The following is a 57,438-nucleotide window of genomic DNA, read 5'->3' as shown; positions in this document are numbered from 1 at the left end:
TTTCAGGGTATTTCAGATTCCAAAGCAACGAACTACAGAGCATCCATATGAAAACCTATGTAATCGGGGATTTACAGGGCTGCCACGAGCAGGCCCTGGCGATGCTGGAGCGCATCCGCGAACACGCCGGCGAGGACGAGCCCGCCATCCTGTTCGCTGGCGACCTGATCAATCGCGGCCCCGACTCGCTGGCCACCTTGCGCCACGTGCGCGCGCTGGCGATGGGCAGCGGCGGCCGCATCGACAGCGTGCTCGGCAACCATGACCTGCACCTGCTGGCGGTGGCCTACGGCATCCGGCCCGAGCACAAGTCTGACACGCTGGCCGAGATCCTGCACGCGCCCGACCGTGACGAGCTGATCGATTGGCTGCGGCGCCGTCCGCTGGCCATCCACACCCAGGGCCATGTGCTGGTGCACGCCGGGCTGCTGCCGCAATGGACGGCGGCGCAGGCGATGGCGCTGGCCGGCGAGGTGCAGCAGATGCTGCGCAGCCCCGGCCTGGCGGAATTCCTGGCCGAGATGTATGGCAACCTGCCCGACCAGTGGAGCGACGATCTGCAGGGCGCGGACCGGCTGCGCTGCATCATCAACGCGATGACCCGGCTGCGCTTCTGCACTGCCGAGGGCAGGATGGATTTCAAGATGAAGGAAAGCGGCACGGCCGAGCCGGGTTCGGGCCTGATGCCGTGGTTCGAGGTGCCGGGCCGGCGCAGCCGCAAGGAGACAGTGGTGTTCGGCCACTGGTCGGCGCTGGGGCTGCTGATGCAGCCGAATCTGATCGGCCTCGACAGCGGCTGCGTGTGGGGCGGGCAGCTGTCGGCCGTGTGCCTGGAAGACCGGGCCCTGCTGCAGGTGCAGTGCCCGGAATTCCGCCAACACAGCGGCAAGAAAGGCTAGTGCGCGGTTGCCGTCACGCCCAGCGCGGCGGCGACGGCCTGGTGCGACGCCTCGGCCAGATCGCGGCGGTGCGCGCCGATGCTGTCGATGGCCGGCAGTATCGTCAAGCGCGCCTTCACCGGCGGGCCGTCCAGGATCAGCATGATGCTCTCGGCGAAGGTGGTCTCGCCGATGAAATCCACCGACGGATGCGAGGCGCCCGCAGGATCGCGGTACGACAGCGCGATGGCCTGCACCGGCACCTTGGCGTCGATGGCCGCCTCGAACAGGTTGGCGTGGAACGGCAGCAGGTTGCCCTGCGCCGCCGTGGTCCCCTCCGGGAAGAAGGCCACGCGCTCGCCGCGCTCCAGTGTGTGCACCAGTCCCTTGAAGATGTGCCGCAAGTCGCGCCGGTTGCCGCGCGCGATGAAGACCGTGCCGGCCTTCTCCGCCAGCCAGCCGGCCAGCGGCCACGAGCGGATCTCGGCCTTGGCCACGAAGTGGCTCGGATGCAGGCTGTGGATGACGAAGATGTCCAGCCACGACACGTGGTTGGCCACCACCATCGCGCGGTCCAGCAGCGGCACGCCCACGCTTTGCTCCACCGTCACATTGCACATCGCCAGCAGCCTGGTCGACCAGCGGCGGATGTGGCCGTTACGCTTTTCCTGGTCGATCCACGGGAACACCGTCGCACAGATCGCCATTCCGCGCAGCACATGCAGAAACACCCGCGCCAGGCGGAAGATCATCGAAAGCTTCATGCAAACCGATCAGCTGCGTTGGAAGGCGACGTGCCCGGCCACGATGGTGGCGCGGACCTGCCCGGCCAGGTTGTAGCCGAGGAAAGGCGTGTGCTTGCCCTGGCTGGCCAGCGCCGACGCTTCCACCGTCCAGCGCGCCTCCGGATCGAACAGGCAGACGTCGGCCGCCGCGCCGACCGACAAGGTGCCGGCGTCCAGCCCGGCCACGCGGGCCGCGTCGGACGTGATGCGGGCCAGCGCGCGCGCCAGCGGACGCACGGAACCCGTGTCCTGCGTGGCGGCGTAGTCGTCGGCCCATTTCAGCGCCAGCGACAGCAGCAGCTCCAACCCGGTGGCGCCGGGCGAGGCTTCGCCGAACGGCAGCAGCTTCTCGTCGTCGTCGACCGGCGTGTGGTCCGAGCACAGCGCGTCGATGGTGCCGTCCAGCAGGCCCAGGCGGATCGCGTCGCGGTCGCGCTGGCTGCGGAACGGTGGCGTCACGCGCGCGTTCGAATCGAAGAAGCCGATGTCGGCGTCGGTCAGGTGGATGTGGTGGGCGCCGACGTCGCAGGTGACCGGCAGGCCTTCCTTCTTGGCGTTGCGCACCAGCTCGAGGCCGGCCGCCGACGACATGCGGCACAGGTGCACGCGGGCGCCGGTGGCACGCATCAGCTCGAAGATCGTGTGCAGCGCGATGGTCTCGGACATCACCGGCACGCCGGACAGGCCCAGGCGCGAAGCCAGCGGGCCGCTGGCCGCGATGCCGCCGCGGCCGATATGTGCGTCCTGCGGACGCAGCCACACGGTGTAGTTAAAGGTCTTGGCGTACTGCATGGCGCGCAGCAGCACGTTGGAGTCCTCGATCGGCTCTTCCGCCTGCGCGAAGCCGATGCAGCCGGCCTCGGTCAGCTCGGCCATCTCGGTCAGCGCCTGGCCCTTGAGGCCGACGGTCAGCGCGCCCAGCGGGTGCACATTGGCCTGGTTCAGCGTCTTGGCGCGGTGCTTGAGCATCTCGACCAGGCCCGGCTCGTCCAGCACCGGATCGGTGTCGGGCGGGCAGATCAGGCTGGTCACGCCGCCTTGCATGGCGGCCTGCATTTCCGATTCCAGCGTGGCCTTGTATTCGTAGCCCGGCTCGCGCAGGCGCGCCGACAGGTCGACGAAACCGGGCGAGACGATCAGGCCGCTCGCGTCGATGGTCTGGTCGGCCGTGAAGCCGGCTGGTGCGCTGCCAATCGCCAGCACCTTGCCGTCGGCGATGTAAAGGTCTTGTTTGCCATCGATGCCGTTGGCCGGATCGATCAGGTGGCCGTTTTTGATATGAAGTTTCATGCCTGCTTTCATCCCTGCGTCCCCGCCACTATGCTCATCACCGCCATCCGTACCGCAATCCCGAACGTCACCTGCGGCAGGATCACCGCCTGCGGGCCGTCCGCCACCGCCGAGTCGATCTCGACGCCGCGGTTCATCGGGCCCGGGTGCATGACGATCGCGTCCGGCTTGGCCAGCGCCAGCCGTTCCGGCGTCAGGCCGTAGCTCTTGAAGTATTCCTGCGCCGACGGCAGCAGCGCGCCGCTCATGCGCTCGTTTTGCAGGCGCAGCATGATGATCACGTCCACGCCCTTCAAGCCCTCTTCCATGTTGGTGAAGGTGCGCACGCCCATCTGCTCCAGGCCGCCCGGCAGCAGCGTGTGCGGGCCGATGGCGCGCACTTCCGGCACGCCCAGCGTGGTCAGCGCGTGGATGTCGGAACGCGCCACGCGGCTGTGCAGGATGTCGCCGACGATCGCCACCGTCAGGTTGGTGAAGTCCTTCTTGTAGTGGCGGATGGTGTACATGTCCAGCAGGCCCTGGGTCGGATGCGCGTGGCGGCCGTCGCCGGCGTTGACCACGTGGACATGCGGCTGCTTGGTGTCGTGCAGGTGCTTGGCGATCAGGTAGGGTGCGCCCGATTGCGCGTGGCGCACCACGAACATGTCGGCGTGCATGGCCGACAGGTTGTCGATGGTGTCGAGCAGCGATTCGCCCTTGCTGGCGGACGAGGCCTGGATGTTCAGGTTGATCACGTCGGCCGACAGGCGCTTCGAGGCGATCTCGAAGGTGGTGCGGGTGCGCGTGGAGTTCTCGAAGAACAGGTTGAACACCGATTTGCCGCGCATCAGCGGGACCTTCTTGACGTCGCGGTCGGAGATGCCGACGAACGACGAGGCGGTGTCCAGGATGTGGTTGACGATGGACTTGGGCAGCCCCTCGATCGACAGCAGGTGCTGGAGTTCGCCGTGTTTATTCAGTTGCGGATTAAGCATAAGGTTTAGCTCTAAACGTATTCTATGGTTAGCGTGAATTTTCCATCGTCGGCGCGCTTGAGCACCAGCGCCTGACCCGGCGGCACCTGCACGTGGCCGGCGACGAAGTCGGCCGCCACCGGCAGCTGGCGCTCGCCGCGGTCGACCAGCGCGGCCAGCATGATGCGCGCCGGGCGGCCGTAGTCGAACAGCTCGTTGATCGCGGCGCGCGTGGTGCGGCCGGTGTACAGCACGTCGTCCACCAGCAGGATGTTGGCGGCCGCCACGTCGAAGCCGATGTTGGTCGGCTTGATGTCGGCCGGCAGGCCCTTCTTGGCGTAGTCGTCGCGGTAGAAGGACACGTCCAGCACGCCGCAGCGGGCGGACAGGCCGAGGTCGGCCGCGAGGCGCTCGGCGATCCAGGCGCCGCCGGAGTGGATGCCGACGATGGCGACATCGGCCACGCCGGCCAGGCCGGCTTTGACGTCGGCCAGCAAGGTCGCGTACAGCGCTTCGGCGTCGAGTTGGTGGGGATTCAGTGTGGACATGGGTTTAATGAGTGTCGAAATATTGTTGCAGGATGATGGCGGCGGCGCGGTCGTCGATGACCTCGCCGCGCTTGGCCGTGATCACGGCCGAGGAATAGCGTTCGTCCACCAGCTCCACCGGCAGGTTGAAGCGGCCGTGCAGCTGGTTGGCGAACTTGCGGGCGCGCGCCGTCATCTCGTGCTCGGCGCCGTCGGGATGCATGGGCAGGCCGACCACCAGCCGCGCCGGCTTCCACTCGTCCAGCAGCGCCTGGATGTCGGCAAAGCGGGTGGCGTTGTCGACGGCGGCGATCACCTTGACTGGCTCGGCCTGGCGGATCATGGTGTTGCCCATGGCGACGCCGATGCGCTTGACGCCGAAATCGAATGCGAAGATGGTCTCGATGGTCACGGTTAGCCTGGCACCTTATGCATGCCCGGCCTCCGAGGTCAGCATCAGCGGATCGATGCCCAGCAGGCGCATGGCGGCCGTGTAGCGCTCCTCGATCGGCAGCTTGAACAGGATATCGGGATCGGCGCCCACGGTCAGCCAGCCGTTGCGGCTGATCTCGTCCTCCAGCTGGCCCGGGCTCCAGCCCGAATAGCCGATCGACACCAGCATGCGCGGCGGACCTTCGCCGGCGGCCACGGCCTCCAGCACGTCGATCGAGGTGGTGAAGGCCACGTCCTCGGTCACCGTCAGCGACGACGAATAGCGGGTGCCCGGCGTGTGCAGCACGAAGCCGCGGTCGTCCTGGACGGGGCCGCCGAACATGATGGGGGCGTCGACGTCGACATTGGACTCGAGCTTGAGGTCGATGCGCTCGAACAGCACTTCCATCGTCATGTCGGTGGGTTTGTTGATGACCACGCCCAGCACGCCGTTTTCATTGTGCTCGCACACGTACACGACAGTCCCGCCAAACACCGGATCTTGCATGGAAGGCATTGCAATCAGGAAATGATTTGCCAGGTTCAGGGTGGCGGTGGCGCCGGCGCCTGGGGCTTCCAACGGATCGCCGGCTTCCTGGAGCATGCCGGGTACAGGGAGAGTTTGGCCGATTTTGCTTTTCTTCATATGCGTGGTTCTTTCTGTGCTGCTGACAATTACTGTAGTATTCGCGCGGCTAGCAACTCTGTCTAACCGCTAGTTTACACTGAATTGCGGATGCGGCCACGTTTGAGTTCCCACACGAGATTGACACAGACTCAATGAAACTGAATTCCTCCCTACTCTGGCTGCGCCGCGATTTGCGGGTTTTCGACCATGCAGCCCTGCACCGAGCCCTGCAGGACAGCGCTCGCGTGTATTGCGTTTTTGTCTATGACACCACCATCCTGGACGGCCTGCCGCGCCGCGACCGGCGGGTCGACTTCATCCATGCCAGCATCGCCGAAGTGGCCGCGGAGCTAGGACAGCTGGGCGGCCACCTGATCGTGCGCCATGCCGATCCGGCGGACGCGATCCCTGCCCTGGCTGCCGAACTGGGCGTGGACGCCGTGTACTGCAACCACGACTACGAGCCGCAAGCCATCGCCCGCGACGCCGCCGTCGAGCAGGCGCTGAAGGCCGATGGCCGCCGCTTCGTCAGCTGCAAGGACCAGGTGATCTTCGAGAAGAGCGAAGTGCTGTCGCAGACCGGCGGCGTGTTCTCGGTGTTCACGCCGTACAAGAACGCCTGGCTGAAGAAGCTGGAAGCGGACCCGTCGGTGCTGGCGCCCTATCACGTGGAGCCACACGCCGCGCGCCTGGCGCCGGCCCCGGCCAACGCCCCGGCCCTGCCGACGCTGGCCGAGCTCGGCTTCGAGCCCAGCAACCTGGCCGCGCTGAAGATCCCGACCGGCATGTCCGGCGCCGCCGCGCTGCTGGAGGACTTCCTGCCCCGCATCGCCGGCTACAAGGAGGCGCGCGACTATCCGGCCGTGAAGGGACCGTCCTATTTGTCGATCCACTTCCGCTTCGGCACGCTGTCGGTGCGGCATCTGGTGCGCACCGTGCTGGACCTGATGGCGCGTGGCGCCGGCGGCGAAGGCGCGCCGGTCTGGCTGGCGGAATTGATCTGGCGCGAGTTTTACGCCATGATCCTGTACCACAACCCGCACGTGGTGGGCGGGTCCTACAAGCCGGCCTACGACGCCATCGAGTGGGAGACCGGCCCGCACGCGGACGAGCTGTTCGCCGCCTGGTGCGAAGGCCGCACCGGCTATCCGCTGGTGGACGCCGCCATGGCGCAGCTGAACCAGACCGGCTACATGCACAACCGCCTGCGCATGGTGACGGCCTGCTTCCTGATCAAGGACCTGGGCATCGATTGGCGCCGTGGCGAGGCCTACTTCGCGCAGCACCTGAACGACTTCGACCTGGCCTCCAACAACGGCGGCTGGCAGTGGGCATCGTCGTCCGGCTGCGACGCCCAGCCCTACTTCCGCATCTTCAATCCGGTCACGCAATCGGAGAAGTTCGACGCCTCGGGCAAGTTCATTCGCCGCTACCTGCCGCAGCTGAAGGATTTGAGCGACAAGGAAATCCACGCGCCGTGGCTGGTGCCGCGCATGCTGCCGCTGGACTATCCCGATCCGCTGGTCATGCACGACGAGGCGCGCAAGCGCACGCTGGAACGCTACGCGGTGGTGAAGAAGACCGAATAACGCATTTGTGAGCGATTTGTGGGACGCTCCGCACGACACTGGGAACACCAGGCCCGCCGAAAACAGGCCTGACACAACCATTCCCAATGTCCACAGGAGTTCCCATGTTGCAAGCACCAACCGCCCCAACCCCGCTGCTTGGTTCCGTCGTCTGCACGCCAACCGTGGCCGCCATCGGCGACAGCGTCTGCGTCGAAGTGAAAGCGCCGAACGGCCAGTCCTACGACAACACCGAAAGCGCCAACATCAGCATCAACGGCGTGCCCGGCTCCAAGCAGTACCTGGTCTGGAACCGGGCCGGCAAGAAGACCATCAACGTCGTCGCCGGCAAACGCGGCGCCATCGAGAAGCTCAAGGCCGAAGTCCAGATCAACGCCCCCGCCGATGGCAAGCAGCCGCCGATGCTGACGGTGCGCAGCGCGCCCCACAATCCCACCACGATGATACTGACGGTGCAGAACGCGCCCGAGCGCCGCACCCAGGGCACGCCGCGTCCGCGCATCGAGATCAAGCCGCGCACTCCGGCCGTTCCAACTGGCCCCATCGTGCCGCGCAAGACCGCGATGAGCGCATTGACCATCCCCGCGCGCGACGCCGCCAGCCATCCCATCCTGACCACCACGCCGCCGCGCGCCGCCATCAACATGGGCGGTGGCGCCACGGCCGCCGTCTACAACTGGCAGCTGGGCGCCGTCGCGCTGGGCAGCACGCATCCCACGCTGCAGCATGACTTCTCCGCGCAGCTCAACCCCAACCGGCCGCACACGGTGTTCCACGTGCAGGTGACGGTGCAGCAGCCGGGCGAGGCGGCGCGCACCATCCAGCGCAGCGTCAGCGTGGCCAATCCCTACTTCCTGGCGCGCCAGCGCGGCGTGCTGCAGCCGCCGGTCGAGAGCAGCGATTTCAGCGCCCAGTTCATCGACGGCAGCTACCGCGCCAGCTTCGTCGTGCGCAATCCCGAAGCCAGCAACCTGACCTTGAGCAGCATGCAGCTGGAACTGGCCTATGAAGACAGCCCGCGCGAATTCGAACTGCGCCCGGCCACCGCCAGCGCCGTCGTGCTGAAGGCGCAGGCCGCGACCCGCATCGACGTCGTCATCCCGAAAGCGCAGCTGCCGAAGCAGGCCATCGCCTTCAGCGTGCACTATCGCGGCACAGCGCCGAATGGCCTGCCGGTGCGCGTCAGCGCGCACTTCGACCTGCCGCAGCACATGAGCAGGAAGCTGCTGGTCAAAGCCAACGCGCAGGCCTTGCTGAGCGACCTGGCCAGCCGCCAGCTGGTCGCCAATCCCGGCTTGATCACGCTGGACGAAGTGGCGCGCCTGGGCAGCTACGGCATGCTGCAAGCGGGCGTGAGCCGCATGCCGGCCGCACTGGCCAGCGCGCTGCAGCCGGCACACACGTTGACGGCGATGGAGAAGCACATGGAGCCGCCATTCGCGGTCGAGGGCCAGGAGTGCGATCCGTGGAATATGCCGGACCACATCCCCGACGGCATGTACTGCATGCCGACCCAGGAAAAACGCTGGATGCAGATGCCGCCGCGCTTCATGAACGCCAAGAAGGGCGACTTGATCCTCAACCCCAGCAACGGCAGCCTGATCTCCGCCGTGCTGCAGACGGTGACGCCGCCGCAGCGCTACTCGCACTCCGGCATCATGACCCGCAACCGCGACGAGATCACCCACTCCACCGCGTCGGAAGACCGGCTGATCGAATTCATCGGCAGCGACGGCGCCCGTCCCGACGTGCTCAAATACCTGTGGCCGGGCGTGGTCACGCAGACCGTCGAACACGCGGTCGACGGCGAGGACATGGTCGATCCCGAGACCGGCAAGAAGCACTCGATCGCCGGCTTCGCCACCATCGAATCGAAGCTGGACCTGGGCGGCGTGGCGCCGGAGATCGTGCCGGCCATGGTGGTCAAACCCGATCCGCTGAAGGAAACGCTGGAGATTCGCCAGACGCTGCACGGCATCGCCGATTTCGCCGCGCAGCAGGCCGGCAAGAGCCACTACCGCTTCTTCTGCTACACCAATCCCGCCATCGGCCTGACCGACAAGGCACCGGCCAGCGCCAAGTGGGCCGCCAACACCTTCCCGACCGTGTGCTCGTCGCTGCTGTGGATGTCGATCAGGCAGTCCGGCGTGCCGATGGAAGGCGGCATGCTGGAACAGAGCGACCTGGCCGCCGGCGCCGGCATCACGCCGTCCACGCCGGACGGCCTGTATCTCTACCAGTCGGACGAGCGCATCGCCGCCGGCGAGGTGCTGTACTCGAAGATCCACGAAATGGTGCTGGAGAGCGCCGGCTGGTTCGGCAACGCGCTGACCGACGCCGCCGACGATACCGCCAACCAGATGCTCAACGCCTTCGCCTCCGACTGGTGCGACACCGACGCCAAGGACTCCGACGCATGGCGCCACACCGGCGACGCCAACGCCGTCAGCCCCGCCAACCTGTGCTTCTTCGACGCGCCGCTGTACGGCTATTGCGAGCCGCTGATCTACCGGCCGGCGCGCTGGGAGGAAGTGACCATCTACAAATGGAAGAAGGTGGCGCAGACCGGCACGCTGCACGGCGTGGTGCATTACGAGGGCAAGCCGGCGGCCGGCGTCAGCGTGCAAATCTCGCAGAACCAGTTCACCCACACGGCGGCCGACGGCAGCTTCACGCTCACCGGCGTACCGGTCGGCAGCGTGCTGGTGACGGCCGAGAAGCAGGAGCTGCATGGCAGCGCCTCGGTGACGGTGGCGGCCAACCAGACCGCGAACATGACGCTGGACCTGCAGCCGCCGCCGCACTGGTTCCGCCGCCTGACCATCGACGGCTGGATGGCGACCACCGATTATGAATTCGCCGCCGCCGCGTATCCGCACAGCGTCGGTGATTTCTACAGCATCGCGCAACTGGGGCCGTCGTCCAGCACCCACGCGGTCAAGGTGTTCGACCAGGTGGCCGACGACGCGATGGGCCGCCTGATCCTGACGCTGGACCTGCTGGCCAATGACGTCATCCAGGTCAAGGCCACGCTGCGCTGCTACGGCGAGGGCTACGCCGACGGCGACAACTACCAGGAAGGCCATCTGGCGCCGTTCACCGTCGGGCCGAACAAGACCGGCACCTGGTGGATGTTCGTCGACGGCGACAACTACGCCGAGGCGCACTTCACGCTGACCAACAAGGTCGATCCGGTGTAAGCGGGGAAGCAAGGGGCGGCATGACCATGCCCGCCCCTTGCACCACGATAGTTGTCGAAATTTAAGATTTGTTCTTTTGGCATTCAGAATTAAACTGGTTGTTCCTGCGCAATCCGCCTCAAGGAACCGCCACCATGGCCTCACTCGCCAAGACCTCCCGCCCCGTCGCCCGCCTGATCGGCCGCAGCAGCGCCGTGCAGACGGTGCTCGACTCCCCTGCCACGCTGACCTGGATCGCCGCGCCGGCCGGTTCCGGCAAGACCAGTCTGGGACTGGAGTTCTGCCAGGCCGCCGGCCCCACCGTGGCCTGGCTGCGGCTGGACGAAGCCGACATCGACCCGGCCAGCTTCCTGCTCTACTTCGAACAGGCCATCGTCAACGGCGGCGTGGCGCCGGACTGGCAACCGCCGCCGCTGCTGCGCGAACACCTGCCGGCGCTGCAGGGCTACCTGCGGCTGTATGCACGCTCGCTGGGCGCGGCGCTGGCGCCGGCCAGCCGCATCGTCATGGACGACGCCCACCGCTGCCAGGACGCCCCCTTCTTCCGCCAGTTCCTCGAGACGCTGGCGACCGAGCTGCCGCCGGCCAGCAAGGTGGTGGTGCTGAGCCGCGCGCTGCCGCCGTCGGCCTGCGCGCGCCTGCTGGCGCACGGCGACATGCATGAACTGGACAGCGCCGCGCTGGCCTTCAGCCGCGACGAAACCGAAGTCCTGCTCAACGTGCTGGGCGTCGGCCACGCCGACACCGTCGCCGACAGCGTCTACAACTTCACGCGCGGCTGGGCGGCCGGCATCGCGCTGGTGGCCTCGTGGCTCAAGCGCCGGCCCGGCGCCGCGCTGGCCGCGGAGGATGTGCTGTCGGAAGCGATGGTCGGCTACCTGGCCGAGGAAGTGTTCAGCGCCTACAGCGACGAGGAAAGCGCCACGCTGCTGGCCGTGTGCTGGCTGCCGAACTTCAGCGGCGCGTGGGCGGCCACGCTGTCCGGCGCGCCGCACGCGGCCGACATCGTGGCCCGCCTGGCCGCGCAGGGAGCGCTGATCTACGAATATCCCGGCCGCCAGTACGCGCTGCATCCGCTGTTCCAGGGCTTCCTGCGCAAGTGGGCCGCCACCCGCATCGACGAGGCGCAGCGCCACGCCTGGATCGCCGGCTGCGTCGACACCCTGCTGGCCGACGGCAGCGGCGACGCCGCCATCAAGCTGGCACTGGAACACGGCATGCCCGAACGCGCGGCGGGCCTGATCGAAGCGCGCGCCGAGGCGATGCTGGCCAGCGCACGCCACACCACGCTGGCGCGCTGGATCGACGCCCTGCCCGAAGCGCATCGCGGCGCGTGGCACCACTACTGGCTGGGCCTCGCGGTGTTCATGAGCGACACCGCGCGCGCCCGCGCCGCGCTGCTCAAGGCGCTGGAGGCATTCACGGAGCAGAACCGGCCGATGCACCGCTTCCTGGCGCTGAGCGCCATCATCAGCTCCTACTTCTTCGACGGCGCCGCCGAACAGCCGCTGCGCGCCTTCCTGCAGCAGCATGTGGACCCGGCGCAGGACTACGACCAGCTGCCCGATCCCGGCCTGAAAGCCCACCTGACGCACAGCATGTGGAGCGGCTTGTTCATGACCGATCCCGGCCACCAGGACATGGACCTGTGGGAGCTGCGCGCGCTCGAAGTGCTGCGCCAGCCGGCCGATCCCACGCTGAAGGTGAGGCTGGGCGCGATGCTGGGCCAGCACTACTACCAGTCCGGCCGCTACGCCGCCGTGCGCAAGGTGCGGGTGCTGCTGGACGCGCTGCCGGAAGCTTCCGCGCTGCCGCCGTACGCGCGCTACCTGTCGCACCTGGTGCAACTGTACGATGCGCTGGTGGGCATGGACCACGCCCGCTTCGACGCCACCTTCGCCGCCTGCCGCGCCAGTTCGGAAAGCAGCGGCATCCGCATCATGGACGCGCACTATGTGCTGCTGTACGCCGCCTCCTGCCTGCTGCGCGGAGAACTCGACAAAGCCGCCGCCGCCACCACCGAGATCGCCGAGCAAACGCCGGCGCAGCACCACAACCTGGTGGCCCACCTGCAGCTGACGCAGACCTGGCTGGCCAGCTGCCGGGGCGACGGCCATGGCGCGCTGGAACACGCGCGCCTGGCGCACGAAGCGGCACTGCGCTTCGGCAGCATCCCGTATGAAGTCTACGCGCAGGCCGCCAGCTGCGTCGCCTACACGCTGCTGGACCGCGACCGCTGCGCGGCCGAAACGGCCGTCCTGCGCCGGCACGCCGCCGACTACAACTCGCCACTGGCCGCCACCTGGGCCGACCTGCTGGAAGCATGGCTGCTGATCACCGGCGCCGACGGCAAGGCGCAACCGCTGCAGCAGCTGCAACGCACGCAACCGGCGCAGCTGCTGCTGGCGCAGGAAAAGCTGCGCCGCGCGCTGTACCACTTCTCATCGCAGGGCAGCTACCTGACCTTCGCCACGCCGCACATCCTGCAGCCGCTGTGCGCGCACGCGCTGGCGGCCGGCCTCGTCCCCGACGCGGCCAACGCGCTGATACGCGCCTGGCGCCTGGCGCCGCCGGAAGACGCTGGCGACCACTGGCCATGGCCGGTGCAGGTGCGCGTCTTCGGCGGGTTCGAGCTGCGCATCGACGGCGAGCCTCTGCGCTCGCAAGGCAAATCCAAGCACCGCCAGCTCGACATCCTGAAACTGATCGCGGCCCACGCGCCGGCCAGCATATCGCTGGACCGCGCCGCCGAGCTGCTATGGCCGGACGCCGACGGCGACACCGCGCGCCACGCACTGGAGACCACGCTGTCGCGCCTGCGGACGACGGTGGGCGCCGGCAGCATCGTGCTGGAACAGGGAGCGCTGTCGCTGGCGCCGCAGCGCTGCTGGAGCGACACAGCTGCACTGGACCGCCTGCTGGCGCGCCTGCAAACGCTGATGCAGGAAAGGAGCGCCGCCGGCGATGCCGCCGCATCGCACGAAGCCCCGCTGCTGGCGGCGGCCACGCAGGCGCTGTCGCTGTACCGGGGAGAATTGCTGCATGGGGAAAGCGCGCCGTGGCTGTTGGCGCGACGCGAACTATGGCGCGGCAAGCTGGCGCGCGCGCTGGGTGAAGCAGGCCGCCAGCTGGCCCGCGCCGGCAACACCGCAGCCGCCGCACAACTGCTGGAACGCGCACTGGAGGCCGACCCGTACTGCAAGGCCCTGAGCACGGACCTGATGCGCATCCATCTGGACGACGCCAGTTTCGAGGAAGGCCTGGCGGTTTACCGGCGCTACCAGCGCATGGCATTGAGCGCGCTGGGCGCACCGGTGGCGCCGGAGATCGAAGCCCTGGCGCAGCAGCTGATGACATGCGCGGCGCAATCCAGCCCCGCCCATCACGCGGGCCAGGCCGGATCGAAGCGAGCTACATGATGTACTTCAGATGCGCGGCCGGGATGCCCATGGCCTTGGCCAATCCGGGATTGGCGCGCAGCTTCTGCTCCAGGCCTTCCATTACGGGCACCTCGTGCACATCGAGCCGCTCGGTGTGCGCTTCGGCGCCGCCGCCTTCGGTGCGGCGGCTGGCTTTCTTCATGTCCGGCGACACCTGAACCATCACGCCGCCACGTTCGCGAGTGGCGTTAAGTTGCGTACCGCTTTGGTCGGTGTGCACATTCAGGCCGGTGTAGCCTGCCTCACGCAGCAGGGCACTGATGTCGTTGGCCAGTTTTTGATCCTTATCCATTTTCATTTTCCTTTTAAGCTAAGAGCAGGCCGAGCGACGCATCGTTGCTGGCATCTTCCACGAAAGCGCCGGCGGTTTTTTTACCATCGCCGGGCAAGAAGTAAATATTGGCGAACTTGACGTTGGCGATGGCCGACGTCAGCGGCGGCAGCAGCGCCTGGATTTCCTTGCGTACCCCGGGCAAGGCGGCCTTCAGTCCATCGGAAGCTTTACCGGCGCAGAAAGGCGCACCGCCCTCGAACGAGAACCAGGTGCCGTCGATCGTCACATGCAGATGCTTCTGGCTGTCGAGGAACACGAACAGGAACACCGAAATGGTGCCGTCGATATCCGAGCAAGGGAAAGGCGTCTCGATATGAAAATCGAAATTGACCCTGGCTAGCATGTCGGAAGGTTTGTGCGCGGCAGGCGACTGGATAAAGTAGGGAACGTTAATCCACGGCGTGCCCTGCACGCGTAGGCCGCTGGTGAGCGAAGCACCGGCTGAAATCAGGTGCTTGGCGACCATGCCGACGTTGGCGTCGGTGTTAATCAGTTTGCCGAGATCGACCAGTTGTTCACCGCTGGGCCGATGGACCGTGAAGACGACACTGCCCGGAGGCGACTCGGTGAATATCTGATCGGCTGCGCTGACGGTATTCTGGCCGACGAACAGGCCGTTGAAGTACCCTTGTAAGAACGTATATGTGCTAGTGACTGACATGATGCTTTCTTCCTGTAGATAAAAGCGTCATCGATGGAATATCGACAACCGCAGGGAGAAAGTTAATCTTGTCGGACCCACAAATGACTTGCAAATGCCCGGGCAAGCTCGCGCCGCCGCGCACGCAAGCGGAGGTAGACTACATCCTCGACTAACGAAGGAGAGTGAAGATGAACAAAAACACGATCTGCCTGTGGTACGACCGTGACGCGGAAGAAGCCGCGCACTTCTACGCCAGCACCTTCCCCGACAGCGCGGTCGGCAAGGTGCACCGGGCGCCGTCCGATTTCCCCGGCGGGAAAGCGGATAGCGTATTGACAGTCGAGTTCACGGTGTGCGGCATCCCGTGCATCGGCCTCAATGGCGGCAAGGCCTTCAGGCACAGCGAGGCGTTCTCGTTCCAGATCGCCACCGACGACCAGGCCGAGACCGACCGCTATTGGAACGCCATCATCAACAACGGCGGCAGCGCAAGCGCCTGCGGCTGGTGCAAGGACAAATGGGGCCTGTCGTGGCAGATCACGCCGCGCGCGCTGACCGACGCCATGGCCAAGGGCGGCGACGTCGCCCAGCGCGCGTTCCAGGCCATGATGAAGATGGGGAAGATCGACGTCGCCGCGATCGAAGCGGCGGTGCGCGCCGCCTAAGCCTTCAAAAGCCCCGCGATCGCGTCCAGCAGCAGCGGTTCCTGGAAGGGTTTGCCGAAGTAGGCGTTCACTCCCAGTTGCAGCGCGTAGTTGCGGTGCTTGTCCGCGCTGCGCGACGTGATCATGATGATGGGGATGTCCTTGGTGCGCTCGTCGCCGCGCACGTTGCGCGTCAGGTCGAAGCCGTCCATGCGCGGCATCTCGATATCGACCAGCATCAGGTCAGGCCTGGCCCCTTGCAGCTGCTCCAGCGCGTCGACGCCGTCCTTGGCCAGCACGACGTTGTAGCCTTCGCGCTCCAGCAGGCGCTGGGTCACGCGGCGCACGGTCAGTGAATCGTCGACCACCATGATGGAACGCCCTTGCTGCCGCGGCGCCGCCGCGCCCTCCCCAGCCGCCCGCGCATAGTGCTGCTGCATCTCGGGATGGTGCGCCAGGTGCTGCGCCAGCGCGACCGGGTTCAGGATCAGGACAATGTCGCCCGAACCGAGCACCGTGGCGCCGGCGATGCCGACCATGCGCGCCAGCTGCGGCCCGATGTTCTTGATGACGACCTCGCGGTTGCCCAGCACCTCGTCGACGCGCACCGCCAGCCGCTCGTTGCCATTCTTGAGCATCATCACCGGCGCGGATCGCTGCGCCGGCGGTTGCGCCGCCGCGTCGCCCAGCAAGGCGGGCAGGTAGTGCAGCGCGGCCTGCTGGCCGTGCACCGGCACGTAGCCGTTGTGGTGCGCTTCGGTCAGCGCGGCGTCCTTCATCTGCAGCACCTGCTCGACCAGGATGGCCGGCAGCGCGTAGGTCTTGCCGCCCGCCGCCAGCAGCACAACCTGCGTGACGGCCAGCGTGAGCGGCAGGTGGATGGTGAAGCGCGTGCCTTTGCCGGGTTCGGAGAAGGTGTCGACGCGCCCGCCCAGCGCCTGCGCCTCGGACTGCACCACGTCCATGCCGACGCCGCGCCCGGACAATTCGGTCAGCGCTTCGGCGGTGGAGAAGCCGGGTTCGAAAATCAGGTCGGCGATCTGGACGTCGGTGGCTTCCTCGTCTTCCCGCAGCAGGCCACTGCTGATCGCCTTGGCGCGGATGCGCTCCAGATCGAGGCCGCCGCCGTCGTCGGTGAATTCGATGACCACCTCATTGCCCTGCTGCGTGACCTGCACCAGCAGTTCGCCGGTTTCGTTCTTGCCCGCCGCGCTGCGGGCGGCGCGGCTTTCCACGCCGTGGGCGATGGCGTTGCGCAGCAGGTGTTCGAACGGCGCGGCCATGCGTTCCAGCACGCTGCGGTCGATTTCCACCGCGCTGCCGCGTATGTCCAGGTTGACGCGCTTGTCGACTTCCTTGGCGCTTTGCCGCGCAACGCGGAACAGGCGTTCGGAGATGCTGGCGAAGGGCACCATCCGCACGCGCATCAGGTCGCGCTGCAGGTCGCGCGTGAGGCGCGCTTGCAGCATCAGGTCGTCGCCGGCGCTGTCGACGCTGCGGGTCAGGCTTTCATGGAAGGAGGCGACGTCGTTGACGCTTTCCGCCATCATGCGGGTCAGCTCCTGCAGGCGCGTGAAGCGGTCGAATTCAAGTGGGTCGAATTCGCGGTCGCTGGAGATCGACATGCGGGAGGCGATCTGCGATTCGGCTTGCATTTCGACTTCGCGCAGCTGGCGGCGCAGGCGGGTGAGGTTTTCGGAGAAGTCGAACAGCGAGGCTCGCAGGGTTTCGACTTCGTTCTCCAGCTTGGAGCGGGAGATCGATACTTCGCCGGCCTGGTTCACCAGGCGGTCCAGGATGTCGGCGCGGACGCGGACCAGCGGCGATTTGGCGCTCGCTTGCAGTTCGTCGGCGGGCGCCGGTGCGGTTGGCGCGGGCGCTGCGGCGGCGGGTGCTTCGGCGCTGTCCACGGCGTCCGCCGTGATGCCGTTGGTGCCGGCGATGGCCGGCTGGCCTGCCTCCAGGCTGGAGACGTCGGCGGCGAGGCCGGCGGCTTGCTGCAATGCGTCCGGATGCTGGAGCTGTTCGAACAGCAGCAGTGCGTGGTCGTAGTGGGCCAGCAGTTCGTCGAACGCCTGCGGCGTGGCGGAACCTGCGTGCACCATGTTTTCAATGTGCGTTTCGATTTCGTGGGCGTGCTGGCCCAGTCGCATCGCGCCGGCCATGCGGGCGCTGCCCTTCACGGTGTGCAGGAGGCGCAGCAGGCTTTGGGCTTGCGCGGTGTCGGCGGGATTGTGGTGCCAGGTGCGCAATGCCTCGCCCACCTGCGGCAGCAAATCCGCGCCCTCTTCCAGGAAGACCGGCAGCAGGTCGGCGTCCAATTCATCGTGGAAGATTGCCGGGGCGGCGGTCAGGATTTCCGGTTCGGCCGGCGGGAGTTCGATAACTTCGGCCTCCAGCAAAACGTCGCCGCCGGGGATGAGTTCCGGTTCCTGCTCCAGCGCAGGTTCCGGTTCTGGCGCGAGGACCGGCGGTTCGGGCTCCGGCTCGGCGGCTGCGGGCTCGGGCTCGGGCTCGGGCTCGGGGGCCAACTCCAGCACAGGGGCTGGCGGCGCGGGTTCAGGCTCCGGCTCGGCGATCTTGAGCGGCGGCTCGGCGAAGGCGTCGTCGAAGGCGGCGTTGAACAGATCGTCGATGTTGTCGTCCGCGCGCGCCTCGACCTTTTTCGGCGCTGCTTCGCGCACGGGCGCCTCCGATTCCGGCACGCTGCCGCTGAGCGCTTCGAACGCCTCGCGGAACAACCTCTCCATCGCCGACTCCACCGGCGCGGATGTGATGTCGTGCATCGTCTCCGCGACCAGATCGTCCAGCCGCGCCTCGATATCGTTGCTGGCCGCTGGCGGGGCGGCCTCCAGCTCCGCGCGCAGGTCGTGCAGCGCGGTGATCAACTCCGGCTGCGCTGCCGGCATATCGCCGGCAGCAAAACTCTGCAGCATCTGGCGGATGCGCTCCATCGTAAAGTCCAGCAAATCATGCTGCACCTGGTCGAGATGCGGCGCGGGCGGCAGCAGCGCCTGCAGCGTGGACTCCAGCGCCAGCGCCAATTCCCGCAAGGCCTTGAAGCCGACCGTGCCGGACGTGCCGGCCAGCGTGTGCGATGCCTGCAACGCCTCCGCGTTGACCGGCCGGCGCGGTTCATGGCGCCATTCGCCGAAGTCCTGCGTGAGCAGGCGAACCAGTTCGTCCGTCTCGTGCAGATAGATGTTGTACAGCGGCAGAGGGATCTCCAGATCGCCAATATGCTTGACATTGTCGTCGCGCGGCACCGCCGGTGTGATGGACGGGAAGTCGATGACGTTGCCATTGGAGACAATCGCCGGCGGTGGCTCGAATGCTGGCGGCGCTGGCACCGGCGGCGGCTCGGCCGCCTCCGCGACTACTTCCGCTTCGGCTTCGGGCACCAGCGATGGCGCTGGCACCACCGCATCGATCGCGAACTCGCCGCCCTCCTGCACGCGCGCGGCCGCAGCGACCAGCGCATCCGCATTGCGCGCCGAGATCCCGGCCGCCACCAATTCCCCGACCCACGCGCCCATCTGGCGCGCCGCCTCGTTCAGCAAGTCAAACAGGGCATCCGTTGCCGGCCGCGCCTCCGCCAGCCATACATTCATCACGCGTTCGATGGCATGCGCCGCGTCGGCGAACTGGCTCAGGCCCACCATCCGTCCGCTGCCCTTCAGCGTATGGAAAGAGCGCCGCAGCATGGTCAAATTCTCCTCGCTGCCCGATTCCGCGCGCGGCTTGGCCAGCGTGGCATCGATAAACTGCAGCACCTCCCCGGCCTCGGAGATGAAGATGTCCAGCAGCTCCGCCTCCACCGCCGCATCGCTGCTGGCCGGCGCGGGCGCCTGCGCCGGCATCGCCACGGGAGCCGGCGCGGGTACCTGATCCTCCAGCACCGGTATCGACTCGGAGCCGGCCATCTTCTTGAACGGCACCGAACGGAAAGCGCCATGCGCTGCGTCGAACGCGAATCGCTCACGCGCGCCGGCCGCGTTCTGCGCCAGCATGTCGACAAAGAAGCCCAGCGCGCCCACGTTCTGCGCGATATCGTCCAGCGCCTTCGGCTCCAGCGATGGATCGCCTTCGCCCGCCGCCAGCGCCTGCACGGCAGCCTTCACATGCTGCGCCGCCTTCGTCGCGTCTTCCTGATCGAGGATGGACAGCGCGCCCTGCAACTGGTGCAGCACCGGGTCCAGCTCCGTCAGCGACGGCCGCTTCGACGGGTCGACGTAATACTCGTCGAGCACCTTCTCGACCTGGCGCAAGCCGGCCTTCATCTCCATCGCCAGCGCGACGACGGTATCGTCCTGCCGCATCTGCTGCGCCAGGCCGCTCTGCCACTGCGCCGGCTCCGGCGGCGTGTCGCCGGCCACCAGCGCCAGCAAGCGCGCGCCTATCGTGTCCGCGTGCGCCGCGAAATCGCCCGGCAGGTGGCGGATCTGTTCCAATCCATGTTCTGCGAACAGCAGCGCGGTCGCCATCTCCAGCGCCAGCTCCTCGCTGCGGCCGGCCGAGATGGCGGTATGCGCCACGCCGGCCAGCTGCCGCAACAGGATGCTCAGTGCCGGCAGATCCAGTTGGTCGCACGCCTCGGCCACATCGGCCAGCGCGCTGCCGAACGCCGCGTCCAGCGCCGGATCGATCTCCGCGCCGGCGAGCCGGTCCCAGCTCGCCTTGGCCCGCGCCATGCCAGCCTTGGCGCGCTCCAGCGCGTCGAGGTCGATCTGGCCGTAGCGGCAGCGCTCATAATCGGCCGGCACCAGGCCGTCGAGCGCGAACACGCGGCGCAGCTCCAGCACCGTCTCCGATGACGATGCAGGAACAGCGGCGATGAAGAACAGCGCGTCGCGCAGCATCGCGTCCGGCTGCGCGGCGGTGCCCTGGCTCAAGCGGCGTATCTGCAGATTAATCAACCCGAACAACTGCTTCACGTACAAGCCGCCCGCCAGTTCGCCGTTGGCGACCAGTTCCGCGAAGGCCTGCATCGCCAGCCAGAAGGTGCGCGCCCTGGCGTCCTGCTGGGCGGCGGCGACCAGCTTCACGGCCTCCAGCAACGCGGCCGCATGCTCCCGCTGCTGCGCCGCCTCGGTGCTCTTCAGGTAGGGCAGCAGCGATTTCTCGAAGCGCTGGCGGAACGCCGTGTAGTCCGCTGCGGCGGCCTCGCCGGCCGGTGGCGCCGCCACGCTGCGCGACAAATCGGGATAGAACAGGTCCGCCGGATGGACGCGCTCCGCCCCCATCATCTCCTGCACCGCGCGGTAATAAGGGAACAGCTTGACCGGCTGCGACGGCGCACCCTCCAGCAGCTCCTGCAGATACTCCACCAGCGCCTGATACAGCTCCGCCAGCGTCTGCGCATGGTCGGTGCTGCATTTGAGGGTGCCGGCCTTGAAGCGGTCCAGCGCCTCCTCGGCCACCTGCGTCATCAGGCCCACGCCGTCCACGTCCACCATCATCAACGCGCCGTGCGCCTGGTGCAGGTGCGACCGCGCGTGCTGCAGCTGGGTCGCCTGATCCTCCGGCGCCCGGCCGCCGGCTTCGAACAGGGCGGTCTTCGAGCGTGCCAGCGACTCGCGGATTTCCACCATCACCCACGACAAGGGGCCGGTATCGAACTGCGGTTGCGGCGGATTCGGAAAATCAGTTGTGGTCATGCTTGCCTCGGCCTTTCAATGATGGGCGGTTCAGGACGCGATACGGAATCGCGCCACCGAGTTTTTCAATTCCTGCGCCAGCACTGACAGCTTATGAATCGATTGTGCGGTTTGCTGGGTACCGTCCTGCGTTTGCTCGGTCACCGTCAAAATGTGTTGGATGTTCTGCGCCACGCCGGACGCCGACGTGGCCTGCTGGCCGGTGGCCATCGAGATGCCGGAGATCAGCTCGGCCAGGCGGTTCGACACCTGCGAGATGTCGTTCAACGCCGCGCCGGCCGCGTCGGACAGGCGCGCGCCTTCGACCACGCCCTGGGTCGATTTCTCCATCGCGGCCACCGCGTCGTGCGTGTCGGTCTGGATGGTGCGCACCAGCGCGCCGATCTGCTTGGCCGCTTCGGCCGAGCGTTCGGCCAGGCGCTGCACCTCTTCCGCCACCACCGAGAAGCCGCGTCCCGCCTCGCCGGCCGACGCGGCCTGGATCGCCGCGTTCAGCGCCAGAACGTTGGTCTGCTCGGTGATGTCGGAAATCAGTTCGGTGATCTCGCCGATCTCCTGCGACGATTCGCCCAGCCGCTTGATGCGCTTGGACGTGTCCTGGATCTGCTCGCGGATCTCGTGCATGCCCTTGATGGCGTTCTCCACCGCCGTCGCGCCCTGCTGCGCCGCGGCCACCGACTGGCGCGCCACATCGGCCGATTCGCTGGCCGAACGCGACACGTCGGTAATCTCGTTGGCCATCTTGACCACCGTGGCCGACGCGTCCTGGATCTCGCGCGACTGCTGCTGCGACGCCAGCAACAGGTCGCTGGAGATGCTCTGCGCGTGGGTGGACGCCTTGGTCACCTGTTCGGCGGTGGCGGTCACGCGGCCCACCAGGCCGCGCAGCTCTTCCACCGTGTAGTTGACCGAGTCGGCGATGGCGCCGGTGATATCCTCGGACACCGTGGCCTGCACCGTCAGGTCGCCGTCCGCCACCTCCTGCAGCTCGTTCATCAGGCGCAGAATCGCCGCCTGGTTCTGGTCATTCATGGCCTTCGCCTCTTCCTCCTTGCGCTGCGATTGCTGGCGCATGGATTCGGCTTCCTGGCGGCGGCGGTCGGCGCCGCGCGTGCGGTTGTAGGAATCGACCAGCAGCACGCGGCCGATGGCCGCCGCCGAGACCAGCGTGAGCATGCCGCCGGCCACCATCAGCCAGAAGGTCAGGCCCAGCGAATCCTGGTCTTCGCGGTAGGCCTGCTGCAGCACCGACAGGCGCTGGCGCAGGGCCTCGTTGTCGTTGAAGATCAGCTGTTCGGCGTTCTTGGCGGCGCTGAATTTATCCAGCTTGTCGAGGATGGCCGTCACCAGCTTCTGGTATTCCTCGAAATCGTTTTTCAACGCGGTGAATTTCTCGCGCAGGTCCGGCTCGCGCACGGCCGCCAGTCCGAGCGGCGCGCTGCCGTTGAGGAAGCCGTCGACGGTGTTGCGGAACACGGTGGTGTCGCGGCCCAGCTGGAAGGCGGTCTGCGACGTGATGCCGCCGGCGGTGAGGAACTCGCCGGCGCCGTGGCTCATGCGCTGCGTGAGCATGGTCAGCTTGCCGAGCGCCGCGATCTCGCGCGCCGAGCCGCCGCGCTGCACCTTGAGCGCGGAAATGTCCTCGGTGCGGTTGAGCAGGGCCGGCGACATGTCGTTGATCTTCTTCAGCGTCTTATCGACGCCGCTCAGGTCCGCCTTCAGCAGCAGGATGGTGCCGGCCGCGATATCGGAAGGCCCCCACTGCTTGCGGGCCGAAGCCACGACGGGCGCCAGCGCGGCGATCGGCTCGCCGATCTCGCGGCCGTGATAGCGGCCCCCGCGCGTCATCAGCACGAAGTCGTTGTTCAATTCCTTGCGGCTTTCCTCCAGCTGGCGGAAGCCTTCCGCGCTGCCCTGCACCGCGTTCGGCGCGGCCTTGCCGATGCGCTGCGAGTGCATCAGCGCATCGCTGGCGACCTGGGTCTGGGTCGAGCGGTTGGCGCTGTGGATGGTGTTCAGGGCCACGAACAAGGCGCTCAGCGCCAGGCTGACCGCCAGCGCCGTCGACAGGATGCTCAGCTGGCGCTGCGCCGGCAGGTGGCCGATCAGCGGCAGCCTGAAGCCGGCCCCCGGCTCGGCCGGCGCCACTGGAGCGCCGCCACGGCGGCCCAGCGCATCGCGCAGGCGCAGTGGCGCGGCGCTGTCCGCGACGGCGGCGGTACTGTCGCCAGCGGCGGTGCTGTCCGGCGGCGGCATCGGCATCGGCGCCGCCACAGCGCCGGTGTGCAAAAACTGCGAATCGCCCGCTTCGCCAAATTCCGAATTCGCTGCCATGTCCGGCGCGGCTTTGCGGTCGCCCCGCGAGAAAAACCCCATCTTGAAAGCCATTACACCCTCTTCGGATTAGTTGCGATCTACTCCAGTATGCCGCCCTTACAAACCAACCTGCAGAAAACGCGATTCACGCACCAGCTGCGCCAGGTCGATGCGGGTCCATTGCTGTCCCTCGCCGTCGGTGTAGTGCTGGTGGTTCCATTCAGGTCCGGCATCGGCCGGCGCTTCCAGCGCCTGCATGTCGGCCAGCTTGCGCAGGCCCAGTACCCGCTCGGCCAGCAGCGCGCAGTTGAAACCCAATGTGGGGGCGAAGGTGATCAGGCGCCGTTCCGCCGCCGCCGCGTCGCCGGCGGCCAGGCCCTGGTAGCGCGCCAGGTCGATCACGCCGGTCAGGTTGCCGCGGATATTGGCCAGTCCCTGATACCAGTCCTGCGCCAGCGGCACCGGCGTGACCGGCTGCAGCGGCACGATTTCACTGATCTGGGTCAAGTCCAGCAGGCACAGACGCCCGCCTATCAGCACGCCGAGCTCACGGCCGCCCGCCGCGGCGCCGGTTTTTGCGGCCTGCATGCGCTCCAGCAGCTGCACCTGATACTGGCGCAGGCGGCTGCGGCGTTCCGGGCCGGCCGGGGTGGATGGGGTGTCGGGCGTCGGGCCGCTCATCGCTTAGCCGGCGGCAGACAAAGCGGCGATCTTGGCCAGCAGTTCGGCCGCGTCGACCGGCTTGACCAGGTATTCGCGCGCGCCCTGGCGCAGGCCCCAGATACGGTCGGTCTCCTGGTCCTTGCTGGAGCAGATAATCACCGGCACATCCTGCAGGTCGGGGTCGCGGGAGATCGCGCGGGTGACCTGGAAGCCGTTCGCGCCGGGCATGACCACGTCCATCAGGATCAGCTGGGGTTTGTCGGCCTTGATCTTGGCCAGCGCCTCCTCGCCGTTTTCGGCGGTCGAGACGGAGAAGCCGTTTTTGACCAGGATGTCGGTCAGGTAGTAGCGCTCCGTGGGCGAATCATCGACGATCAGAATTCTTTGTATGGCCATGGTGTTCCCCTGAAGCTGGCTTATTCTTGTGTGGAGACGCCCGCGCCGCCGGTATGCTCGCGCACCGCGGCCAGCAGGCTGTCTTTGGTAAAAGGTTTGGTGAGATAGGCGGCCGATCCGACCATGGCGCCGCGCGCGCGGTCGAACAGGCCGTCCTTGGACGACAGCATCAACACCGGCGTGGCGTGGAATTTGGCGCTCTTCTTGATCAGCGCGCAGGTCTGGTAGCCGTCCAGGCGCGGCATCAGAATGTCGCAGAAGATCAGCGCCGGATGGTGGTCGCTGATCTTGGCCAGCGCGTCGAATCCATCCTCGGCCAGCACCACCTGGTAGCCGGCCTGGGTCAGGAAGATCTCGGCCGAACGACGGATCGTGCTGCTGTCGTCGATCACCATGATTTTCAGGGCATTAGCATGCGGCGTGGTCGTCGTCATAATCGGTTCGCTGGTATGGTGGCTACACCATAGCATAGGCAGGCGGCGGTTGGCGCGATACTAGCGATGCGCCAGTCGTCCGGCGCGGCGTATCAGATGGCTACCATCTCGAAATCGTCCTTGCGGGCGCCGCATTCCGGGCAGCTCCAGTTCATCGGCACGTCGGCCCAGCGGGTGCCGGGGGCGATGCCTTCGTCCGGCAAACCGGCTTGCTCGTCATAGATCCAGCCACAGATCAGGCACATCCAGGTCTGGAACTCCTGCGTTGTTTCATTGCTACTCACGTTCTGCCACCCTTCAATCAAGTAAAATGCTGAATTAGGTATCTTAATCTACCCGCCGTGCAAAACCAAACTTCTCCTCTCATATTAAGCTTCGGTGCCGCCGATCCGGCCGGAGCGATCGGTGTCCAGGCCGACCTCGCGGTATTTTCCGCCCTCTCCTGCAACGGGCTGGCGGTGACCACCGCGTTGCTCATCGGCGACAGCGCCCGCGTCGAAGACGCCCAGGACATCGATCCCGACTGGGTCTCGGACCAGGCCCGCGTGGTCCTGGAAGACATGACCATGGCCGCCTTCAAGGTCGGCGCGGTGACCAACATCGAGCAGGTGGCGGCCATCGCCGAGATCCTGTCCGACTATCCCGACGCGCCGCTGATCCTCGATCCGTTCAGCTCACGCCTGCCCGATCCGGCCGACGCCGACGAGGCCGAGGAACTGCTGACCGCCCTGCGCCAGCTGCTGGTGCCGCAGGCCACGCTGCTAATGCTGTCGCAGGTGGAGCTGGGCCGGCTGGCCGAAACCTGGCGCGAAGGCGCCGACGACACCATGGAGTCGGACGTCGAGCACCTGCTGGCCCTGGGCTGCGAATTCGTGCTCGTCACCGGCACCCAGGCCGGCACGCCGCAGGGCGAGACGGCCGCGCCGAACACGCTGGCCAACACCCTGTTCGGCGCCGACGGCATGATCAGCCACGACGCCTGGCAGCACATGGCCGGCCCGTTCCTGGGCGCCGGCGGCACGCTGTCGGCGGCGATCACCGCCTTCATGGCGCGCGGCGCCGACGTGCCGGAAGCGGTGACGGCGGCGCAGGAATACACCGTCGGCGCGCTGGCCCATGCGCAGCGCTACGGCATGGGCAAGTTCATCCCGAACCGATTTTTCCATCTGCACCAGGCTTTACCAACTTGATACCGAAGATGCCATCATGACCACGACCTCAAAAAACGACCAGCTGTTCGAACGCGCCCAGAAAACCACGCCCGGCGGCGTCAACTCGCCGGTGCGCGCCTTCCGCTCGGTGGGCGGCACGCCGCGCTTCATCACCCGCGCCGAAGGCCCGTACTTCTGGGACGCTGACGACAAGCGCTACATCGACTACATCGGCTCCTGGGGCCCTGCCATCGTCGGCCACGCGCATCCGGTGGTGGTGAAGGCGGTGCAGGAGGCGGCCGCGCGCGGCCTGTCGTTCGGCGCGCCGACCGAGGGCGAGATCGTGATGGCCGAGGAAATCTGCCGACTGGTGCCGTCGATCGAGCAGGTGCGCCTGGTCTCGTCGGGCACCGAGGCGACCATGAGCGCGCTGCGCCTGGCGCGCGGCGCCACGGGCCGCGACAAGATCATCAAGTTCGAGGGCTGCTACCACGGCCACGCCGATTCGCTGCTGGTCAAGGCGGGCAGCGGCCTGCTCACCTTCGGCAATCCGACGTCGGCCGGCGTGCCGGAGGACTTCGTCAAGCACACGATGGTGCTGGACTATAACAACGTGGCGCAGCTGGAGCAGGCCTTTGCCGAATACGGCGACGACATCGCCTGCGTGATCGTCGAGCCGGTGGCCGGCAATATGAACCTGATCAAGGCTTCCGAAGCCTTCCTGCAGGCGATGCGCGCGCTGTGCACCAAGCACGGCGCGGTGCTGATCTTCGACGAAGTGATGTGCGGCTTCCGCGTGGCGCTGGGCGGCGCGCAGCAGCTGTACGGCATCAAGCCGGACCTGACGGCGCTGGGCAAGGTGATCGGCGGCGGCCTGCCGGTGGCGGCCTTCGGCGGCAGCGCTGAGTTGATGTGCAAGATGGCGCCACTGGGCGCGGTCTACCAGGCCGGCACGCTGTCGGGCAATCCGGTGGCGGTGGCGGCGGGCATGACCACGCTGAAGATCATCCAGGAGCCGGGCTTCCACGAGAAGCTGAGCGCGACGGCGGCGCGCCTGGCGGCCGGCCTGACCAAGGCGGCCAAGGACGCGGGCATCGTGTTCTGCGCCGATTCGATCGGCGGCATGTTCGGCCTGTACTTCAGCGAGACGCCGCCAAACAACTACGCCGAGATGATGGCCGGCGACCGCGCGCGCTTCAATGTGTTCTTCCACGCGATGCTGGATGAAGGCGTGTACTTCGCGCCGGCCGCGTTCGAGGCGGGCTTCGTCTCGGCGCAGCACAGCGACGCGGTGATCGACGAAACCATCGCCGCCGCCGCGCGCGTGTTCAAGAAACTCGCGGCTTAAGCTTCGTCTTCCTCGTCCTCTTCGGAGGACTGGATCACGCCGGTGTTGAAGTTGTACTCGAACAGGTCGCCGTAGCGGCCCCACTCGATGGCGACCCGCAGCGCGCGCTCGGCTTCCTCTTCGCTGAGCGTGAAGCGCAGCAGCTTGAGGAACAGGTCCTCCGGCAGGTCGCCCGACTTGTCCTGTTCCAGGCCGTGGCAGATGTAGGCGATCAGCGGCACATGCTCCAGCAGCTGCTTGCCGAAGATCTCCTGCCGCTCGGTGTTGGTGGCCGCCGCGTACCGGCCGCCCAAGTCGGTCAGCAGGATGTCGCCGTTGGTCAGGTAGGCAAAGCCCAGCAGGATCAAACCGTTCAGCACTTCCAGCAGCTCGGCGTCGGTCAGCTCCGTTTCTTCGGCCAGCTGCGGCAGGTCGGCGCGGCCGGAGAACGGTTCCTCCGACAGCAGCTCCACGATACCTTCCATGTGCGCGATGTCGGCCTGCGGCAGGCGGTCGCCCAGCTGCAGCTTGACCTCCTTCTCGCTGATCAGGCCACGGCGGCCGGCGCCGGCGGTCATCAGCTCGTACACCTTGTCGATCAGCTGGCGCACTTCCGGCCCCTCGGCCTTGCGCGGCTGCGGCAGCGATATCGGCAGCTCGGCGCGCACCCGGCCAGGATCGCTGGCGAAGATCAGCACGCGGTCGGCCATCATCACCGCTTCCTCGATGTTGTGCGACACCACCAGGATCGCCTTGGTCGGGATCCGGCCGGACTGCCACAGCTCCAGGATCTCTTCGCGCAGGCGCTCACCGGTCAGCACGTCCAGCGCGGAAAACGCCTCGTCCATCAGCAGCACTTCCGGCTCCATCACCAGCGCGCGGGCGATGCCGACGCGCTGGCGCATGCCGCCCGACAGCTCGCGCGGCAGCGCGCCCTCGAAGCCGGACAGGCCGATCAAATCGATCACCTTCTCGGCGCGCTCGGCGCGTTCCTCGGCCGGCATGCCCTGCGCCTCCAGTCCCAGCTCGACGTTCTTTTGCACCGTCAGCCACGGGAACAGCGCGAACGACTGGAACACCATGCGGATGCCGCGCGCCGTGCCGTACAGCGGCATGCCGCGATACAGCACCTGGCCCTCGTCGGCCTGGATCAGGCCAGCCATGATGCGCAACATGGTCGACTTGCCGGAACCGGATTGGCCCAGCAGCGCGACGATCTCGCCTTCATGCAGCGTGAAGTCCACGCCTTCCAGCACCGCGCGCGCGGAGCCGTCGGCGCCGCGGAAATGCTTGCCGACCGATTTCAATTCGACGATAGGAGTGCTCATAATTCGATCTCAATACTAGAAATGCAGCCGGCTCTCGGCCATGGTGTACAGGCGGCGCCACACGAAGTGGTTGAAGCCCATGACGAAGACGCACATGATACCGATGCCCAGCGCGATGCGCGGGAAGTCGCCGGCGGTGGTCATCTCCTGAATGTAGCTGCCGATGCCGTGCGCCCGCAAGGTGGTCGAGCCCCAGCTGACGCATTCGGCCACGATGGCGGCGTTCCACGAACCGCCGGTGGCGGTGATGGCGCCGGTGACGAAGCTGGGGAAGATCGCCGGCAGCAGGTAGCGGCGCCATTTCAGCCAGCCGGTCAGGCCGAAGTTCTTGGCGGCGTGCCGCAATTCGGTCGGGATGGTGGAGGCGCCGGCGATCACGTTGAACAGCAAATACCACTGCGTCCCCAGGATCATCAGCGGCGACAGCCAGATGTCCGGGTTCAGGTGGTAGCGCACGATCAGCACCACCGCCACCGGGAACACCAGGTTGGTCGGGAAGGCCGCGAGGAACTGCGCCACCGCCTGCGTGCGCGAGGCCCAGCGCGGGTTCATGCCGATCCACACGCCGACCGGCACCCACACCAATGAGGCCAGCGCCAGCAGCAGGATCACGCGCGCCAGCGTGTACAGGCCAAGCACGAACACATGCCCCACTTCGGTCCAGCCGACTTCCGTGCGGATGAAGTGGCCCAGGCTCCACAAGGCATAGAACACCACGGCGGCGATCACCGCGTCCCACACGCGCTGCGGCACCAGCGACGGCTTATCGCGGCGGGCGCGGATCGAGGTGCCGTCGTGCCCGAGGCGGAACAGCGCGATGGAGCGCGACAGCATATTGCCGAACCATTCGACGATGGCCTGCGTGCGCTCGGTGCGGCGCAGCCAGGTGAGCAGCCACGATTGCTGGGCGGTGTCGCTGCCGGTCTCCTCGAAGCGGAATTTGTCGGCCCAGGCCAGCAGGGGGCGGAAGAACAGCTGGTCGTACATCAGCACCCCGACCAGCATGGCGCCGATGGCCCAGCCGATGGCGCCCATGTCGCTCTGGGCGATGGCCATGGCGATGTAGGAGCCGATGCCGGGCAGCTTGATGTCCTGGCCGGAGACCGAGATCGCCTCCGACGCCACCACGAAGAACCAGCCGCCGGACATCGACATCATCATGTTCCACAACAGGCCGGGCATGGCGAACGGCAGCTCCAGGCGCCAGAAGCGCTGCCAGCCCGAGAGCTGGAACACCTGCGCCGCCTCCGACAGTTCGGCCGGCACGGTGCGGAAGCCCTGGTAGGCGGAGAACGCCATGTTCCACGCCTGCGAGGTGAAGATGGCGAAGATGGCCGCGCACTCCACGCCCAGCAGGCTGCCGGGGAACAGCGCGATGAAGGCGGTGACGGTGATCGACAGGAAGCCGAGGATGGGGATCGACTGCAGGATGTCGAGCATCGGCACCAGCACTTTTTCGGCCAGTTTGTATTTCGTGGTGAGCGCGGCGAACACGCAGGCGAACACCATCGACGCGCCCAGCGCGATGAACATGCGCAGCGTGGTGCGCAGCAGGTAGTAAGGCAGGTAGCTCGGGTCCAGCGACAACGGCAACGCCTGGCCGACCTCGTACGGGCGCACCATTTGCTGGCTGCCATAGGCGATCAGGACAAAGATCGACAGTACGATGGGCAGCAGTGCCCAGTCCCAGCGGTTGCCGCCGGCTTCGACCACCTGGCGGGGGAAAAATTGCCGTTTTTTGCTCATTATTGTGGGCTTTCTTCGGCCAGAATAACCGAGGCGAGTGACCGGAGAGTGACACAGGCCGCCATTCTAAAGGATTACGGTGGTGAATTTATTACGAGCGTGAAAGTTGGTGACTATTTGTGTCCATTATTACAGGCATAATAATGTGACTATCGAAATAACATTGCGCGTTATGAAATTGATCGCTGAAAAACGTTCCAAGACGGATAAATACGACGTGCTGCGTTTCGTGCGCAACAACGGCAGCTGCACCGACACGGTGATGCCGCGCCAGGGCATTTTGCCGCACGATCTGCTGCATTACGTGGTGGAATCGGCCTTGCCGCTGCGGCACGGCTTCCTCAGCCTGCTGGCGCGCGGCGCCGACGCGCAGTTCGTCATGGAGGCGGTGCATGACGCGTCCAACAAGGATGTGGAGACCGAGGCGGTGCAGGCGGAAGCGATCGTCGAGGGGTTGCAGGCGCAGTTGTGGTCGGGCGCGTTCGACGAGCAAGCCTTCCTGGCCGGCGCCGCCTCGGCCTGCACGGCGCGCGACAAGCAGCCGTTCGACTTCAGCAAGGTCGGCATCGACATCAAGGCGGCGCTGTACGACCGCGCGCTGTCGCTGAACGAGAAATGGTCGACAGCGCCCTACTTCAGCACCCTCTCGCTGGAATTCAGCCCGCAGCCGGTGTGACGCTTACTTCAACCAGCCACGGCGGCGGAAGTACCAGAACGGGGCGATGGCGCTGGTGATCATCAGCACGATGGCGAACGGGTAGCCCAGCTGCCATTCCAGCTCCGGCAGCCACTTGAAGTTCATGCCGTAGATCGAGGCGATCAGCGTCGGCGGCAGGAAGGCCACGCTGGCCACCGAGAATATCTTGATGATCTTGTTCTGGTTGATGTTGATGAAGCCGACCGTGGCGTCCATCAGGAAGTTGATCTTGTCGAACAGGAAGGACGTGTGGCCGTCCAGCGATTCGATGTCCCGCAGAATCTGGCGCGCTTCCTCGAACTGTTCCGAGTTCAACAAGCGCCCGCGCATCAGGAAGCTGACCGCGCGCCGCGTGTCCATCATGTTGCGGCGGATGCGGCCGTTCAAGTCTTCCTCGTGTGCGATGGCGTTCAGCGCGGCGGCCGCGTCCTGGTCGGTGAACTCTTCCTGCAGCACCCGGCCGCTGACTTCCTCCAGGTTCTGGTAGATGCCTTCCAGCGCGTCGGCCGAGTATTCGGCGTCGGTCGCGTACAGGTCCAGCAGCACGTCCATGTAGTCGGCGATCGAGCCCGGCCGCGAGCGCGCGCGCATGCGCACCAGGCGGAACACCGGCAGATCATCGGTGTGCACCGAGAACAGCATCTTGCGCGCCAGGATGAAGGCCACCGTGACGATGCGCGACGGGCCGTCCTCTTCCTCCAGCAAAAAGTCGGTGCGCAGGTGCAGGTCGCCGTTCTCCGCCTCGTAGTAGCGGGCCGACGCTTCGATGTCCTTGACCTCGTCCTCGCCCGGCAGGGTCACGCCGTAGATGGCCTTGACCCATGCGCGTTCGTCGTCCGTCGGGTCGGTCAGGTCGACCCAAACAGGCTCGACCTTTTCCAGGTCTTCGCGACTGTCGATGGGAACCTGGTTGAGCCGGCCATTCTGGAGAACGAAAACATTAATCATGGGTACGCGAGCCTTCTGGAAACAGCGCAAGTGTACCCGCAAAGCCCCCGCCGAGGCCAGCCTGCCATGCGGTATTTCAGCCTAGCGGGTCGCTTTTTCTATCATTTTGTCGGTGGCCGACTGCGGGGCCGAGTCCGCGGGGTCCGGCTTGGGCACTTTGGGCGCTTCGATGCCGCGCGTGTCGATGGCCTTGACCACTTTTCCGTCCTTGCAATCGACGTCCGACAGCACGGTCTTGCCGTCGATGACGCACTTGCGCAGCACGCCGGCCGGCGCGGCCGGGACGGCAAGCGCAGCCGAGGCAGAAGCGGAGGCGGCCGGCGGCGCCTTGCCGGTCAGCTTGCCCAACCCTTCGGCAAAGAAGTTGCGCTCATGGCGGGCCGACATCAAAAACGCCATCGCTATCGCCGCCAACGAAGCCATGATGATGGCCACCTGTATCAGTCCGAGTCCACGCTGCTTGTGCAACATCGCTGCCTCCTAGGGTAGTTCCGCCGATCCCATGCGGCGCAGGATCACGCCGGTACGCCGCGCCAGATAACCCGAATCGCGGTGCTTGTCGAAGAAGCGCGGATTGGGCAACATCACCGCCAGCTTGGCCGCCTGGGCCGCGCCCAGGTTGGCCGCGCTGACGCCATAATAATGCCGCGCCGCCGCCTCGGCGCCAAACGTGCCGGTGCCGAACTCCACCACGTTCAGGTAGATCTCGAAGATGCGCTCCTTGTCCATCAAGGTTTCCAGCATGTAGGTGATGATCAGCTCCTGTCCCTTGCGCACATAGCTGCGCGAGCCCGACAGGAACAGGTTCTTGGCCAGCTGCTGGGTGATGGTCGAGCCGCCCGACACCACCTTGTGTTTCTTGTTGTTCTTCTCGTAGGCCTTTTGCAGCGCGTCCCAGTCGACGCCCTCGTGCTCGGAAAAGTTGGCGTCCTCGGAAGCGATGATGGCGCGCTTGAGGTTGGTCGAGATGCGGTTGTACGGTACCCATACCTGCTGGATGTTGGCGTTCGGGTTCTTCTCGCGCAGCGCCGCCTGCTGTTCGCGCATGAAGCTGGTCATCGACGGGTTATGGTCGACCCACCACCAGATCTGCAGGAAGAAGTACAGCTGCACCGCCAGGAACAGCAGCACCGGCAGGATGAAGATCCACTTCACCCAGCGCCATTTGCCCGCCTTGGCCGCGCTCACAGCTTGGCCCGCAGCGATTGCAGCACGTCGGCCGTGGCCGGCTGCACGCCGCGCCACAGGCTGAACGCCTCGGCGGCCTGCTCGACCAGCATGCCCAGGCCGTCACGCAAGCGTGCGCCGTGCTGGCCGGCGAACTGCAAGAATACCGTGGGGGAGGCTCCGTACATCATGTCCAAAGCAAGCGCGCCCGGCGCGAACACCGACGGCGACACCGGCGGCAGCTCCGCGCTCAGGCTGGCCGAGGTGGCGTTGATGACGATGTCGAACGCGCCCTCGATGTCGCCGTAGCCGCAGGCCGACACCACGCCCTCGCCGCCCAGGGCGGCGAACTGCTCCGCCAGCGCCTCGGCCGTGGCCACGGTGCGGTTGGCGATGACCAGCTGCGCCGGGCGATGCTCCAGGATCGGCAGCACCACGCCGCGCGCCGCGCCGCCCGCACCCAGCAGCAGCACGCGCTTGCCGGTGATCGGCACGCCGGCGTTGTTGACGATGTCGGCCACCAGTCCCGCGCCGTCGGTGTTGTCGCCAACGATGCCGTCCTCGGTGAAGTGCAGCGTGTTGACGGCGCCGGCCGCGCGCGCGCGGATGGTCAGCGCCTGCGCCACCTTCACCGCGTCCAGCTTGAAGGGCACGGTGACGTTGGCGCCCTTGCCGCCCTCGGCGATGAAGGCTTGCACGGCGGCGGCAAAGCCGTCCACCGGCGCCAGCCGTTTTTCATAGGTCAGTTCCTGCCCGGTCTGGGCCGCGAACGCGGCGTGGATCTCGGGCGATTTGCTATGGGCAATCGGATTGCCGAATACGCAGTAGCGGTCCATCAACGTCCTCCGCCGCTTAAGTCGGCTTGTAGTTTGTCTTCGCGGGTGAATTTGAAAGTCGTGACGATCACCCACAGATCGTCCCTGTCGTTCGACAGCATATTCGGCGGGAACTTGCCGAACGGCGCGGACCGGCGCACGATGCGAATCGCCGCCTCATCCAGCGCCGCGTTGCCGGAGCTGCGTTCGACCTTGATGCCTTCCTTGTCGTAGATCGTTCCGTCCTGGAATACAGGGATCGACAACATCAATTGGCCATACAGTTTGCGGCCATTCTGCTGCGGAAAATTCAGCGTACCGATGTCCTCGATCCGCTTCTGCATCGTCTTGTAGTAGTTGGCGTAACCAACCTCGCGCGTGCTTGGCGTGATCAGGGTCTTTTTGGGGCGCTTGTTCTGGTCCTCTATCGTCTCGCTGATCTCGGCCACCCGGCGGGCGATCGCCTTGCTTGACTCCAGCAGGTCGGCGCCGGTCGACAGCGGATCGGGCTTGGTCTTTTCCGTGACCGGCGGCGCGGTGAACGGAATCTGCTTGGCCGCCTGCGTCAGCAGGTTGCGCTGCTTCTCTTCCAGCTCGGCGATGCGGCGCTTGGCAGCCTTGATGCTGTCGCCCGTTTCCATCTTGCGCATGTCGGGCAGCGGCGATTTGGAACGGCCCTTGTCGACCGTGCCGCCGCCGTCCAGGTTGGCCTGGGCCAGCGCGTCGGCCTTCAGCGGCGCCTTGCTGTGCTTGGCGTTGACCAGGATGACTTCCAGCCCCGGATCGGTGGCTTGCACCGGCGCCGGCTTGGGCGCGACAAAGTGCACCGCGAGCAAGGCGCCATGCGCCATCAGCGACAGGCCGATGGCGAGGTACAGCAAGCGATTTTCTTTGAAAGACTTCACGCGAGGCCGGCGGGTAGAAAAGTTAGGGCTGATTTTACGTCAAAGCAAGCGCGGGGCTGCGGGTTTTATTCCGCCGCCGGCTCCTCGGCAGCGGCCTCGACCGCCACTTCCGGTGCGTCGACCGCTTCTTCCGGCGCGTCGGCCACTTCCTCGTCCTCGTAGTCCAGCTCGGCATCGGCGGCCACCGTGTCGGTGGTCGGGATTTCCAGGATGCGGGCTTCGATGGTCAGGTCCACCTCGTCCCAGCGCAGGATGTCCAGCTTGACCTGGGCGCCGCGCGCCACCTGCGGCATGCCCGGCAGGCGGATGATCAGCGGGATATCGACCAGGCGCAGCACCTCGTCCTTGAGCACCACGGCCTCGACCTGGCGCGCGTCCTGCTGGCCCAGCCAGCGCAAGCACCAGTAGCGTTCCATGTTGGACTGGTGGTCGCCATACGCCGCGTACGCCGCGTCGAACTGCGACACGATGGCGAACAGGTTGGCGTCCTTGTGCTTGAAGTGCGCGACCAGCGGCGCGGTCACGCCGTGCTCGGCGCAGGCCAGGATCTGCCACTGGTTGACCAGGTCGGTGTAGCGGCGCAGCGGCGAGGTGCTCCACGCGTACTGGTCCACGCCCAGGCCCTGGTGCGGCGCAGCATGGGTCAGCATGCGCACCTGCATCTTGGCGGCCCAGCCGCCCACGCCCTGGCCCTGGCTACGGTAGATGCCCGGCACGCCGTGGTCGTGCATCAGCTTGCCCCAGGTGCTGTTGGCGAAGATCATCAGCTCGGCCACGATCTTGTCCAGCGGCGCGCCGCGCTTGCGGCGGCTGACCGTGACCACGTCGTCTTCCACGTAGAAGTTGAAGTCCACGCGGTTGTTCTGTTCCGGCTTCAGGCCGAAGCCCTCGCGCTTGACCATGCGCGCAGCCTCCAGCACCTGCGCCCATTGCCAGATCAGGCCCAGCGATTCCTTGTGCGGATAGTCGCCCTCGCCGCTGGCCAGCGTTTCCTCGTTGACCAGGTCGTCGAGGTCGTTGTGGCGCAGGTTGTTCGCGATCGGCACCATCTCGGCGCGGGTCTCGGTGGCCAGCACCGACCAGTCGGCCGGGTTCAGGGTGGCGTACAGCGACAGTGCCGGGCAGGTCTTGCCCTCGGCCAGCGTGAACGCTTCGACGATGGCGTCCGGCAGCATGGTGATCTTATCGCCGGGCATGTAGACGGTGGACATGCGCGCGCGCGCCATCTTGTCGACCGCGTCGTCCGGCTGGATGCCCAGGCCCGGCGCGGCGATGTGGATGCCGATCTTGACGTTGCCGTCGTCCAGTTTGGTGACGGAGAAGGCGTCGTCGATCTCGGTGGTGGTGACGTCGTCGATGGAGAACGCTTGCACGTTGGCCAGCGGCAGATTGGTCGGCGGCACCGGCACCGGCACGTCCGGGAAGCCGGCGCCGCGCGGGAAGTTCTCGAACAGGAACTTGGCCATGTGCAGCGCCTTGGGCGAGGCGATGCCGCCGGCCGCCAGCATCAGCCGCTGCGGATTGGTGTGCAGCTCGTTGCAGGCCGCTTCCAGCGCCTTGTATTCGATGGAGTTCTTGTCCGGCTTGAACAGCAGCTGCATGACGATGTTTTGCATCGCGGCCGGCAGCTTGTTGGCCTTCAGCTCTTCCACGTACGCGGCCTGCACCAGCGCCTGCTGTTTCTTTTTCTCGATGCCGGCTTGCGCGGCGCGCAGCGATTGCTCGGGCGCGGCCTTGTAGCGGCCACGGCCCTTCTTGTAGAAGTAGATCGGCGCCGAGTGCAGGCTCAGGATCAGGCCGGCGGCTTCGGCCGGCAGCGGCGCGTGGCCGAAGTATTCGGCGCCCAGCTCGGCGAAGCCGAATTCCTCCTCGCCCGCCACTTCCCACAGGAAGTCGAGGTCGATGTCGGCCGCGACCGCCTTGGCCTGTTCCATCAAATCCGTCGGCGACGGCTTCTCGTACTGCAGCAGCACGTCCTTGATCTTGACCTTGGTGCGCTTGCCGCTGGCCATTTCAACCTGGTAGGCCTCGCCAGCTTGCGACATCATGGAGCCGACCTTGAAATCGCCGGATTCTTCGAAAAATAGATTCATTGCTAGCTTCTGTTCGTTGTTATTAGTTTCAATTCCAGCACGGAGGGCAAAAACACTTCCGTCACCAGCAGGGTACCTTGACGGCGCCGATATAAACAGCGCCGTGCATACAATATGAGCTCTTGCGGGCCGTCCAGCCCGAGCGCCCTGCGCGCGCGCTGCGCCAGGGGATGCCCTTCCCGCAATCTTGCAAATTCCAAAACACCACGCCGCACTTGCGGGTCGCCAAACAGGGTCGTGCCCAGCGAGCGTTCGCCCAGCGCGCTGAACAGCGGCCAGTCCGCGGCCGTGGCCGACATCGGCACCACCGTGTGCGCGAACACCGCAGGCGTATTATCACACCGCAGCAGCACTTCCCTCTCCCAGACGCGGCCCGGCCGGTGCATGCCGATCGCGGCGGCCTCGTCCGACAGGCAGCGCGCCGTGCTCTGGTGCAGGCATTGCACGCGGAAGGCGCGGCTATGCGCTTTCAACTTGGCGGTCAGCGAACCGTCGGCCGTCAACCACTGGCGGTAGCCCGGCGGCGCGTTCAGCGCCAACACGTGCGGCTGCCATTGCGTCTGCCGCAGCGAGGGGGTACGTATACGCGCGCGAATTGCCGCCGTCACTGATGCGCCTCGATACCGCAGAATTCCAGTACAGACTCCACATAGTCGGGGAACTCGGAAATGCCGTGGTCGCTGCCCTCGATCACGTGCTGGCGCGCGCCCGCATAGTGCGCCACCATGTCGCGATAGTCCAGCACTTCGTCGCCGGTGGCGGCGATCAGGAAGTAGCGCTCCTGCCGCGTGACCGGGTTGACGGCCAGGGCGCGCAGCTCCTCGATGTACTCCCGCTTGAACTCGAACGGTTCGTCGGAATGGAATTGCGTGGTCACGCCGACGTGCTGGTCCAGGTCCTTGAGCGGCACGATGGCCGGGTTCAGCAGCACGGCGCGGCAGCCGATGCGCTCGGCCAGCCACGTGGCGTAGTAGCCGCCCAGCGAGGAACCAACGATGGTCAGCTCGCTGGGCGGCACGCCCTCTATTAAAGAGAGCGCCAATTCCATCGCCAGCTTCGGCGAAGCCGGCAGCTGCGGGCAGATGAACTGGTCCGACAAGCCCAGTGCCGCCATGCGCTCGGCCATCACGCGTGCCTTCATCGACTTCGGCGACGAGCGGAATCCGTGCAGATAGAGGATCATCGCGCCAGCGCTTCCAGTATCTTGTTGTGCACGCCGCCGAAGCCGCCGTTGCTCATCACCAGGATCTGGTCGCCCGGCCGCGCGGCCTGGACGATGGCGGCCACCAGGGCGTCGATGTCTTCATACGCGCTGGCGAGCTGGCCCAGCGGCGCCAGCGCGTCGCCCAGGCTCCAGCCCAGCGCCTGCTTGCTGCCGTAGCCGAACACCAGGTCGGCGTCGCACAGGCTGCCCGGCAGCGCATCCTTCATCGCGCCCAGCTTCATGGTGTTGGAGCGCGGCTCCAGCACGGCCAGGATGCGCGTTTGTTTGCCGATCTTCTGGCGCAGGCCGCCGACCGTGGTGGCAATGGCGGTCGGATGGTGGGCGAAATCGTCATAAACAGTAATATCGTTTACCACGCCGCGCACTTCCATGCGGCGCTTGACGTTCTCGAAGGTGGCCAGCGACCTGGCCGCCTGCGCCACCGGCACGCCGACGTGGCGGGCGGCGGCGATCGCGGCCAGCGCGTTGGCGCGGTTGTGCTTGCCCGTCAGCTGCCACGCGACATGGCCGGCCACTTCGCCGCCGAAAATCACGTCGAAGCTGCCGTCATCGTATTCCTTCATCGCCCAATCGGCGCCCTCGGCGCTGCCGAAGCCTTCCTTCTCGCTCCAGCAGCCGCGCTTGAGCACGCGCTGCAGCGAGGCCTCGTCGGCGTTGTAGATGACCCGGCCGATGCCCGGCACGGTGCGCACCAGGTGATGGAATTGGGTTTCGATCGCGCCCAGATCGGGGAAGATGTCGGCGTGATCGTATTCCAGGTTGTTCAGGATCGCGGTCTTGGCGTGGTAGTGCACGAACTTGCTGCGCTTGTCGAAGAAGGCGGTGTCGTACTCGTCGGCCTCGATGACGAAGAAGATCGAGTCCTTGTCACCCTGCATGCGGGCCGACACGCCGAAGTTCATCGGCACGCCGCCGATCAGGAAGCCGGGCGCGTAGCCGGCGTCTTCCAGTATCCAGGTCAGCATGGCCGAGGTGGTGGTCTTGCCGTGCGTGCCGGCCACGGCCAGCACCCACTTGTCTTTTAATATGTGGTCGCCGATCCACTGCGGGCCGGAGACGAACGGCAGGCCGCGGTTCATGATCTCCTCGATCAGCGGATTGCCGCGCGAGACGACGTTGCCGATCACGTACAGGTCGGGGTTGAGCTGCACCTGTTCCGGGCCGAAGCCCTGGATCAGCTCGATGCCCTGGGCTTCCAGCTGGGTACTCATTGGAGGATAGACGTTGGCATCGCAGCCGGTGACGCGGTGGCCGGCTTCTTTTGCCAGGACAGCCAGGCCGCCCATGAAAGTGCCGCAAATGCCGAGTATATGAATATGCATGGTGATCAAGACGACGAATGAATACGGGATTTTACCCGACCTGACGCCCTTTTCCCGGTTCGGAGTATTATCTCGTCCATGACGTCCAATGCCACCGAAGAAGTCCTGCTGCTGCGCGCGGAGATCGCCGCGGCCGCCGCGCGCCTGATCGCCCAGGACGGCCACGACTACAATACCGCCAAGCGCAAGGCCGCCAGGCAGATCCTCGGCGACACCCAGCCGCCGCTCAACCTGTTGCCGGACAACGCACAGATCGAGGCGGAAGTGCGGATCTACCAGTCGCTGTTCCACGCCGACACCCAGCCGGCGCGCCTGTTCCGGCTGCGCACGCTGGCGGTCGACATCATGGACGGCCTGTCCGCCTTCCAGCCCTACCTGACCGGCGCCGTGCTGAACGGCACGGCCGGCCCGCACGACGACATCCACCTGCAGCTGTTTGCCGACAGCGCCAAGGAAGTGGAAATCTTCCTGCTGAACCGCAACCTGCAGATCGACATCTCGGAAACCCCGCACTTCAAGGGTCCGCGCTACGGCGCGGTCGAGACGGTCAGCTTCATGTGGCACAAGGAAGGCGTGCACGCTGCCTTATATGAGCTGGACGACCTGCGCGGCGCCGTCAAGACCCGCGCCGACGGCAAATTGATGCGCGCCGATATCGCCACCGTGCGCGCCCTATTAGTTAACAGTACTCACGAAAACCAAGACCCATCCATATCATGAATCAAAAACATCTCGCCGCCTACGTCGTTGTCGCTTTGTTATTTGCCGCCTCCGGCGCCTATGTCGGCATGCATAAAAAAGACCAGGCATCGCCGATCTCCACCACCCAGCCGGCCGGCGTCACCGGCCCCGTGAACGACTTATATAAGCAGACCCTGCCGGACGCCAAGGGTGTCGCGCAGCCGCTGGCCCAATATAAAGGCAAGGCCATGCTGGTCAATTTCTGGGCGCCGTGGTGCGGCCCGTGCGTGCAGGAGATGCCGGAACTGTCGGCGCTGGCGGCCGGAGAAGAGGGTAAGAAGCTGCAAGTTATCGGAATTAGTATAGATTCGGCAACAAATATCGCCGAATTTAACGACAAGTTCAAAATCACCTATCCAGTCTTCGTCGCTGGCATGGCTGGCACCGACCTGTCGCGCGCCTTCGGCAACGGCGCCGGCGGCCTGCCGTACACCGTCCTGATCGGCGCCGACGGCCAGGTCAAGAAGACCTATCTGGGCCGCCTGAAGTTTGACGAGCTGCGCAAGGACCTGGCAACTCTGTAAATAGTTTTACAAGTTTTTTTCTCTTGCCAATGCCGGCAGTTGGCGGCAAAATGCGGAACTTTCGCGGAAAACGGTCCTGAACCATGGCAAAAAACCTCCTACTGCTCAACGGCCCCAACCTGAATTTGCTGGGTAGCCGCGAGCCTGAGGTCTACGGCGCTAGCACTTTGGCCGACATCGAACACGCAGCCCAGGCGCAAGCCCAGGCAGCGGGCGCGAGCTTGTCCTGCTTCCAGAGCAACCACGAAGGGGCGCTGATCGACCGCATCCATGCTGCCAGAACGGAAGGCGTGGACGCCATCGTCATCAACCCGGGCGGCCTGACCCACACCAGCGTGGCCTTGCGCGACGCCTTGGCGGGGGTGGCGATACCGTTTGTTGAAGTGCATATTTCGAATATTTACCAGCGCGAGACGTTTCGCCATCACTCATTTCTTAGCGCGATCGCTATAGGTGCTATTTGCGGACTGGGTATCGAAGGATATCGGTTTGCCATCGACTTCGTCCTTAAAAGGCGATAATCTACGCGATCTGCGCGCAATTTCGCGCGGTTCCCGCCCACAAGGCGCACCGCTCACACTTACATAACAAAGACATTCCTGGGGGTTACATGGATTTACGCAAGCTGAAGACCTTGATCGATCTGGTCGCGGAATCGGATATCGCCGAACTCGAAGTGACCGAAGGCGAGAGCAAAGTACGCATCGTCAAGTCGTCCGCCATGCCGCAGAACCAGATGGTGATGATGCAGCCGCAAGGCATGCCGCAATACCACGCCGCCCCGGCGCCAGCATCCGCACCAGCCGCCGCAGCAGCGCCGGTCGCAGCCGTCGCCGCCGAGCCGACCGGCCATGTGGTCAAGTCGCCGATGGTCGGCACCTTCTACCGTTCGTCCTCGCCAGGTTCGCCGGCGTATGTCGAAGTGGGCGCCACCGTCAAGGAAGGCGATACCCTGTGCATCATCGAAGCGATGAAGCTGTTGAATGAAATCGACGCCGACAAGTCCGGCACGATCACCCAGATCCTGGTCGAGAACGGCCAGCCGGTCGAATTCGGCCAGCCGCTGTTTGTGATAGGCTAAGACCGGCCTGCGCCCTCCCCATCGGTGACGGGCGCGCCGGCTTGGTCCGCATTCCCTCCTCTACCTGACGTTACCGGCCCTGCCGGTGCTCACAGACATACGCGAACCTATCATGTTTGAAAAAATCCTCATCGCCAACCGTGGCGAAATTGCCCTCCGTATCCAGCGCGCTTGCCGCGAACTGGGCATCAAGACGGTTGTGGTCCACTCGGAAGCAGACAAAGACGCCAAATACGTCAAGTTGGCGGATGAATCGGTGTGTATCGGTCCTGCGCCGTCGACGCTCAGCTACCTGAACATGCCGGCCATCATCAGCGCCGCCGAAGTGACGGACGCCGAAGCGATCCACCCGGGCTACGGCTTCCTGTCGGAGAACGCCGACTTCGCCGAGCGCGTGGAAAAATCCGGCTTCGTCTTCATCGGCCCCCGCTCCGAATCGATCCGCATCATGGGCGACAAGGTCTCGGCCAAGCAAACCATGATCAAGGCCGGCGTGCCGTGCGTGCCAGGTTCGGAAGGCGCGTTGCCGGACGATCCCAAGGCGATCGTGCAAATTGCGCGCAAGGTCGGCTACCCGGTCATCATCAAGGCGGCTGGCGGCGGTGGCGGACGCGGCATGCGCGTGGTGCATACCGAGGCGGCCCTGATCAACGCCGTGGCGATGACCAAGACCGAAGCCGGCACCGCCTTCGGCAATCCTGAAGTCTACATGGAGAAGTACCTGGAAAATCCGCGCCACGTGGAAATCCAGATCCTCGCCGACGAACACAAGAACGCCGTCTGGCTCGGCGAACGCGACTGCTCGATGCAGCGCCGCCACCAGAAGGTCATCGAGGAAGCGCCAGCGCCGGGCATCCCGCGCAAGCTGATCGAGAAAGTGGGCGACCGCTGCGCCGAAGCCTGCCGCAAGATCGGCTACCGCGGCGCCGGCACCTTCGAGTTCCTGTATGAGAACGGCGAGTTCTACTTCATCGAGATGAACACCCGCGTGCAGGTGGAACACCCGGTCACCGAAATGATCACCGGCATCGACATCGTGCAGGAGCAGATCCGCATCGCGGCCGGCGAGAAGCTGCGCTTCCGCCAGCGCGACGTGATGCTGTCCGGCCACGCCATCGAGTGCCGCATCAACGCCGAAGACCCGTTCAAGTTCACGCCGTCGCCAGGCCGCATCACCTCCTGGCACGTGCCGGGCGGCCCCGGCGTGCGCGTCGACTCGCACTCGTATGCGGGGTATTATGTACCGCCGCACTACGATTCGATGATCGGCAAGGTGATCGCCTACGGCGCCACCCGCGAGCAGGCGATCCGCCGCATGCAGATCGCGCTGTCGGAAATGGTGGTCGAGGGCATTTCGACCAACATCCCGCTGCACCGCGAGCTGATGGTCGACGCCCGCTTCATCGAAGGCGGCACCAACATCCACTATCTGGAGCAGAAGCTGGCGGACATGCCGGACCTGCATAAACTGAGTTTGAGTAACAAGGCGCCACAATAATGAGCTGGACTGAAATCGTCATCGAAATCGCCCGCGACCACGCGGAAGCACTGTCGGAAGCGCTGATGGACGTGGGCGCGCTGTCGGTGTCCGTGGAAGACGCGGACGAAGGCACCGACGCGGAAAAGCCGCTGTTCGGCGAGCCGGGCATGGAGCCGACCGAAGCGGCATGGGAACACAGCCGCGTGGTCGCCCTGACCAACGAAGATGACGACCAGGCCGTGATCGTGGCGGCCGCGGCCGGCCAGATCGGCCTGGCGGCGCTGCCCAAGTTCACCACCCGCAAGGTGGAGGAACAGGACTGGGTGCGCCTGACGCAGTCGCAGTTCGCGCCCATCCATATCGGCAAGAACATCTGGGTCGTGCCGAGCTGGCACGAGGCGCCGGACGCCAACGGCCTGATCCTGGAACTGGATCCGGGCCTGGCCTTCGGCACCGGCTCGCACCCGACCACCCGCCTGTGCATGGAGTGGCTGGAAGCGAACCCGGCGCCGGGCAAGACCGTGCTCGACTACGGCTGCGGCTCCGGCATCCTGGCCATGGTGGCCAAGAAGGTCGGCGCCGGCGAAGTGGTCGGCGTGGACATCGATCCGCAGGCGATCGAATCGGCGGCCGACAACGCGCAGCGCAACAAGTGCGAGATCGAATACTTCCTGCCGGACAGCTTCGCGCAATCGCAGCACGCGACCCAGCGTTTCGACATCGTGGTTGCCAACATCCTGTCGAGCCCGCTGAAGCTGATGGCGCCGATGCTGTCGGGCCGCGTGGCCGATGGCGGCGCGCTGATCCTGTCGGGCGTGCTGGCGCGCCAGGCCGAGGAAGTGGCCGCCGCGTACGCACCGTTCATCAAGCTGGGCGTCTGGGCTGAGCAAGACGGCTGGGTGGCCCTGCATGGCCGCCTCGGCAGCGACGTGGTTCCAGCGGCGCGCTAACCACAGCAATGGCGCTCGCCACCAAATGCCCCCACTGCAACACGATATTTCGGGTCGCCCATGACCAGTTGAAATTACGTGGGGGCATAGTGCGCTGTGGCTCCTGTAATGAAGTCTTCGATGGCAACGCGGCCCTGCTGGAGCCGCTGGCCGCGCCCCCCGCGGCGCCCTCCCCGTCCCCGCTGCCCGAACCCACGCCCTTCGACCAGAAGATGGCCGCGCTCGATACCCGCGCGGCCGAAGTGCTGGCCGGCGACACCGCCGAACCCATCTACACGCTGGAACTCGACGCCACGCTCGACACGGCCGAGGCCGAGGCGCACATCGCCGAACCCGAGCCGGACGCTGCCGAGACCCACGTCCCTGAACCCGAGCCGGACGACCAGCGCTACGACGACGAACCGATCGCCACCACGCTCGCGCTGCCTGCCGAACCGGCCAGCTTGCCGCCCGCAGTGGAAGAAGCGCTGGATCTCGATCTCGACCTTGATGTAGAGCCCGAGCCGGAGGCCGAGCCTGCGCCGGAAGCCGCGCCAGAGCCAGCCGCCGCCATCGAGCCGCAGTGGGACACCGAAGCCAGCGAAGCCGCCGCCGCCGAACCGCAAGCCGACGCCGAGCCGCTCGAAGACGCGCTCAGCATCGAAGCGATGTCGGACGAAGAACTGGAAGCCGCGCTGGCCGCCGAGCTGGCCGTGATGGAGCAGCACATCGCCCCGCCGGAAAGCGAAGCCGAGCCGGCGCCCGACGACGCCTTCACCTCGGTCGCCGCCAGCGAGCGCCGCGAGCCGACGCTGGACGACATGCCGGCCGCCGCCGCGCCGCAGCCCAGCCTGGCCGAACGCTTCAACGAGCTCGACGATGTCGACGAGGAAGCGCTGGTGCACCTGTCGTCGGCAGGCTTGGCGGAGGCCCAGTCCGCCCGCGCCCCCACGCATGTGCTGGCCGAACCGTTCGCCGAAGCGGAAAGCGACACCGAACCAGAACCCGGCGAAGCCGAAGAACCCGGCTTCGTCAAGCGCGACCGCCGCCGCCAGAAGTTCGGCAAGGCCGCCACCATCGCCATGAGCCTGGGTTCGCTACTGCTGCTGGCCGCGCTGGCGGCGCAGGGCCTGACCACCTTCCGCAACCAGATCGCCGCCGCGCTGCCGCCGCTCAAGCCGGCGCTGACCGCAGCCTGCAACGCGCTCGGCTGCAAGATCGAACTGCCGGCGCAGATCGACGACCTCAGCATCGAACAGGGCGAACTGCAAACCCTGAGCGACACCACCTTCTCCTTCACCACCCAGCTGCGCAACCAGGGCAGCACCGCGCAAGCCTGGCCGCACATCGAACTGGTGCTGGACGACGCCAGCGACAAGGCCGTGCTGCGCCGCGTGTTCACGCCGCGCGAATACCTGGGCCCGGACGTCGCGCTGGACAAGGGCTTCGCCCCGCACACCGAACAATCTGTCAAACTGTACTTTGAACTGAGCCAGCTGAAAGCATCCGGCTATCACATCGCAGTCTTCTACCCTTAAGATCCATCATGACTCCAACCTCCCTGATTTGCGGTTCGATCGCCATCGACACCATCCTGCAATTCCCCGGCCGCTTCGACAGCATCCTGCTGGCCGACCAGCTGCACAAGGTCAACGTCTCCTTCCTGGCGCCGACCATGCGCACCGAGTTCGGCGGCTGCGCGCCCAACATCGCCTACAACCTCAAGCTGCTGGGCGGCGACCCGCGCATCGTCGGCGTCATGGGCCAGGACAACGCCGCCTACATGGAACGCTTCCGCAAGCTGGGCCTGTCCACCGACAACATCCTGGTCAAGCCGGACGCCTACAACGCCCAGTGCTTCGTCACCGCCGACGAGGACAACAACCAGATCAACGCCTTCCACCCGGGCGCCATGTCGTACGCGCACGAGAACGAGGTCGCCAAGGCCGGTCCGGCCGCGATCGCCATCATCTCGCCGGACGGCCACCTGGGCATGCAGAAGCACGCGGCCGACCTGGCCAAGCTGCAGATCCCGTTCATCTTCGATCCGGGCCAGCAGCTGCCGATGTTCAACGGCGCCGAGTTGATCGCCTTCATCGACCAGGCCACCTACGTCACCACCAACGACTATGAAATCGAGCTGCTGATGGACCGCACCGGCCTGACCGTGCCGCAAATCGCCAGCCGCCTGGAAGCGCTGATCATCACCCGCGGCGAAAACGGCTCGGAGATCTACACCGGCGGCCAGCGCATCGAGATCCCGGCGGTGCCGGTGGCCGAGGCGGTGGACCCGACCGGCTGCGGCGACGCCTACCGCGCCGGCCTGCTGTTCGGCATCACCAACGGCTGGAAATGGGAAACCACCGGCCGCCTGGCCAGCCTGCTGGGCGCGATCAAGATCGCCAGCAAGGGCGCGCAGAACCACAAGCCGACGGCCGCCGAGATCGCCGACCGCTTCGAAGCCGCGTTCGGTTACCGCTACTAAGCCGCACGGCGCAAAAAAGCCCCGCCTGCACCGGGCGCGCTCTCGAAGCGCGCTCAGGCAGGCGGGGCTTTTTTACGTCGGGTCAGCCTGGATCAGCGTCCGCTGAACAGCATCCCCAGCACCAGCAGCGCGATCTGCAGCAGGATCAGCGCCACCAGCAGCGACAGGTCCAGGTTGCCGACCAGCGGCACCACGCGGCGGATCGGCCGCAACAGCGGCTCGTTGAGCGCGCGCACGAACGGCGCCAGCGGCGCATGCGGATTCACCCAGCTGAAGATGGCCTCGACCACCAGCAGCGCCATGAAGCCGTACAAGATCCACTGCAGGAAACGCTGGCAGGCCATCAGCAGCACCAGCGGCGTGGTCCAGCCGGCCAAGTACATCACCGAGGTGGCCAGCAGCACGATCAGGAAGGCGCCGATCAGGCTGGCCCAGTCGTAGCCGCCCACGCCGGGCACGATGCGGCGCAGCGGGCGCACCAGCCAGTCCGACAGCTGGAACGTGAATTGGGCCACCGAAGCCGGTGGGCGGACGCGGATCGCCTGCATCCAGAAACGCAACAGCAGAGCCCCGCCCAACAGGGTGGCGATGGCGTCGACAATCAACACGAGAATACTAAGCACGAGTCCCTCCAAAAAAAAACCGCTGTGTGATTGTCTCACACAGCGGCCCATTGCCTCAGCAGGCATCCAAGCTATTTAATTAGCTAGGACGGGTGCTGGTTGGGAACGGCCATGCTGCGGCCGGTGCCAACACGGTTTTTGCCGCGGGAGCGGCGGCCGGAGCTGGAGCGGCTGGCTTGGCGACAGCTTCCTTCTTCGGTGCTGCAGCCTTTTTCGGCGCGGCTTTTTTCACAGCAGGTTTCGCGGCGGCTGCCACGACTGGTGCTGCGGCTGGTGCAGCGGCTGGAGCGGCTGCCGGTTTAGCGGCGGCTTTCTTAGCGACTGGCTTTTTGGCAGCCGGCTTGGCGGCTGCTTTAACCGGCTTTTTTGCTGCTGGCTTAGCCGCTGCCTTTGCAGCCGGTTTGGCTGCTGCTTTTACCGCTGGTTTTTTGGCGACAGCTTTTTTAGCTGCTGGCTTGGCGGCAGCTTTAGCTGCTGGCTTGGCTGCTGGTTTAGCGGCGGCTTTTTTTGCTGCTGGCTTGGCTGCTGCTTTTTTCGCTGCTGGCTTGGCTGCTACTTTTTTCGCTGCTGGTTTGGCTGCTACTTTTTTCGCTGCTGGCTTGGCGGCGGCTTTGGCTGCTGGCTTGGCTGCTGCTTTAGCGACGACTTTTTTAGCTGCTGGTTTAGCGGCTACTTTTTTCGCTGCTGGCTTGGCTGCTGCTTTTTTCGCTGCTGGCTTGGCTGCTGCTTTAGCGACGACTTTTTTCGCTGCTGGTTTGGCGGCTACTTTTTTCGCTGCTGGCTTGGCTGCTGGTTTAGCTGCGGCTTTTTTAGCGACTGGCTTGGCAGCGGCTTTTTTCACTGCTGGCTTGGCTGCTGCTTTTGCTGCTGGCTTGGCTGCTGCTTTGACTGCTGGCTTGGCAGCTGCTTTTTTCGCGACTGGCTTGGCAGCGGCTTTTTTCACGGCTGGTTTAGCTGCGGCTTTAGCGGCTGGTTTGGCGGCAGCTTTCACTGCTGGCTTGGCGGCGGCTTTCGCTGCGACAGGCTTTTTCGCTGGGGCGGCGGCTTTAGCGGCCGGTTTCTTTGCTGCTGGTTTCTTTGCGGCTGTTGCCATTTTTAGTTCTCCTTCATCGGGGATGGGAAAAATTCATTACAAGATTTAAACCCGTCCGGCCCGGAATTAGGCCAGGCGAATTATTCATCGGCACAAACGGACTACGGTTTGCGCTAATGAATTCGGCACCAGCTGAACTGCTGCAACCCCTCACGAGTGCAGCACTTCAGCCATCGACCTGGTCGCCGTCCGTGGCCGGACGGCGCTCAGGTACTAATCTTGTTGCGACGTTTTGCGGGTGGTCGGGCGTATGTTCAGCTCCATGGACCTACGTCGCAGCCATGCACGGTTTTCGTTTTCAAACAAAAAACCGCCCAACCTGAACCTAATCAGGAAAGACGGCTCAACAAAAACAGTGTGGTCTTGTGCATATCTGTGTGAATCTGTATCCCGTATCGCGATCATTTCTGCGGCATGTGCGACTTCAAATTTCCGCACATTTCAAAACACGCATTTTCAATCTCGTAAAGTACACGAAAACCTTGTCGGTACGCAACCAGCACGAGAGATATTCGCGCGCTTTTTTTCGCGTTAAGCTGCCCAACTCACATACGCACGCCGATCCGGCATGCCCGCTTGCGTCGTCGCGACGCGATGTGCGCGCTCGATCGAGTTCGGAAAAGCCTCCGCGCTGTCGCGCGAAAAAAAAGACCGCATCAAAGCGCGCCTTATGCCGCCTGGGTTTCTGCGATGCCGTCGTCACCGGCGAAAAATCCGCACCACCCGCTTCCGAAATCGAGAGCGCTTGCGCATCGCTTGCGCGCCGCCGCTACTCACTGTTTTAATTTCGTCGCGATTATGAGACAGAGTGCGGCGAATGGCAAGCACAATACTGCGGTGCTCGCGCATCGCACGCGCGCGACATGCGGAGCGCGATCGCACATCGCTCGATTCGGCGCGCCGTTTTCGCGGCGATGCGGACGCGCGTTCGCGCCGGCGGCGACGCGTTTCATCAAGCGTGGCAAGGCGCGCCGATGGACCACCGCAATCGGCTGGCGACTCGGCGACGACGTTCTCGCGCATGCGGGCGACGGCGTCCACCATCTCGCGGCGGGACTTCATCACCACCACTTCGCGTGCATGCTCGTCGCGCGTGGTCGACGGGCCGCGCCACCGGACCTGGTTGGTCGAGTGATCGATCTGGCGGAGGCGCCGTTCAACGACCGCGCGGCCTGGAGATCCAGGAAGAGCGACATCGACTCGTCTGAGGCGAGGGCCGCCGCCATCGCTCGGCCGAATCGGGCGTGGGCATCGTGCGGCATGCGGTCCATTGGCGCTCGTTTTATACGATGATTTCCCGGCTGGCGGAGCGCTATCGCGTCCTCCGCGCTGCCCGCCCCCATGGAACGGAGCGGGGCGAGATCGCCGCCAGCATGCCGAGACTGGAGGCCTGCCGATACGTTTGTTTACGCTATTGAATATCTGCGGAGGTTCGCCGCTGCGCTATGAGCCGCAAAGTTAAGGGACACTATATTAGCCATTAAGGACGCACTTAATGCAGGGCAGGTCAAAGGTGGAGCTGGCCCACGGTGTCCCGATCCACACCGCCACATCGGCCGAGCCATCCACGCCAATCGCAAGCGGCTGAGATAAGAAGGCTCTTCACGGATTTCCGGGAACTTGTTTCGCAGCGCGGCGCTTCCTGCGGCGGGCGCTTCTTCCAGAGCCGGACTTGGGCTGATCGCCATGATGATGCGCCTCCGGTGCGCTGCTTTGGCCAGCGACCGATCGCGGCCATGTTTGGCTGGCCGGGAGGTGGCGCGCTGCGGGTTGGCGTGCAGACGGCTGCGGCGGCGCCGGAGCGCGTGCGCCGTCGGCCGGGAGGCCATCTGCCCGCGCGCCGCCCTCGTGCAGTCGCGCTATCGCGGCTTTTCGCGCCGAGCGGCAGACGTCTGCCAGCAGCCATTCGCTGCTGCCGGGGAGGCGCAGCCATATGGCTTTCCATGCATTGCGGTTGCCGCTGCCGTGCAGGTTCGCGAAGCACGAAGGCGATACCGCGTGCCCTTCATATTTGATTTCCGCTCCCACGACCGTGCCGAAATAAGGCTCCCGGCCGAAGCTGGCGCGCAGCCTCGTGCCTTCGGGGAGAAAGACCTGCTTCCATTGGTACCCCATCTCGCTTGTCGCGGCAGGCTGCTGCGCGGGTGGCGGCGGAGGATTGATGTAGTTGCGGATCGCTTCGATGACGAAGGGCTCCTGCGCCCAGGAATCCGACCAGAAATTGCCAGTGAATTCACCCAGTTCGACCAGCACATCATCAGGTACGCGGATCGGGAATTGGAGGTTGTACGTGGGCTTGATCTTGGGCGAGGTAGGCATGGGGGACTCTCTAAAATCGGGTTTTACTATGCGCTGCTAACCACTACTGACCTGTACTACCCAGCGCTATCACTTACTAAAAATGCCGGGCCGCATGCTAATCACTACTAAATTTTTCGGCCTGTATTCATTAGAGGCGGTTAGCGGCTTTTAGTTCCGAAAATAGCGCGGAGTCGTACGAAATATCGATGGTTAGCATTGGGTAGTAGTGGTTAGCAGCTTTTAGTAAAAGCCGAAAAAATACCTCCCGCCCTGTGCATGCCTGAGCTGCGGCTAGTAGGAATTCGTCACCAATTAATGGGGTGAACCATAAAAAAGCCTGGCAATTGCCAGGCTTGGGTCTCGCAAGAAGGTGGGGGGCCGTGTTCAGGACCCAGGAGTTTGCAACCAGCGTTGAGCAATCGCCATTGCCTTGTCGAAGTCCTGCGGCGCGATCATTTTACGTATCGACTCAACTGCGGCGGCAGCCTGCGGATGTCCCTCATGCCGCGCAATGATCATCCATTTTGTGCCTTCGGATACGTTGCGGGATCCTTGTTGTCAGCGGCCTTCATGAACCAGGCACGCGCCTTGGCTCCATCCACGGGGACACCGTCGCCCTTGGTGAAGGCGATTGCCAGCGCAAACTGCGCGTTGCCATATCCTTGGTTCGACGCGGATTCGAAGTTGGCCAGAGCCTTTGCCATATCGCGTCCAACGCCGCTTCCGGTGGCATACGCCACGCCCAGATTGTACTGGCCAAAGGCATTACCCTGCTTCGCCGACATGGAGAACATGTCGAAAGCCTTGCCAAAGTCGCTGGCGACACCCTTGCCATGTGCATAGGCGAGACCCACATAATACTGCGCCAACGCGTCGCCGGATGCCGCGGCCTTCTGATACCAGTATAAGGATTTGACCGGATCGCGCTCCACTCCTGGGGTGCCGTTGTAGGCCGATCCCAGATTCGATTGGGCTGTGGCGCTCCCCCGCTCTGCCGCCTTGGTCGTCCATATCAGCGCCTGTTGGCCATCCTGCCGCGTACCACGCCCCATCGCATACATGAACCCCAACCTCTCCTGCGCATCAAGATCACCTTCACGCGCCGCAATTTGATAAAGGGCGAAGGCCTCCTCGTACTTCCCCTCTTGATAGAACGCCTTGGCGCGATCGATTTCAGTGGCACCAGAGGGGGCGGCGCCAAATACGAGCAAGCAGGTTAATGCTATGGTTTTGAGCATGGGGTGGAGGCCGAAGCCAGGGACGGGGGGAATGAAAAAAACCCCTTGCTTTCACGGCAAGGGGTTTCATATATGGCAACCGAGGAAATCAATCCCAGTTCAGCGCGCCGCCGGTCTGGTACTCGATCACGCGGGTCTCGAAGAAGTTGCGTTCCTTCTTCAGGTCGATCATCTCGCTCATCCATGGGAACGGGTTGTCTTCCTGGTCGAACAGCGTCTCCAGGCCGATCTGCGTGGCGCGGCGGTTGGCGATGAAGCGCAGGTAGCCCTTGAACATGGTCGCGTTCAGGCCCAGCACGCCGCGTGGCATCGTGTCTTCGGCGTAGGCGTACTCCAGGTCCACCGCCTTCAGGAACAGCTGCTTGATCTCTTCCTTGAACGCAGGCGTCCACAGCAGCGGGTTTTCCATCTTGATCGTGTTGATCAGATCGATGCCGAAGTTGCAATGCATCGACTCGTCGCGCAGGATGTACTGGTACTGCTCGGCGGCGCCCATCATCTTGTTCTGGCGGCCCAGCGCCAGGATCTGGGTGAAGCCGACGTAGAAGAACAGGCCTTCCATCAGGCAGGCGAACACGATCAGCGACTTGAGCAGCGTCTGGTCGCTTTCCACGGTGCCGGTGGTGAAGGCCGGATCGGTCAGCGTGTTGATGAACGGGATCAGGAACTCATCCTTGTCGCGGATCGACTTGATCTCGTTGTAGGCGTTGAAGATCTCGCCCTCGTCCAGGCCCAGCGACTCGACGATGTACTGGTAGGCGTGGGTGTGGATCGCCTCCTCGAACGCCTGGCGCAGCAGGTACTGGCGGCATTCCGGGGCGGTGATGTGGCGGTAGGTGCCCAGCACGATGTTGTTGGCGGCCAGCGAGTCGGCGGTGACGAAGAAGCCCAGGTTGCGCTTGACCAGGCGGCGCTCGTCCTCGGTCAGGCCGTTCGGGTTCTTCCACAGCTCGATATCGCGCTGCATGTTCACTTCCTGCGGCATCCAGTGGTTGGCGCAGCCGGCCAGGTATTTGTCCCACGCCCACTTGTACTTGAACGGCACCAGCTGGTTGACGTCGGTCTTGCCGTTGATGATGCGCTTGTCGTCGGCATTGACGCGCAGCGCGACTTGCTCGGCGTTGGCTTCGCCGGAAGCCAGCGCGGCTTGCGCATTTTGATTGACAGCAGCTTGTGATGCGGCCGGTGCGGCCTCTTCGTCCCAGGACAGCGACATGGTATTTTCCTTCTGAATTCGGTGTAAAAAGAACCGCCCGGACGGGCCGGGACGGTTCACTCTCTATATTAGTACGTTTGCCGCCCGCTTATTGGCAGGCTTCGCATTCCTCGAAACCGTCGTCGCCGGGACGCAGGTAGCAGGCGGCGCCATCCTCGACCGCCGGCGCGGCGGCAACCGGAGCCGCCGCGGCCATGGCGCTGGCCGACATGCCGCCGTCCACGGCCACCGCGTTCAGCGCGCCGGTCTTGGAGGTCGATTTCTCCATGTGGGTGGCGGCGATGGTACGCAGGTAGTAGGTGGTTTTCAGGCCACGCAGCCATGCCAGCTTGTAGGTCTCGTCCAGCTTCTTGCCCGACGCGCCAGCCATGTAGATGTTCAGCGACTGCGCCTGGTCGATCCACTTCTGGCGGCGCGATGCGGCTTCCACCAGCCAGGTCGGCGACACTTCGAACGCGGTTGCATAAATGTCACGCAGGTCTTGCGGGATGCGGTCGATCTTGGCCAGCGAGCCGTCGAAGTACTTCAGGTCGGAGATCATCACCTCGTCCCACAGGTCGCGCGCCTTCAGGTCGCGCACCAGGTAGGCGTTGATCTCGGTGAACTCCCCCGACAGGTTGGACTTCACGTACAGGTTCTGGAAGGTCGGTTCGATGCAGGCCGACACGCCAATGATATTCGAAATGGTGGCCGTTGGAGCGATCGCCACGCAGTTCGAGTTACGCATGCCGAACTTCTTGATGCGGTCGCGCACCGGGGTCCAGTCCATCGCCGACGAGGTATCCTGCTCCAGGTAGCCGCCGCGTTCATCGGCCAGCAGCTTGATCGAGTCCTGCGGCAGGATGCCGCGGTCCCACAGCGAGCCTTTGTACGACTGGTAGTGGCCGCGTTCCTCGGCCAGTTCGGTCGAGGCCAGGTAGGCGTAGTAGCACACCGCTTCCATCGAGGTGTCGGCGAAGGACACGGCTTCGTTCGACGAGAACGGCACGCGCATCATGTGCAGGCAGTCCTGGAAGCCCATCACGCCCAGGCCCACCGGACGGTGGCGCATGTTGGCGTTGCGGGCCTTGTCGACGGCGTAGTAATTGATGTCGATCACATTGTCGAGCATGCGCATCGCGGTGCGGATGGTCTTTTTCAGCTTGACGTGATCGAGCTTGCCCTCTTTCATGTGGGCCGGCATGTTGACCGAACCCAGGTTGCAGACGGCGATTTCGTCAGGACCGGTGTTCAGCGTGATCTCGGTGCACAGGTTGGAGCTGTGGACCATGCCCACGTGCGACTGCGGCGAACGGATGTTGCATGGATCCTTGAACGTGATCCATGGGTGGCCGGTTTCGAACAGCATCGACAGCATCTTGCGCCACAGGTCCAGCGCGGCGATTTTCTTGAACACGCGGATCTCGCCGGCGGCGGCCTTGGCTTCGTAGCCCAGGTAGGCCTTTTCGAAGGCCTTGCCGACCAGGTCGTGCAGGTCCGGGCAGTCCGATGGCGAGAACAGGGTCCACTCGCCCTTTTCCATCACGCGCTTCATGAACATGTCCGGGATCCAGTTGGCGGTGTTCATGTCGTGGGTGCGGCGGCGGTCGTCGCCGGTGTTCTTGCGCAGGTCCAGGAACTCTTCGATGTCCATGTGCCAGGTTTCCAGGTAGGCGCACACCGCGCCCTTGCGCTTGCCGCCCTGGTTGACCGCGACGGCGGTGTCGTTGACCACTTTCAGGAACGGCACCACGCCTTGCGATTTGCCGTTGGTGCCCTTGATGTGGGCGCCCAGCGCGCGCACCGGGGTCCAGTCGTTACCCAGGCCGCCGGCGAATTTCGCCAGCAGGGCGTTTTCCTTGATGGCGTCGTAGATGCCTTCCAGGTCGTCCGAGACGGTGGTCAGGTAGCACGACGACAGCTGCGAGCGCAGGGTGCCCGAGTTGAACAGCGTCGGGGTCGACGACATGAAGTCGAAGGTCGACAGCAGGTTGTAGAACTCGATGGCGCGCGCTTCGCGGTCCGATTCGTTCAGGGCCAGGCCCATGGCCACGCGCATGTAGAACGCCTGCGGCATCTCGATGCGGACGTCGCGCACGTGCAGGAAGTAGCGGTCGTACAGGGTTTGCAGGCCGATGTAGCCGAACTGCAGGTCGCGGTCGGCGACCAGCGCCTTGGCCAGGCGGGCCAGGTCGAACTCGGCCAGCTTGGTGTCCAGCAGTTCGTTGGCGATGCCCTTGGCGATGTATTGCGGGAAGTAGGTCACGTATTCGGCGGCCGCGGCGCCCTGCGCCACTTCCTTGCCGAAGACTTCCTTGCGGATCGTGTGCAGCAGGATGCGGGCGGTCACTTGCGAGTAGGCCGGGTCTTTTTCCATCAGCGCGCGGGCGGCCAGGATGGCGGACTTGTGCAGCTCTTCGACCGGCACGCCGTCGTACAGGTTCTTCAGCGTCTCGGCCACGATGGCGTCGGCGTCGACGTGCTTTTCCAGGCCGATGCAGGCGGCGTTGATCAAGCCGGTGACGCGGTTCATGTCCAGCAGCTTGCGCTCGCCGTTTTCAACCACATGGATCTGCGGCGCGTCGATGGTGGCGGCGGCGCCCTGGGCTTCCTTGGCGGCGCGGCGCTCTTCCATGTGCTTGGCGCGGTACAGCACGTAGGCGCGGGCGACATCGTGTTCGCCGGAGCGCATCAGCGCCAGTTCCACCTGGTCCTGCACGTCTTCGATGTGGAAGGTGCCGCCCGATGGCTGGCGGCGCACCAATGCGGTGACCACGCTGGAGGTCAGCTGTTCTACCAATTCACGCACGCGCGCCGAAGCCGCGCCCTGACCACCGTTGACGGCCAAAAAGGCCTTGGTCATGGCGATCGCGATTTTCGACGGTTCAAACGCGACGACCGCGCCGTTACGGCGGATGATGCGGTAGTCACCGAGGTCGCTGGCGGCCGTGACCGGGCTGCTGGCGGTGCTCGCAGCGGCTGCTGGTACCAGCGCTGGATTGATGGTGATGTCTTGAGTAGATTGCATTTAAGCTCCCCGATAACAGCGTGCAGTCAAAGCTGCGCGACGTAATGTTGTATAAAAAAAGGCCAAAATGAAGCGGCCAGCCAAACCTGCCTGGCTGGTTAAACTGCAATAAAATGGGTGTTGAACTGGCCTTGGCGACTTGTAAATAGTTTAAGAACCAGTGTCATGGGAACTACTATATCTAGTGATTGGTGTGAATCGATACACTGATTGTAGTGGTCAGATAATGGTAAGACAAGTGGAAATTTTGCCTTAATAGGCAATTTTTCTATTGACTTTGCGGGAGCCCTTTTGCAAAGCGCAATCCGGCGCTAGCGCCCACTAACGCGGGCTGGTCCAGTGCCTTTCGATTAAGCAGCGACTGCCAGGTTTTCCGATAAAATTCCCAATCAAACAACGGCCCCGGGTCGGTCTTGCGGCCCGGCGCGATGTGCTCGTGGCCCTGCACGTCGGCCAGCGGATAGCGCATTTGCAGCGCCACCGTCAGCTCGGCCAGCGCCTGGTACTGGGCCGGCTCGAAGCCGCTAAAGTCGGTGCCTTCCAGCTCCACGCCGATCGAATAGTCGTTGCACTTCTCCCGCCCGCGGAACGACGACAGCCCCGCGTGCCAGGCCCGCTCGTTGGCAGAAACATACTGCATCACGCGGCCGTCGCGGCGGATGAAGAAGTGGCTCGACACCTTCAACCCCCGCAGGTCCGCGAACGAGGGGTCAGTATTATAGTCCAAGCGGGCGGTGAACAGGTCGGACACGTGCGGACCGCCGAAACTGCCGCCCGGCAGCGAGATGTTGTGGATGACCAGCAGCGTGATGTCGGCGGGGTCGGGACGGCAGTCGGCGTGCGGGCTGTCGTAGCGGATCGCCGGCTGCCACCAGCCGTCCGCCCCCACTTCCGCGCGGCTCACGCCTCCGGCTCCTGGATGTTCAGCTTCTGCATCTGGTAGCGCAGCTGGCGGAAGCTGATGCCCAGCAGCTGGGCGGCCTGGGTGCGGTTGAACTGCGTCTGCGCCAGCGCGCGCAGGATGATGTCGCGTTCGACCTGGTTCAGGTAGTCGGGCAGGCTGCTGGGCAGCGCGTCCAGGTGCGGCGCGGCGGGCGGCGCCGAAGTGGGGGCGGACGGCTGGTGGCAGCCGGCGATCCGCTACGACAGCCCGCACGCCGACTGCCGTCCCGACCCCGCCGACATCA

Annotated in this window: 49 protein-coding genes and 1 pseudogene; 16 read left to right on the top strand and 34 right to left on the bottom strand. The window is 65.2% G+C overall.

Annotated elements, in window-relative coordinates; genetic code table 11:
- Positions 1–47 precede the first annotated feature (47 nt).
- Positions 48–899, top strand: a complete 852-nt coding sequence (locus tag GTP90_RS07530) for a symmetrical bis(5'-nucleosyl)-tetraphosphatase (protein ID WP_161082913.1) — start codon at positions 48–50, stop codon at positions 897–899.
- On the opposite strand, the gene GTP90_RS07525 is transcribed toward GTP90_RS07530, so the two are convergent.
- From GTP90_RS07525 to GTP90_RS07500, 6 genes are read right to left on the bottom strand one after another with little or no spacing between them, the layout of a single operon-like run.
- Positions 896–1,642, bottom strand: coding sequence for a lysophospholipid acyltransferase family protein (locus GTP90_RS07525; RefSeq protein WP_161082912.1), 747 nt, complete (start codon positions 1,640–1,642; stop codon positions 896–898). The two genes, GTP90_RS07530 and GTP90_RS07525, sit on opposite strands and share 4 nt — an antisense overlap.
- 9 nt (positions 1,643–1,651) lie before the next feature.
- On the bottom strand, positions 1,652–2,953 hold the full coding sequence (locus GTP90_RS07520; protein WP_161082911.1) for a dihydroorotase: 1,302 nt from the start codon (positions 2,951–2,953) through the stop codon (positions 1,652–1,654).
- An 8-nt stretch (positions 2,954–2,961) separates the two neighbouring features.
- The gene (locus tag GTP90_RS07515; protein ID WP_117012038.1) at positions 2,962–3,927 is read right to left on the bottom strand and encodes an aspartate carbamoyltransferase catalytic subunit; all 966 of its coding nucleotides are present in this window, start codon (positions 3,925–3,927) and stop codon (positions 2,962–2,964) included.
- Between the two features lie 11 nt (positions 3,928–3,938).
- Positions 3,939–4,454: a bifunctional pyr operon transcriptional regulator/uracil phosphoribosyltransferase PyrR gene (pyrR, locus tag GTP90_RS07510; RefSeq protein ID WP_161082910.1), complete on the bottom strand. Its 516-nt coding sequence runs from the start codon at positions 4,452–4,454 to the stop codon at positions 3,939–3,941.
- 4 nt (positions 4,455–4,458) lie between these two features.
- Positions 4,459–4,845, bottom strand: coding sequence for a Holliday junction resolvase RuvX (gene ruvX / locus GTP90_RS07505; protein ID WP_161082909.1), 387 nt, complete (start codon positions 4,843–4,845; stop codon positions 4,459–4,461).
- 15 nt (positions 4,846–4,860) lie between these two features.
- Entirely contained in the window at positions 4,861–5,511 is a 651-nt protein-coding gene (locus GTP90_RS07500) for a YqgE/AlgH family protein (protein ID WP_161082908.1), read from the bottom strand.
- Positions 5,512–5,645: 134 nt separating this feature from the next.
- Between GTP90_RS07500 and GTP90_RS07495 the strand changes: the two genes are divergently transcribed.
- The 3 genes from GTP90_RS07495 to GTP90_RS07485 all read left to right on the top strand — a co-directional run bounded on the left by GTP90_RS07495 (position 5,646) and on the right by GTP90_RS07485 (position 13,701).
- The gene (locus tag GTP90_RS07495) at positions 5,646–7,082 is read left to right on the top strand and encodes a cryptochrome/photolyase family protein (protein ID WP_161082907.1); all 1,437 of its coding nucleotides are present in this window, start codon (positions 5,646–5,648) and stop codon (positions 7,080–7,082) included.
- 104 nt (positions 7,083–7,186) lie between these two features.
- A complete protein-coding gene (locus GTP90_RS07490; protein WP_161082906.1) occupies positions 7,187–10,282 on the top strand; it encodes a carboxypeptidase-like regulatory domain-containing protein in 3,096 nt (1,031 codons plus the stop codon).
- Between the two features lie 134 nt (positions 10,283–10,416).
- Positions 10,417–13,701: an AfsR/SARP family transcriptional regulator gene (locus GTP90_RS07485; RefSeq protein ID WP_161082905.1), complete on the top strand. Its 3,285-nt coding sequence runs from the start codon at positions 10,417–10,419 to the stop codon at positions 13,699–13,701.
- On the opposite strand, the gene GTP90_RS07480 is transcribed toward GTP90_RS07485, so the two are convergent.
- Together GTP90_RS07480 and GTP90_RS07475 are read right to left on the bottom strand one after the other, a co-directional pair.
- On the bottom strand, positions 13,694–14,014 hold the full coding sequence (locus GTP90_RS07480) for a hypothetical protein (RefSeq protein ID WP_161082904.1): 321 nt from the start codon (positions 14,012–14,014) through the stop codon (positions 13,694–13,696). The two genes, GTP90_RS07485 and GTP90_RS07480, sit on opposite strands and share 8 nt — an antisense overlap.
- A 13-nt stretch (positions 14,015–14,027) precedes the next feature.
- Positions 14,028–14,717, bottom strand: a complete 690-nt coding sequence (locus GTP90_RS07475; protein WP_161082903.1) for a hypothetical protein — start codon at positions 14,715–14,717, stop codon at positions 14,028–14,030.
- Positions 14,718–14,887: 170 nt separating this feature from the next.
- Here GTP90_RS07475 and GTP90_RS07470 point away from each other — a divergent pair, with 170 nt between their 5' ends.
- Positions 14,888–15,364: a VOC family protein gene (locus tag GTP90_RS07470; RefSeq protein ID WP_175048007.1), complete on the top strand. Its 477-nt coding sequence runs from the start codon at positions 14,888–14,890 to the stop codon at positions 15,362–15,364.
- Here the strand turns inward: GTP90_RS07470 and GTP90_RS07465 are convergent.
- The 6 genes from GTP90_RS07465 to GTP90_RS07440 form a co-directional block, all read right to left on the bottom strand.
- Positions 15,361–21,000, bottom strand: coding sequence for a hybrid sensor histidine kinase/response regulator (locus GTP90_RS07465; RefSeq protein WP_161082901.1), 5,640 nt, complete (start codon positions 20,998–21,000; stop codon positions 15,361–15,363). The genes GTP90_RS07470 and GTP90_RS07465 overlap by 4 nt on opposite strands.
- Before the next feature lie 30 nt (positions 21,001–21,030).
- Entirely contained in the window at positions 21,031–23,388 is a 2,358-nt protein-coding gene (locus GTP90_RS07460; protein WP_175048006.1) for a methyl-accepting chemotaxis protein, read from the bottom strand.
- A 45-nt stretch (positions 23,389–23,433) separates the two neighbouring features.
- Positions 23,434–23,997 (bottom strand): chemotaxis protein CheW, encoded by a 564-nt coding sequence (locus GTP90_RS07455; RefSeq protein ID WP_161082900.1) that lies wholly within the window; start codon positions 23,995–23,997, stop codon positions 23,434–23,436.
- A gap of 3 nt (positions 23,998–24,000) precedes the next feature.
- Positions 24,001–24,375, bottom strand: a complete 375-nt coding sequence (locus tag GTP90_RS07450; protein WP_161082899.1) for a response regulator transcription factor — start codon at positions 24,373–24,375, stop codon at positions 24,001–24,003.
- A gap of 20 nt (positions 24,376–24,395) precedes the next feature.
- Positions 24,396–24,809: a response regulator gene (locus GTP90_RS07445; RefSeq protein WP_117012052.1), complete on the bottom strand. Its 414-nt coding sequence runs from the start codon at positions 24,807–24,809 to the stop codon at positions 24,396–24,398.
- Between the two features lie 92 nt (positions 24,810–24,901).
- Positions 24,902–25,093 carry a rubredoxin gene (locus GTP90_RS07440; protein ID WP_301547057.1) on the bottom strand — a complete coding sequence of 64 codons (192 nt, stop codon included), beginning with the start codon at positions 25,091–25,093 and terminating at the stop codon, positions 24,902–24,904.
- A gap of 57 nt (positions 25,094–25,150) precedes the next feature.
- Between GTP90_RS07440 and thiD the strand changes: the two genes are divergently transcribed.
- The gene (gene thiD, locus GTP90_RS07435; RefSeq protein WP_161082898.1) at positions 25,151–25,999 is read left to right on the top strand and encodes a bifunctional hydroxymethylpyrimidine kinase/phosphomethylpyrimidine kinase; all 849 of its coding nucleotides are present in this window, start codon (positions 25,151–25,153) and stop codon (positions 25,997–25,999) included.
- Between the two features lie 16 nt (positions 26,000–26,015).
- On the top strand, positions 26,016–27,308 hold the full coding sequence (gene hemL / locus GTP90_RS07430) for a glutamate-1-semialdehyde 2,1-aminomutase (RefSeq protein WP_161082897.1): 1,293 nt from the start codon (positions 26,016–26,018) through the stop codon (positions 27,306–27,308).
- Here the strand turns inward: hemL and GTP90_RS07425 are convergent.
- Both GTP90_RS07425 and GTP90_RS07420 read right to left on the bottom strand, forming a co-directional pair.
- A complete protein-coding gene (locus GTP90_RS07425) occupies positions 27,305–28,615 on the bottom strand; it encodes an ABC transporter ATP-binding protein (RefSeq protein WP_161082896.1) in 1,311 nt (436 codons plus the stop codon). The two genes, hemL and GTP90_RS07425, sit on opposite strands and share 4 nt — an antisense overlap.
- A gap of 15 nt (positions 28,616–28,630) precedes the next feature.
- Positions 28,631–30,361 (bottom strand): ABC transporter permease, encoded by a 1,731-nt coding sequence (locus tag GTP90_RS07420; RefSeq protein WP_161082895.1) that lies wholly within the window; start codon positions 30,359–30,361, stop codon positions 28,631–28,633.
- Between the two features lie 172 nt (positions 30,362–30,533).
- On the opposite strand from GTP90_RS07420, the gene GTP90_RS07415 reads away from it, so the two are divergent.
- Positions 30,534–31,037: a hypothetical protein gene (locus GTP90_RS07415; RefSeq protein WP_161082894.1), complete on the top strand. Its 504-nt coding sequence runs from the start codon at positions 30,534–30,536 to the stop codon at positions 31,035–31,037.
- A gap of 3 nt (positions 31,038–31,040) precedes the next feature.
- Here the strand turns inward: GTP90_RS07415 and corA are convergent, their stop codons facing one another.
- The 9 genes from corA to mpl form a co-directional block, all read right to left on the bottom strand.
- On the bottom strand, positions 31,041–32,006 hold the full coding sequence (corA, locus tag GTP90_RS07410; protein ID WP_117012059.1) for a magnesium/cobalt transporter CorA: 966 nt from the start codon (positions 32,004–32,006) through the stop codon (positions 31,041–31,043).
- Positions 32,007–32,087: 81 nt separating this feature from the next.
- A complete protein-coding gene (locus tag GTP90_RS07405) occupies positions 32,088–32,477 on the bottom strand; it encodes a DUF4124 domain-containing protein (protein ID WP_161082893.1) in 390 nt (129 codons plus the stop codon).
- A 9-nt stretch (positions 32,478–32,486) separates the two neighbouring features.
- On the bottom strand, positions 32,487–33,194 hold the full coding sequence (gene mtgA / locus GTP90_RS07400; protein WP_161082892.1) for a monofunctional biosynthetic peptidoglycan transglycosylase: 708 nt from the start codon (positions 33,192–33,194) through the stop codon (positions 32,487–32,489).
- Positions 33,191–34,009 carry a shikimate dehydrogenase gene (gene aroE / locus GTP90_RS07395; protein ID WP_161082891.1) on the bottom strand — a complete coding sequence of 273 codons (819 nt, stop codon included), beginning with the start codon at positions 34,007–34,009 and terminating at the stop codon, positions 33,191–33,193. Before aroE ends, mtgA begins: the two co-directional genes overlap by 4 nt.
- Positions 34,009–34,839, bottom strand: a complete 831-nt coding sequence (locus tag GTP90_RS07390; RefSeq protein ID WP_175048013.1) for a TonB family protein — start codon at positions 34,837–34,839, stop codon at positions 34,009–34,011. The genes aroE and GTP90_RS07390 overlap by 1 nt, the downstream gene beginning before the upstream one ends.
- Positions 34,840–34,958: 119 nt before the next feature.
- Complete coding sequence (locus GTP90_RS07385; RefSeq protein ID WP_161082889.1) at positions 34,959–36,986, bottom strand: ribonuclease catalytic domain-containing protein; 2,028 nt, start codon at positions 36,984–36,986, stop codon at positions 34,959–34,961.
- A 2-nt stretch (positions 36,987–36,988) separates the two neighbouring features.
- Positions 36,989–37,570, bottom strand: a complete 582-nt coding sequence (locus GTP90_RS07380) for a chorismate--pyruvate lyase family protein (protein WP_161082980.1) — start codon at positions 37,568–37,570, stop codon at positions 36,989–36,991.
- A 20-nt stretch (positions 37,571–37,590) separates the two neighbouring features.
- Entirely contained in the window at positions 37,591–38,169 is a 579-nt protein-coding gene (locus GTP90_RS07375; RefSeq protein ID WP_161082888.1) for a YqiA/YcfP family alpha/beta fold hydrolase, read from the bottom strand.
- Positions 38,166–39,533, bottom strand: a complete 1,368-nt coding sequence (gene mpl / locus GTP90_RS07370) for a UDP-N-acetylmuramate:L-alanyl-gamma-D-glutamyl-meso-diaminopimelate ligase (RefSeq protein WP_161082887.1) — start codon at positions 39,531–39,533, stop codon at positions 38,166–38,168. The genes GTP90_RS07375 and mpl overlap by 4 nt, the downstream gene beginning before the upstream one ends.
- A gap of 78 nt (positions 39,534–39,611) precedes the next feature.
- Here mpl and GTP90_RS07365 point away from each other — a divergent pair, with 78 nt between their 5' ends.
- From GTP90_RS07365 to GTP90_RS07330, 8 genes are all read left to right on the top strand, one after another.
- Positions 39,612–40,253, top strand: coding sequence for a hypothetical protein (locus GTP90_RS07365; RefSeq protein WP_161082886.1), 642 nt, complete (start codon positions 39,612–39,614; stop codon positions 40,251–40,253).
- A complete protein-coding gene (locus GTP90_RS07360) occupies positions 40,250–40,798 on the top strand; it encodes a TlpA family protein disulfide reductase (RefSeq protein WP_161082885.1) in 549 nt (182 codons plus the stop codon). Before GTP90_RS07365 ends, GTP90_RS07360 begins: the two co-directional genes overlap by 4 nt.
- Before the next feature lie 83 nt (positions 40,799–40,881).
- Positions 40,882–41,319, top strand: a complete 438-nt coding sequence (gene aroQ, locus GTP90_RS07355; RefSeq protein WP_161082884.1) for a type II 3-dehydroquinate dehydratase — start codon at positions 40,882–40,884, stop codon at positions 41,317–41,319.
- A gap of 89 nt (positions 41,320–41,408) precedes the next feature.
- The gene (gene accB / locus GTP90_RS07350) at positions 41,409–41,879 is read left to right on the top strand and encodes an acetyl-CoA carboxylase biotin carboxyl carrier protein (protein ID WP_161082883.1); all 471 of its coding nucleotides are present in this window, start codon (positions 41,409–41,411) and stop codon (positions 41,877–41,879) included.
- A 112-nt stretch (positions 41,880–41,991) separates the two neighbouring features.
- A complete protein-coding gene (accC, locus tag GTP90_RS07345) occupies positions 41,992–43,377 on the top strand; it encodes an acetyl-CoA carboxylase biotin carboxylase subunit (protein ID WP_161082882.1) in 1,386 nt (461 codons plus the stop codon).
- Positions 43,377–44,309, top strand: a complete 933-nt coding sequence (gene prmA / locus GTP90_RS07340) for a 50S ribosomal protein L11 methyltransferase (protein WP_161082881.1) — start codon at positions 43,377–43,379, stop codon at positions 44,307–44,309. Before accC ends, prmA begins: the two co-directional genes overlap by 1 nt.
- Before the next feature lie 8 nt (positions 44,310–44,317).
- Complete coding sequence (locus tag GTP90_RS07335; RefSeq protein ID WP_175048005.1) at positions 44,318–45,826, top strand: DUF3426 domain-containing protein; 1,509 nt, start codon at positions 44,318–44,320, stop codon at positions 45,824–45,826.
- Positions 45,827–45,834: 8 nt separating this feature from the next.
- Positions 45,835–46,773, top strand: coding sequence for a carbohydrate kinase family protein (locus tag GTP90_RS07330; RefSeq protein ID WP_161082879.1), 939 nt, complete (start codon positions 45,835–45,837; stop codon positions 46,771–46,773).
- A gap of 92 nt (positions 46,774–46,865) precedes the next feature.
- Here GTP90_RS07330 and GTP90_RS07325 read toward each other — a convergent pair whose 3' ends face one another.
- From GTP90_RS07325 to GTP90_RS36830, 9 genes and pseudogenes are all read right to left on the bottom strand, one after another.
- A complete protein-coding gene (locus GTP90_RS07325; RefSeq protein WP_443093305.1) occupies positions 46,866–47,447 on the bottom strand; it encodes a YggT family protein in 582 nt (193 codons plus the stop codon).
- A 28-nt stretch (positions 47,448–47,475) separates the two neighbouring features.
- Positions 47,476–48,489 (bottom strand): transcriptional regulator, encoded by a 1,014-nt coding sequence (locus tag GTP90_RS07320; protein ID WP_161082878.1) that lies wholly within the window; start codon positions 48,487–48,489, stop codon positions 47,476–47,478.
- A gap of 699 nt (positions 48,490–49,188) precedes the next feature.
- Positions 49,189–49,551: a hypothetical protein gene (locus GTP90_RS07315; protein WP_217431946.1), complete on the bottom strand. Its 363-nt coding sequence runs from the start codon at positions 49,549–49,551 to the stop codon at positions 49,189–49,191.
- A 540-nt stretch (positions 49,552–50,091) separates the two neighbouring features.
- Positions 50,092–50,808, bottom strand: coding sequence for a hypothetical protein (locus tag GTP90_RS07310; RefSeq protein ID WP_161082876.1), 717 nt, complete (start codon positions 50,806–50,808; stop codon positions 50,092–50,094).
- A 497-nt stretch (positions 50,809–51,305) separates the two neighbouring features.
- Positions 51,306–52,028, bottom strand: coding sequence for a tetratricopeptide repeat protein (locus GTP90_RS07305; RefSeq protein WP_161082875.1), 723 nt, complete (start codon positions 52,026–52,028; stop codon positions 51,306–51,308).
- A gap of 88 nt (positions 52,029–52,116) precedes the next feature.
- Positions 52,117–53,244, bottom strand: coding sequence for a ribonucleotide-diphosphate reductase subunit beta (locus GTP90_RS07300; protein WP_161082874.1), 1,128 nt, complete (start codon positions 53,242–53,244; stop codon positions 52,117–52,119).
- An 88-nt stretch (positions 53,245–53,332) separates the two neighbouring features.
- A complete protein-coding gene (locus tag GTP90_RS07295; protein WP_161082873.1) occupies positions 53,333–56,251 on the bottom strand; it encodes a ribonucleoside-diphosphate reductase subunit alpha in 2,919 nt (972 codons plus the stop codon).
- Positions 56,252–56,519: 268 nt separating this feature from the next.
- On the bottom strand, positions 56,520–57,155 hold the full coding sequence (ampD, locus tag GTP90_RS07290) for a 1,6-anhydro-N-acetylmuramyl-L-alanine amidase AmpD (RefSeq protein WP_161082872.1): 636 nt from the start codon (positions 57,153–57,155) through the stop codon (positions 56,520–56,522).
- A pseudogene (locus GTP90_RS36830) lies at positions 57,152–57,361 on the bottom strand (helix-turn-helix domain-containing protein); the annotation flags it as partial. The pseudogene GTP90_RS36830 and the gene ampD, both read right to left, overlap by 4 nt.
- Between the last annotated feature and the right edge of the window lie 77 nt (positions 57,362–57,438).

It is taken from the genome of Duganella vulcania, from assembly GCF_009857655.1.
Taxonomy (GTDB): Bacteria; Pseudomonadota; Gammaproteobacteria; order Burkholderiales; family Burkholderiaceae_D; genus Rugamonas; species Rugamonas vulcania.
Note: the sequence above shows the minus strand (reverse complement) of the source record. Positions and strands in the feature narration are given on the sequence as shown.

Coding starts and splice junctions, on each gene's coding strand:
- GTP90_RS07530 (WP_161082913.1), top strand. CDS start 48: ATGAAAACCTATGTAATCGGGGATTTACAGGGCTGCCACGAGCAGGCC.
- GTP90_RS07525 (WP_161082912.1), bottom strand. CDS start 1,642: ATGAAGCTTTCGATGATCTTCCGCCTGGCGCGGGTGTTTCTGCATGTG.
- GTP90_RS07520 (WP_161082911.1), bottom strand. CDS start 2,953: ATGAAACTTCATATCAAAAACGGCCACCTGATCGATCCGGCCAACGGC.
- GTP90_RS07515 (WP_117012038.1), bottom strand. CDS start 3,927: ATGCTTAATCCGCAACTGAATAAACACGGCGAACTCCAGCACCTGCTG.
- pyrR (WP_161082910.1), bottom strand. CDS start 4,454: ATGTCCACACTGAATCCCCACCAACTCGACGCCGAAGCGCTGTACGCG.
- GTP90_RS07500 (WP_161082908.1), bottom strand. CDS start 5,511: ATGAAGAAAAGCAAAATCGGCCAAACTCTCCCTGTACCCGGCATGCTC.
- GTP90_RS07495 (WP_161082907.1), top strand. CDS start 5,646: ATGAAACTGAATTCCTCCCTACTCTGGCTGCGCCGCGATTTGCGGGTT.
- GTP90_RS07490 (WP_161082906.1), top strand. CDS start 7,187: ATGTTGCAAGCACCAACCGCCCCAACCCCGCTGCTTGGTTCCGTCGTC.
- GTP90_RS07485 (WP_161082905.1), top strand. CDS start 10,417: ATGGCCTCACTCGCCAAGACCTCCCGCCCCGTCGCCCGCCTGATCGGC.
- GTP90_RS07480 (WP_161082904.1), bottom strand. CDS start 14,014: ATGGATAAGGATCAAAAACTGGCCAACGACATCAGTGCCCTGCTGCGT.
- GTP90_RS07475 (WP_161082903.1), bottom strand. CDS start 14,717: ATGTCAGTCACTAGCACATATACGTTCTTACAAGGGTACTTCAACGGC.
- GTP90_RS07470 (WP_175048007.1), top strand. CDS start 14,888: ATGAACAAAAACACGATCTGCCTGTGGTACGACCGTGACGCGGAAGAA.
- GTP90_RS07465 (WP_161082901.1), bottom strand. CDS start 21,000: ATGACCACAACTGATTTTCCGAATCCGCCGCAACCGCAGTTCGATACC.
- GTP90_RS07460 (WP_175048006.1), bottom strand. CDS start 23,388: ATGGCTTTCAAGATGGGGTTTTTCTCGCGGGGCGACCGCAAAGCCGCG.
- GTP90_RS07455 (WP_161082900.1), bottom strand. CDS start 23,997: ATGAGCGGCCCGACGCCCGACACCCCATCCACCCCGGCCGGCCCGGAA.
- GTP90_RS07450 (WP_161082899.1), bottom strand. CDS start 24,375: ATGGCCATACAAAGAATTCTGATCGTCGATGATTCGCCCACGGAGCGC.
- GTP90_RS07445 (WP_117012052.1), bottom strand. CDS start 24,809: ATGACGACGACCACGCCGCATGCTAATGCCCTGAAAATCATGGTGATC.
- hemL (WP_161082897.1), top strand. CDS start 26,016: ATGACCACGACCTCAAAAAACGACCAGCTGTTCGAACGCGCCCAGAAA.
- GTP90_RS07425 (WP_161082896.1), bottom strand. CDS start 28,615: ATGAGCACTCCTATCGTCGAATTGAAATCGGTCGGCAAGCATTTCCGC.
- GTP90_RS07420 (WP_161082895.1), bottom strand. CDS start 30,361: ATGAGCAAAAAACGGCAATTTTTCCCCCGCCAGGTGGTCGAAGCCGGC.
- GTP90_RS07415 (WP_161082894.1), top strand. CDS start 30,534: ATGAAATTGATCGCTGAAAAACGTTCCAAGACGGATAAATACGACGTG.
- corA (WP_117012059.1), bottom strand. CDS start 32,006: ATGATTAATGTTTTCGTTCTCCAGAATGGCCGGCTCAACCAGGTTCCC.
- GTP90_RS07405 (WP_161082893.1), bottom strand. CDS start 32,477: ATGTTGCACAAGCAGCGTGGACTCGGACTGATACAGGTGGCCATCATC.
- aroE (WP_161082891.1), bottom strand. CDS start 34,009: ATGGACCGCTACTGCGTATTCGGCAATCCGATTGCCCATAGCAAATCG.
- GTP90_RS07390 (WP_175048013.1), bottom strand. CDS start 34,839: ATGGCGCATGGCGCCTTGCTCGCGGTGCACTTTGTCGCGCCCAAGCCG.
- GTP90_RS07385 (WP_161082889.1), bottom strand. CDS start 36,986: ATGAATCTATTTTTCGAAGAATCCGGCGATTTCAAGGTCGGCTCCATG.
- GTP90_RS07375 (WP_161082888.1), bottom strand. CDS start 38,169: ATGATCCTCTATCTGCACGGATTCCGCTCGTCGCCGAAGTCGATGAAG.
- mpl (WP_161082887.1), bottom strand. CDS start 39,533: ATGCATATTCATATACTCGGCATTTGCGGCACTTTCATGGGCGGCCTG.
- GTP90_RS07365 (WP_161082886.1), top strand. CDS start 39,612: ATGACGTCCAATGCCACCGAAGAAGTCCTGCTGCTGCGCGCGGAGATC.
- GTP90_RS07360 (WP_161082885.1), top strand. CDS start 40,250: ATGAATCAAAAACATCTCGCCGCCTACGTCGTTGTCGCTTTGTTATTT.
- aroQ (WP_161082884.1), top strand. CDS start 40,882: ATGGCAAAAAACCTCCTACTGCTCAACGGCCCCAACCTGAATTTGCTG.
- accB (WP_161082883.1), top strand. CDS start 41,409: ATGGATTTACGCAAGCTGAAGACCTTGATCGATCTGGTCGCGGAATCG.
- accC (WP_161082882.1), top strand. CDS start 41,992: ATGTTTGAAAAAATCCTCATCGCCAACCGTGGCGAAATTGCCCTCCGT.
- prmA (WP_161082881.1), top strand. CDS start 43,377: ATGAGCTGGACTGAAATCGTCATCGAAATCGCCCGCGACCACGCGGAA.
- GTP90_RS07335 (WP_175048005.1), top strand. CDS start 44,318: ATGGCGCTCGCCACCAAATGCCCCCACTGCAACACGATATTTCGGGTC.
- GTP90_RS07330 (WP_161082879.1), top strand. CDS start 45,835: ATGACTCCAACCTCCCTGATTTGCGGTTCGATCGCCATCGACACCATC.
- GTP90_RS07325 (WP_443093305.1), bottom strand. CDS start 47,447: ATGGGCCGCTGTGTGAGACAATCACACAGCGGTTTTTTTTTGGAGGGA.
- GTP90_RS07320 (WP_161082878.1), bottom strand. CDS start 48,489: ATGGCAACAGCCGCAAAGAAACCAGCAGCAAAGAAACCGGCCGCTAAA.
- GTP90_RS07315 (WP_217431946.1), bottom strand. CDS start 49,551: ATGAAGTCCCGCCGCGAGATGGTGGACGCCGTCGCCCGCATGCGCGAG.
- GTP90_RS07310 (WP_161082876.1), bottom strand. CDS start 50,808: ATGCCTACCTCGCCCAAGATCAAGCCCACGTACAACCTCCAATTCCCG.
- GTP90_RS07305 (WP_161082875.1), bottom strand. CDS start 52,028: ATGCTCAAAACCATAGCATTAACCTGCTTGCTCGTATTTGGCGCCGCC.
- GTP90_RS07300 (WP_161082874.1), bottom strand. CDS start 53,244: ATGTCGCTGTCCTGGGACGAAGAGGCCGCACCGGCCGCATCACAAGCT.
- GTP90_RS07295 (WP_161082873.1), bottom strand. CDS start 56,251: ATGCAATCTACTCAAGACATCACCATCAATCCAGCGCTGGTACCAGCA.